General features: G+C 64.8%; 54 protein-coding genes, 1 tRNA gene and 1 pseudogene (1 of these 56 cut by a window edge). 37 read left to right on the top strand and 19 right to left on the bottom strand.

Going from position 1 to position 56200, the window contains the following annotated elements:
- From QX132_RS12955 to QX132_RS12930, 6 genes are all read left to right on the top strand, one after another.
- On the top strand, window positions 1–2553 hold the 3' portion of the coding sequence (locus QX132_RS12955; RefSeq protein WP_315778645.1) for an arylsulfatase. 6 nt of this gene lie to the left of the window's left edge; only the last 2553 of its 2559 coding nucleotides appear in the window; its start codon lies off the left edge, out of view; its stop codon occupies window positions 2551–2553.
- Between the two features lie 53 nt (window positions 2554–2606).
- The gene (locus QX132_RS12950) at window positions 2607–3395 is read left to right on the top strand and encodes a hypothetical protein (protein WP_315796388.1); all 789 of its coding nucleotides are present in this window, start codon (window positions 2607–2609) and stop codon (window positions 3393–3395) included.
- A gap of 101 nt (window positions 3396–3496) precedes the next feature.
- Window positions 3497–4525 carry a transporter gene (locus QX132_RS12945; protein WP_316161644.1) on the top strand — a complete coding sequence of 343 codons (1029 nt, stop codon included), beginning with the start codon at window positions 3497–3499 and terminating at the stop codon, window positions 4523–4525.
- 151 nt (window positions 4526–4676) lie between these two features.
- The gene (locus QX132_RS12940) at window positions 4677–5309 is read left to right on the top strand and encodes a CAP domain-containing protein (protein WP_316161399.1); all 633 of its coding nucleotides are present in this window, start codon (window positions 4677–4679) and stop codon (window positions 5307–5309) included.
- 18 nt (window positions 5310–5327) lie between these two features.
- The gene (locus tag QX132_RS12935) at window positions 5328–5492 is read left to right on the top strand and encodes a hypothetical protein (protein ID WP_315736932.1); all 165 of its coding nucleotides are present in this window, start codon (window positions 5328–5330) and stop codon (window positions 5490–5492) included.
- Window positions 5479–5832 carry a hypothetical protein gene (locus QX132_RS12930; protein WP_315736933.1) on the top strand — a complete coding sequence of 118 codons (354 nt, stop codon included), beginning with the start codon at window positions 5479–5481 and terminating at the stop codon, window positions 5830–5832. The genes QX132_RS12935 and QX132_RS12930 overlap by 14 nt, the downstream gene beginning before the upstream one ends.
- 64 nt (window positions 5833–5896) lie before the next feature.
- Here the strand turns inward: QX132_RS12930 and QX132_RS12925 are convergent, their stop codons facing one another.
- Complete coding sequence (locus tag QX132_RS12925; RefSeq protein ID WP_316161397.1) at window positions 5897–6622, bottom strand: Crp/Fnr family transcriptional regulator; 726 nt, start codon at window positions 6620–6622, stop codon at window positions 5897–5899.
- Between the two features lie 124 nt (window positions 6623–6746).
- Between QX132_RS12925 and QX132_RS12920 the strand changes: the two genes are divergently transcribed.
- Complete coding sequence (locus tag QX132_RS12920; RefSeq protein WP_315771650.1) at window positions 6747–6977, top strand: hypothetical protein; 231 nt, start codon at window positions 6747–6749, stop codon at window positions 6975–6977.
- On the opposite strand, the gene QX132_RS12915 is transcribed toward QX132_RS12920, so the two are convergent.
- Window positions 6978–7571 (bottom strand): TetR/AcrR family transcriptional regulator, encoded by a 594-nt coding sequence (locus QX132_RS12915; protein ID WP_316161396.1) that lies wholly within the window; start codon window positions 7569–7571, stop codon window positions 6978–6980. It lies immediately after the preceding gene.
- A gap of 199 nt (window positions 7572–7770) precedes the next feature.
- Here QX132_RS12915 and QX132_RS12910 point away from each other — a divergent pair, with 199 nt between their 5' ends.
- Window positions 7771–8061 (top strand): hypothetical protein, encoded by a 291-nt coding sequence (locus tag QX132_RS12910; protein ID WP_316161395.1) that lies wholly within the window; start codon window positions 7771–7773, stop codon window positions 8059–8061.
- 279 nt (window positions 8062–8340) lie between these two features.
- Here QX132_RS12910 and QX132_RS12905 read toward each other — a convergent pair whose 3' ends face one another.
- The 4 genes from QX132_RS12905 to QX132_RS12890 form a co-directional block, all read right to left on the bottom strand.
- Entirely contained in the window at window positions 8341–9516 is a 1176-nt protein-coding gene (locus QX132_RS12905) for a PepSY-associated TM helix domain-containing protein (RefSeq protein WP_316161394.1), read from the bottom strand.
- 15 nt (window positions 9517–9531) lie between these two features.
- A complete protein-coding gene (locus tag QX132_RS12900) occupies window positions 9532–11823 on the bottom strand; it encodes a TonB-dependent siderophore receptor (RefSeq protein ID WP_316161392.1) in 2292 nt (763 codons plus the stop codon).
- Between the two features lie 385 nt (window positions 11824–12208).
- Window positions 12209–13660: a HAMP domain-containing sensor histidine kinase gene (locus tag QX132_RS12895; protein WP_315736945.1), complete on the bottom strand. Its 1452-nt coding sequence runs from the start codon at window positions 13658–13660 to the stop codon at window positions 12209–12211.
- 249 nt (window positions 13661–13909) lie between these two features.
- Entirely contained in the window at window positions 13910–15469 is a 1560-nt protein-coding gene (locus QX132_RS12890; RefSeq protein ID WP_316161391.1) for a serine hydrolase, read from the bottom strand.
- Between the two features lie 140 nt (window positions 15470–15609).
- On the opposite strand from QX132_RS12890, the gene QX132_RS12885 reads away from it, so the two are divergent.
- On the top strand, window positions 15610–16104 hold the full coding sequence (locus QX132_RS12885; protein ID WP_316161642.1) for a hypothetical protein: 495 nt from the start codon (window positions 15610–15612) through the stop codon (window positions 16102–16104).
- Here QX132_RS12885 and QX132_RS12880 read toward each other — a convergent pair.
- The gene (locus QX132_RS12880; protein WP_316161389.1) at window positions 16087–16845 is read right to left on the bottom strand and encodes an alpha/beta hydrolase; all 759 of its coding nucleotides are present in this window, start codon (window positions 16843–16845) and stop codon (window positions 16087–16089) included. The two genes, QX132_RS12885 and QX132_RS12880, sit on opposite strands and share 18 nt — an antisense overlap.
- A gap of 442 nt (window positions 16846–17287) precedes the next feature.
- Between QX132_RS12880 and QX132_RS12875 the strand changes: the two genes are divergently transcribed.
- The 3 genes from QX132_RS12875 to QX132_RS12865 all read left to right on the top strand — a co-directional run bounded on the left by QX132_RS12875 (window position 17288) and on the right by QX132_RS12865 (window position 19534).
- Window positions 17288–17422, top strand: a complete 135-nt coding sequence (locus QX132_RS12875; protein ID WP_315736949.1) for a hypothetical protein — start codon at window positions 17288–17290, stop codon at window positions 17420–17422.
- A gap of 296 nt (window positions 17423–17718) precedes the next feature.
- On the top strand, window positions 17719–17844 hold the full coding sequence (locus tag QX132_RS12870) for a hypothetical protein (RefSeq protein ID WP_284423887.1): 126 nt from the start codon (window positions 17719–17721) through the stop codon (window positions 17842–17844).
- A 112-nt stretch (window positions 17845–17956) separates the two neighbouring features.
- Window positions 17957–19534, top strand: coding sequence for a 2-isopropylmalate synthase (locus tag QX132_RS12865; RefSeq protein WP_316161388.1), 1578 nt, complete (start codon window positions 17957–17959; stop codon window positions 19532–19534).
- A gap of 36 nt (window positions 19535–19570) precedes the next feature.
- On the opposite strand, the gene QX132_RS12860 is transcribed toward QX132_RS12865, so the two are convergent.
- Complete coding sequence (locus QX132_RS12860) at window positions 19571–19711, bottom strand: hypothetical protein (RefSeq protein WP_315736951.1); 141 nt, start codon at window positions 19709–19711, stop codon at window positions 19571–19573.
- A gap of 122 nt (window positions 19712–19833) precedes the next feature.
- Here QX132_RS12860 and QX132_RS12855 point away from each other — a divergent pair, with 122 nt between their 5' ends.
- The 5 genes from QX132_RS12855 (at window position 19834) to QX132_RS12835 (ending at window position 23857) form a co-directional block, all read left to right on the top strand.
- Window positions 19834–20850, top strand: coding sequence for a TRAP transporter substrate-binding protein (locus tag QX132_RS12855; RefSeq protein WP_315736952.1), 1017 nt, complete (start codon window positions 19834–19836; stop codon window positions 20848–20850).
- Between the two features lie 122 nt (window positions 20851–20972).
- Window positions 20973–21539: a TRAP transporter small permease gene (locus QX132_RS12850; RefSeq protein WP_315778627.1), complete on the top strand. Its 567-nt coding sequence runs from the start codon at window positions 20973–20975 to the stop codon at window positions 21537–21539.
- Entirely contained in the window at window positions 21536–22861 is a 1326-nt protein-coding gene (locus tag QX132_RS12845; protein ID WP_316161385.1) for a TRAP transporter large permease subunit, read from the top strand. Before QX132_RS12850 ends, QX132_RS12845 begins: the two co-directional genes overlap by 4 nt.
- Before the next feature lie 149 nt (window positions 22862–23010).
- The gene (locus tag QX132_RS12840) at window positions 23011–23616 is read left to right on the top strand and encodes a Spy/CpxP family protein refolding chaperone (protein WP_316161384.1); all 606 of its coding nucleotides are present in this window, start codon (window positions 23011–23013) and stop codon (window positions 23614–23616) included.
- Window positions 23617–23781: 165 nt separating this feature from the next.
- Window positions 23782–23857 (top strand) — tRNA-Lys (locus QX132_RS12835).
- Here the strand turns inward: QX132_RS12835 and QX132_RS12830 are convergent.
- The 3 genes and pseudogenes from QX132_RS12830 to QX132_RS12820 all read right to left on the bottom strand — a co-directional run.
- Window positions 23820–24179 (bottom strand): annotated as a pseudogene (locus tag QX132_RS12830) (transposase); the annotation flags it as partial. The gene QX132_RS12835 and the pseudogene QX132_RS12830 overlap by 38 nt on opposite strands.
- 374 nt (window positions 24180–24553) lie before the next feature.
- A complete protein-coding gene (locus QX132_RS12825) occupies window positions 24554–25954 on the bottom strand; it encodes an ATP-binding protein (RefSeq protein WP_316161383.1) in 1401 nt (466 codons plus the stop codon).
- A complete protein-coding gene (locus QX132_RS12820; protein WP_315736961.1) occupies window positions 25951–26613 on the bottom strand; it encodes a response regulator transcription factor in 663 nt (220 codons plus the stop codon). Before QX132_RS12820 ends, QX132_RS12825 begins: the two co-directional genes overlap by 4 nt.
- A gap of 159 nt (window positions 26614–26772) precedes the next feature.
- Between QX132_RS12820 and QX132_RS12815 the strand changes: the two genes are divergently transcribed.
- The 7 genes from QX132_RS12815 to QX132_RS12785 all read left to right on the top strand — a co-directional run bounded on the left by QX132_RS12815 (window position 26773) and on the right by QX132_RS12785 (window position 36208).
- Window positions 26773–27195, top strand: coding sequence for a PepSY domain-containing protein (locus QX132_RS12815; protein WP_315771633.1), 423 nt, complete (start codon window positions 26773–26775; stop codon window positions 27193–27195).
- A gap of 252 nt (window positions 27196–27447) precedes the next feature.
- Window positions 27448–27918, top strand: a complete 471-nt coding sequence (locus QX132_RS12810) for a DUF2271 domain-containing protein (RefSeq protein ID WP_315736963.1) — start codon at window positions 27448–27450, stop codon at window positions 27916–27918.
- 23 nt (window positions 27919–27941) lie between these two features.
- Window positions 27942–30146 (top strand): PepSY domain-containing protein, encoded by a 2205-nt coding sequence (locus tag QX132_RS12805; RefSeq protein WP_316161382.1) that lies wholly within the window; start codon window positions 27942–27944, stop codon window positions 30144–30146.
- Complete coding sequence (locus QX132_RS12800; protein ID WP_409999160.1) at window positions 30127–31131, top strand: FAD:protein FMN transferase; 1005 nt, start codon at window positions 30127–30129, stop codon at window positions 31129–31131. The genes QX132_RS12805 and QX132_RS12800 overlap by 20 nt, the downstream gene beginning before the upstream one ends.
- A 205-nt stretch (window positions 31132–31336) precedes the next feature.
- On the top strand, window positions 31337–32374 hold the full coding sequence (locus QX132_RS12795) for a zinc-dependent alcohol dehydrogenase family protein (protein ID WP_316161641.1): 1038 nt from the start codon (window positions 31337–31339) through the stop codon (window positions 32372–32374).
- A gap of 274 nt (window positions 32375–32648) precedes the next feature.
- The gene (locus tag QX132_RS12790) at window positions 32649–34574 is read left to right on the top strand and encodes a hypothetical protein (RefSeq protein ID WP_316161379.1); all 1926 of its coding nucleotides are present in this window, start codon (window positions 32649–32651) and stop codon (window positions 34572–34574) included.
- Between the two features lie 11 nt (window positions 34575–34585).
- Entirely contained in the window at window positions 34586–36208 is a 1623-nt protein-coding gene (locus QX132_RS12785) for a PEP/pyruvate-binding domain-containing protein (protein ID WP_316161378.1), read from the top strand.
- Between the two features lie 48 nt (window positions 36209–36256).
- Here QX132_RS12785 and QX132_RS12780 read toward each other — a convergent pair whose 3' ends face one another.
- Complete coding sequence (locus tag QX132_RS12780) at window positions 36257–37222, bottom strand: LysR substrate-binding domain-containing protein (protein ID WP_316161377.1); 966 nt, start codon at window positions 37220–37222, stop codon at window positions 36257–36259.
- 220 nt (window positions 37223–37442) lie between these two features.
- Between QX132_RS12780 and QX132_RS12775 the strand changes: the two genes are divergently transcribed.
- From QX132_RS12775 to QX132_RS12725, 11 genes are all read left to right on the top strand, one after another.
- Window positions 37443–38474, top strand: a complete 1032-nt coding sequence (locus tag QX132_RS12775) for an ABC transporter substrate-binding protein (RefSeq protein ID WP_315736972.1) — start codon at window positions 37443–37445, stop codon at window positions 38472–38474.
- A 192-nt stretch (window positions 38475–38666) separates the two neighbouring features.
- Complete coding sequence (locus tag QX132_RS12770; RefSeq protein WP_316161376.1) at window positions 38667–39710, top strand: ABC transporter ATP-binding protein; 1044 nt, start codon at window positions 38667–38669, stop codon at window positions 39708–39710.
- Window positions 39707–40588 (top strand): ABC transporter permease, encoded by an 882-nt coding sequence (locus QX132_RS12765; protein WP_315736974.1) that lies wholly within the window; start codon window positions 39707–39709, stop codon window positions 40586–40588. The genes QX132_RS12770 and QX132_RS12765 overlap by 4 nt, the downstream gene beginning before the upstream one ends.
- Entirely contained in the window at window positions 40585–41394 is an 810-nt protein-coding gene (locus tag QX132_RS12760) for an ABC transporter permease (RefSeq protein ID WP_315756286.1), read from the top strand. The genes QX132_RS12765 and QX132_RS12760 overlap by 4 nt, the downstream gene beginning before the upstream one ends.
- An 11-nt stretch (window positions 41395–41405) precedes the next feature.
- Entirely contained in the window at window positions 41406–42542 is a 1137-nt protein-coding gene (locus QX132_RS12755) for an FAD-dependent oxidoreductase (protein WP_316161374.1), read from the top strand.
- Window positions 42543–42576: 34 nt separating this feature from the next.
- Window positions 42577–42873: a (2Fe-2S)-binding protein gene (locus QX132_RS12750; protein WP_315796424.1), complete on the top strand. Its 297-nt coding sequence runs from the start codon at window positions 42577–42579 to the stop codon at window positions 42871–42873.
- Window positions 42870–44276, top strand: coding sequence for an NAD(P)/FAD-dependent oxidoreductase (locus tag QX132_RS12745; protein ID WP_316161373.1), 1407 nt, complete (start codon window positions 42870–42872; stop codon window positions 44274–44276). The genes QX132_RS12750 and QX132_RS12745 overlap by 4 nt, the downstream gene beginning before the upstream one ends.
- On the top strand, window positions 44273–45406 hold the full coding sequence (locus QX132_RS12740) for an FAD-dependent oxidoreductase (RefSeq protein ID WP_316161372.1): 1134 nt from the start codon (window positions 44273–44275) through the stop codon (window positions 45404–45406). The genes QX132_RS12745 and QX132_RS12740 overlap by 4 nt, the downstream gene beginning before the upstream one ends.
- A 7-nt stretch (window positions 45407–45413) precedes the next feature.
- The gene (locus QX132_RS12735) at window positions 45414–45761 is read left to right on the top strand and encodes a RidA family protein (protein WP_315737085.1); all 348 of its coding nucleotides are present in this window, start codon (window positions 45414–45416) and stop codon (window positions 45759–45761) included.
- A 130-nt stretch (window positions 45762–45891) separates the two neighbouring features.
- Window positions 45892–47283: a M20/M25/M40 family metallo-hydrolase gene (locus QX132_RS12730; protein ID WP_316161370.1), complete on the top strand. Its 1392-nt coding sequence runs from the start codon at window positions 45892–45894 to the stop codon at window positions 47281–47283.
- Window positions 47284–47630: 347 nt separating this feature from the next.
- Window positions 47631–47810 (top strand): hypothetical protein, encoded by a 180-nt coding sequence (locus QX132_RS12725; protein WP_315713247.1) that lies wholly within the window; start codon window positions 47631–47633, stop codon window positions 47808–47810.
- A gap of 496 nt (window positions 47811–48306) precedes the next feature.
- Here QX132_RS12725 and QX132_RS12720 read toward each other — a convergent pair whose 3' ends face one another.
- From QX132_RS12720 to QX132_RS12700, 5 genes are read right to left on the bottom strand one after another with little or no spacing between them, the layout of a single operon-like run.
- Window positions 48307–49074, bottom strand: a complete 768-nt coding sequence (locus QX132_RS12720) for an ABC transporter permease (protein WP_316161368.1) — start codon at window positions 49072–49074, stop codon at window positions 48307–48309.
- Complete coding sequence (locus QX132_RS12715; RefSeq protein WP_315778599.1) at window positions 49071–49838, bottom strand: ABC transporter permease; 768 nt, start codon at window positions 49836–49838, stop codon at window positions 49071–49073. The genes QX132_RS12720 and QX132_RS12715 overlap by 4 nt, the downstream gene beginning before the upstream one ends.
- On the bottom strand, window positions 49835–50638 hold the full coding sequence (locus QX132_RS12710; RefSeq protein ID WP_315778598.1) for an ABC transporter ATP-binding protein: 804 nt from the start codon (window positions 50636–50638) through the stop codon (window positions 49835–49837). The genes QX132_RS12715 and QX132_RS12710 overlap by 4 nt, the downstream gene beginning before the upstream one ends.
- Before the next feature lies 1 nt (window position 50639).
- Complete coding sequence (locus QX132_RS12705) at window positions 50640–51338, bottom strand: GntR family transcriptional regulator (RefSeq protein WP_315778596.1); 699 nt, start codon at window positions 51336–51338, stop codon at window positions 50640–50642.
- Window positions 51338–52273: an ABC transporter substrate-binding protein gene (locus QX132_RS12700; protein ID WP_315778594.1), complete on the bottom strand. Its 936-nt coding sequence runs from the start codon at window positions 52271–52273 to the stop codon at window positions 51338–51340. The genes QX132_RS12705 and QX132_RS12700 overlap by 1 nt, the downstream gene beginning before the upstream one ends.
- A 100-nt stretch (window positions 52274–52373) precedes the next feature.
- Between QX132_RS12700 and QX132_RS12695 the strand changes: the two genes are divergently transcribed.
- Window positions 52374–53363, top strand: coding sequence for a fumarylacetoacetate hydrolase family protein (locus tag QX132_RS12695; protein ID WP_315736995.1), 990 nt, complete (start codon window positions 52374–52376; stop codon window positions 53361–53363).
- Between the two features lie 50 nt (window positions 53364–53413).
- A complete protein-coding gene (locus QX132_RS12690; RefSeq protein WP_315778590.1) occupies window positions 53414–54190 on the top strand; it encodes a cyclase family protein in 777 nt (258 codons plus the stop codon).
- Window positions 54191–54460: 270 nt separating this feature from the next.
- Here the strand turns inward: QX132_RS12690 and QX132_RS12685 are convergent, their stop codons facing one another.
- Both QX132_RS12685 and QX132_RS12680 read right to left on the bottom strand, forming a co-directional pair.
- Window positions 54461–55075 carry a heme-binding protein gene (locus tag QX132_RS12685; RefSeq protein WP_316161366.1) on the bottom strand — a complete coding sequence of 205 codons (615 nt, stop codon included), beginning with the start codon at window positions 55073–55075 and terminating at the stop codon, window positions 54461–54463.
- Window positions 55076–55196: 121 nt separating this feature from the next.
- On the bottom strand, window positions 55197–55697 hold the full coding sequence (locus QX132_RS12680; protein WP_316161365.1) for an STM3941 family protein: 501 nt from the start codon (window positions 55695–55697) through the stop codon (window positions 55197–55199).
- Between the last annotated feature and the right edge of the window lie 503 nt (window positions 55698–56200).

Raw genomic sequence — 56200 nt, 5'->3', positions numbered from 1 at the left:
CGGTTGGGCTGGCCGAACGTCATTGCCCGCGCCGATGATCGCGATTTGCGGGCAGGAATTGTTCCGGCAGCGAGAAGCCGTGTCAAATTGTCTCATTTGAAGGCAGTGATCATGAAGCAAATAGTGAAGTTGGCTGTGTCGGCGCTGTCGTTGACGACGCTACTCGTGCTTCCAGCATTGGCCCAACAGTCGGCGCCGCCGAGTGCTGTGTTGCCGACCGAGCGATCGGTTCTGCCGATTCCTGAACCGCACCCTCCACACAGCACCGTATTCGATGCGCGCGATGCGACGCCGCCGCCGCGGTTTGAAGTCAAGGCGCCGGCCGGTGCACCCAATGTACTGATCGTGCTCATCGACGACATGGGCTTCGGCCAGTCGAGCGCGTTTGGCGGCCCAATCAGGATGCCGACGGTCGACCGCCTCGCCAACGAGGGTCTCCGCTACAACGAGTTTCACACCACGGCGCTTTGTTCGCCGACCCGCGCGGCGCTGCTCAGCGGCCGCAACCATCACATGAACAATTTCGGATCGATCGCGGAAACCGCGACGACCTTCCCGGGGCAGACCGGCCAGCGTCCCAACAATGTCGCGTCCGTCGCGGAGATGCTGCGGTTGAACGGCTACAGCACGGCGCATTTCGGCAAAAATCACGAGACCGCGGCATGGGAGGTCAGTCCCTCCGGCCCGACCGACCGCTGGCCGACGCGCCAGGGCTTCGACAAGTTCTATGGCTTCATGGGCGGCGAAACCAATCAATGGGCGCCGCTGATTTACGATGGCATGACCCAGGTGGAGCCGTCGAAGGACCCGAACTATCATTTCATGACCGACATGACCGACAAGGCGATCGACTGGATGCGGTCGGAGAAATCGCTGACGCCGGACAAGCCGTTCTTCATGTATTTTGCACCCGGCGCCACCCATGCCCCGCATCAGGTGCCCAAAGAATGGATCGCCAAGTACAAGGGCAAGTTCGATCAGGGCTGGGACAAGCTGCGCGAGGAGACGTTGGCGCGGCAGATCAAGCTCGGCGTGGTGCCACCCGATACCAAGCTCGCCCCGAAGCCGGACGCCATCCAGGACTGGGACAAGCTGAGCGCTGACGAGAAGAAGCTGTTCGTGCGCCAGATGGAAGTATTCGCTGGATTTGGCGAATACACCGACACAGAGATCGGCCGCCTGATCGACGCCATCAAGACAACGGGCCAACTCGACAATACGTTGATCTTCTACATCGTCGGCGACAACGGCGCGAGCGCCGAAGGCGGCGCGAATGGCCTGTACAACGAGATGACCTATTTCAATGGAGTGCAGGAAACCGTCCAGGACGTCTTGAAGCACTATGACGAACTCGGCGGTCCCAACACCTACGGCCATTACGCCGCCGGCTGGGCGGTCGCTGGCGACACTCCGTTTACCTGGACCAAGCAAGTGGCCTCGAGCTATGGCGGCACCCGCAACGGCATGGTCGTCCATTGGCCGAAGGGGATCGCGGCGAAAGGCGAGCTTCGCCCGCAGTGGCATCACGTCATCGACATCGTACCGACCATTCTCGAAGCAGCGAAACTGCCCGAGCCCAAGAGCGTAAATGGAACGGTCCAGACTCCCATCGAGGGCGTGAGCATGGCCTACAGCTTTGCCGACGCCAAGGCGCCGAGCAGGCATGCGACGCAGTATTTCGAAATCTTCGGCAACCGCGCGATCTACAGTGACGGCTGGCTGGCCGGCACGGTGCACCGGGCGGCCTGGGAAACCAAGCCGCGGCGGCCGCTCCAGCAGGATATCTGGGAGCTTTACGATGCGCGATCGGACTTCAGCCTGAGCAACGATCTGGCGGCCAAAAATCCGGACAAGCTGAAGGAGATGCAGGAGCTGTTCCTGAGGGAAGCCGTGAAATACAACGTGCTGCCGCTCGACGACCGCACCCTGGAGCGCGCCAACGCGGCGCTGGTCGGACGTCCCGACCTGATGGCCGGCCGCACCAGCCTGACGGTCTACGAAGGCATGATCGGGATGACGGAGAATGTCTTCATCAACCTGAAGAACCGATCGCACGCCATTACTGCCGATCTGGATATCCCGAAGGGCGGGGCCAATGGCGTCATCATCGCCCAGGCCGGACGGTTCGGTGGCTGGAGCTTCTACCTGAAGGACGGCAAGCCGACCTACACGTATAATTTTCTCGGTCTGCAGCGATACACCGTAACCGCCAAGCAGGCTCTTCCGGCAGGCAAGGCCGCATTGCGCTTTGAGTTCGCCTACGACGGTGGCGGCCTGGGCAAGGGTGGCGTGGGCACGATCCTCGTGAACGGAAAGACCGTCGCGACCGGCCGGATCGAACGAACCCAATGCTGCTTCTACTCCGCGGACGAAGGCGCTGACGTCGGCGCCGATGAAGGCACGCCTGTTACCGAGGCCTACAAAATGCCGTTCAAGTTCACAGGCAAGATCGGCAAGGTGACGATTGATCTAGTGGATATGAAGAAGGCCGACACTGAAGAAGCCGTCCAAGCCCGCAAGGCAGCGGCGTTGAAGAAGGGACTGTCCGATTGATGCGCTCTTCGCGCTCGCCAGGTCAGTGATCGGTCCCTTGAGAAGGAGCGGCAATGAAGACAGCCATTCTGGCGACGATCCTTCTGGCCTCGAGCCTAGGGGGAGCGGTCGCGCAAAATGCAGGCACCGCGGAGCCCGAGGTTCTCGCTGACGGCAACGGCGCTGTCAGCAGGCGCTTCGATAACACCAGCAAGGTTCGTTTCATCGAGATCTTTCTCGCAGGTCGCGATGCGAAGACGGGGAAGGTGGTTGCCGCCTGCCACAACAGCATATTCACCTCGAAGGGAATCCCCGCGTCGAGAGACACTGCCCCGCAAATGTTGGTCGAAGGCCTTGATTTCGAGGCCATGAAGAAGGACTTCGGCGTGCTCGGCGCATCGTTGAATGGTCCGAAAATCTGGCTGCCGGATTGGGTCGAGGTCACCGTCGGAAAGCAAAGAGAGTTCAACGGAATCGCCACCGCATGGGTCGCCCAGTTGAACCTTGGCAGCAACGTGAGCGTCTCGGAAACCACTCCGTACAAGCCGATCACCATCGCGCGGGAGAGCGGGCTCGGTTGGAAAAAGGGCGCCCTGGCGCTTCTTCTCGACGATGCCGAGGGCAATACCTGGATCATGAAGGGATTCCAGCTAGGCCTCAAGCCGCAGCATACCTTCGAACAATTCGTTGCCGCAGGAGCAAGCAACTTCAAGCAGCTCCCGCCCGGGTGGAAGTTCCGGATCAAGACGCTTGAGAAAGATCTGACCGAGGTACCCAAAAGTGGTATCGCTACGATCATGTCGGACGAGTTTTTCAATGTCTACGACAAGACCGGACCTGGGATGAGCGACTACAAGCCGTAGTCGTCGACGACAACTCAGGCATGCCGCCTGAAATGGGAGCGTGGGGGGTACGATTGCAGCGCGATAGATCGGGACGCAGGTCCGGCTTCCTGCGATTGTGGCTGAGCGGCGTTTTCGCGTCCGCCGCGTTCGCTTCGTTTTCGCCTCTGGTCGCCCATGCCGATGAGAGCGGCATTTCGTTCTGGCTGCCGGGATTGTACGGCAGCCTCGCCGCAACGCCTGCCACGCCGGGCTGGTCGGTGGCTGCCATCTACTACCATACGAGCGTGGGTGCCTCAGGCGCGGCCGCGGCGTCGCGCGAGTTCCAGGTCGGACGATTTTCTCCGACCGTCAACATCGATCTCAATCTGGCTTTGCGCGGCCAGGCCGATCTGATGTTCATCGCGCCGACCTACACGTTTGCGACGCCCGTACTCGGCGGCCAGTTGTCGGCGACGCTGGCCAGCGTCTACGGCAGAAATTCCGCGAGCATCGCCGGTACGTTGACGACGGTTGCCGGTCCGATCGTCAGCACGCGCACCGGATTCCTCGAAGACGCACTCGTCTCTTACGGAGATCTCTATCCGACCGTGAAGCTCAAGTGGAATAACGGCGTCCACAATACCATGGTATATGGCGCCGGCGATATTCCCGTCGGCGACTACAGTCGGAACCGGTTGGCCAACATCGGCATCGGTCACGGCGCCATCGACTTTGGCGGCGGCTACACTTATTTGAATCCGACGACCGGCACGGAATTCTCGGCCGTCGGCGGCTTGACCTACAATTTCAAGAATCCCGATACCCAATACCAGAGCGGCATCGATTTCCATCTGGACTGGGGCGTGTCGCAGTTCCTGTCGAAGCAGGTCTTCGTCGGTTTCGTCGGCTACGGCTATCAGCAGATTACCGACGACTTCGGTCAACCCGCCGTTCTCGGCGGCTTCCGCTCGCGCGTCCTCGGCGTTGGCCCGCAGATCGGATATATTTTCCAGATCGGCAGCAATCAGGCGTTCCTGGGGCTGAAGGGATATGGCGAGTTCGACGCCGCCAACCGGCCGTCGGGCTGGAACACGTGGCTGACGTTCTCGATCTCGGAGGCCGCGCCCGCCCGCACGGTGGCGCCGACTTGGCACAAAGTGTCGAAATAGAATAGAGAAGTATCGACCTCCCGCATTGGACTGAATTCCGGCATTGTCATATCGGGTGGTTCCGCGGCGGTACAGCACGTCCGTCGCTTCGGACCGAAACGGCGGTCGAGCTGCGCTTACCCACTCCGGATTGATGAGTACGTGTCCTAGCATGCGGGAGCTTCGTTTCACGTTGCGCGGCTTTGGCGCGGTTTTGGTTGCAGCGCTGCTGGCGCTGTCGGCCCATGCGGCATTTGCCGGCGACGCCGCACCGGCCGATCAGATCTCGGCGTTCCGGCTCGCGCATGGCGAAGGCCGCGTGACGCGCGACGCGACGCTCGACCGCATCGCGATGGAGCAGGCGCGCGCGATGGCCGACAAGGACGATCTCAGCCACGAGGTGCTCGGCCCGTTCACGCGCCGCGTCGCGCCGTCGAAGGCCGGCCGCGCGGCCGAGAACATCGCCTACGGCTATGACAATTTCGACAAGACGCTGGGACAGTGGATCAACTCGGCGGGTCATCGCAAGAATCTGCTGCTGCCCAAGGCGACCAAGGTCGGCATCGCCAGCGCAAAGAATGCCAGCGGCAAGCGCACCTATTGGGCGATGGTGATCGCGGGCGACTACGACGCCAACAAGCCGAAGGGCGCTCCGAAGAGCAAGGCCAAGGCCGTCGTCGCGCAGACCGCGACCCGATCCGAGAAAGGCAACGCCACGCCGGCGACGCGCTGGGGCGCCAAGCCGCCGACATCCTCCTCCAAGGACTGCCACCTCAGCATCAAGGTGATCGGTCTCTGCATCTGAGCGCAGTGACCTGCGGCCATGGCTGAACGCGACGCCCGCCGCGCGATCACGGCGTTGTGCGAACAGCGCACGTTGTCGGGGCGAGCTTTATCAGCTATGCAATTAATGGTTGTCTTTTGGGCAGCCACTATCGTGAAGATTTTTCATCTCATTTTGAACGGAGACCATCATGGCAGTCATTGAGCAGACCTCAACCACCAGCACCAACCCGCAGACCGCCTCGGCGTCCTTCCAATGGTCGCTCACGTCCTACGAGGAACAGGGCAATCTGTGGCTCAAGTGGAGCACGAACGCCCCGTTCCGCGCGCAGCAGGGGCAGATCTCCGTCTACAGCGGCAGCAGCTTCCCTTCCGATCCGAAGAAGGACCGCAAGGCCTGGTCGTGGGACAACGAGCATGGCGGCGGCTCGGGATGGGACACGGGCCTGCGCTACGGCTCCGACTGGTACTGCGCCTGGATCGCCGAGAAGAGCCCGAACGGGCCGTACGCCTACGCGGTCACGCTCGTCACCAAGCTCGCCTGAGCTGACGCGCCGTAAGAGGTGGGATCTACGATCCCACGCGATTGGCCGCGCTGAGACCTGTGCCTCAGCGCGGCTGCTTCTTCAGGTGCAGATAGCCGGGATCGAATTCGCCGATCGCGCATAGCCGCGTCCAATCGTGCACCGTCAGCATGCCGCTGCGGAAATCGACGGCGCGGCTGGCGCGCAGATCGACCAGCGTGCGGTTGACCGTCGCGATTGCCATGCCCAGCGCCTCGCCGAGCTGCACCAGGCTCACCGGCAACGGCAACTGATCGTCCCGGACGTGGCCGAGCGCCCTGGCGCGATAGAACAGCTCGCAGAACAGATGCGCCATGCGCGCCGGCTTGCTCCGCGCGCTGTTGTTGGTGACGGCCTCGCGGAAGATCGACGCATCGATCAGCGTCTCGCGCCAGATCGCAAAGCCGAGCGCCGGCCGCCGGCTGATCGCGCGGATCAGCTCCTTGTGCGCAATGCTCGCCACCACCGCCGGCCCAATCGCGCAGACCGCATGATCCATGCGGTCGAGGAACAGCGCCTGGGCGTCAGGCCAGTCGCCTGGCATGTGGAAGGAGAGATATTGCCGCGCGCCGCTCGGCAGCAGGTGATAGCGCGCCACCCATCCGGACAGCACGACGACGGAGCGGTCCGGCTCGTCGCCCTGGCGGATCAGGTCCTCATGATCGACCAGCTCGCGCGGGGCGAAGCTGAGCGTCTTGATCTCGGCGACGTCGTCGTTCGAGAGCTGCGAATGCTCCTTGAGCTTGGTGATGACGGTCCGGTTCGCTTCCATCGCAATCGTGCCCGTGTCGTCCTCTCGCATATCAAATGAGATGATGCCGCCGGCAGTTCCGAACTAAAGTTGAGCGCAGAAGATGCGGGTAAAAGTCACCGGGCGCCGCCTCGGGAGAACAGTCATGCCCCACATTGCGTTCCTCGACGTGGTCCGGCGCTTGTTCGGCGGTGCAGCTGCCGATGGCGAGAGCAGCACGGTGGGGAACGACGGCCGCTCCGATCCGTTGGTGCATCCGATGTCGGATCAGGAGCTCTCGCGCGCCATCCGCGATCTGCGCCGCCATCGGCCATCCGAGACCGCGCCGAACAGACCCGCACGGCGTTCGTCGGCTGCGCGGCGCGATCGCTCGTGACTAGACCGATCGCGCCGGCGCCGTGTCCTGCTCCATCAGAAACAGCATCAGCCGCACCAGCTCGTCCTCCAGCTCGTGTGTGCCGACGAGGCGATGCTCGCGCATGACGGCGGCCCGGATCGGTCCCAGCGCAGCGCGCACCAGGATGAAGCGGCGCGCGGCCGGCATCGTCTCGCTGCGCAATCCCGCCGTCTCGATCAGCCGCTCAGTCATGCGGTCCACCATCTCGTGCAGCGCCTTCTGCAGCTCCGCGTCATGGCCCAACAGGCCGAGCAGATAGCGCCGCACGCGGTGGCGGCCGGCGAACGGGGCAAAGCCCTGGCGCACCGCCGCGCGCACGATCGCCTCGCGGCCGAGCCCGCGATGCGTCTCCAGCGCCTCCGCGAACTGCGCCTCCTGGCGAGCGAACTCGCGCAGCACCAGCGCACGCAACAGCGAGGTCTTGTCCCTGAAGTAGCTGTAGAGCGTGCCGATCGAGAAGCCCGCGCGCTCGGCGATGGCGTTCGTGCTCAGGCCCTTGCCGCCGCCGCTCTGCAGAAGTTGAGTAGTCGCCTCGAAGATCACGTCGAGGGTCTGCCGCGTACGCTTCTGCACCGGGGTTTTTCGAAGCATTTCAGGAGCTTGCTGCACGGTCTGGACCTTGGCTGGCGGACGGGCGAAATCGAGTAGGCGTTGCCGCCGGCTCGGGTTAGATCAGAGCCCGCATGCGGGCGGCCGGACAATGAGTGGATGGGCTCCGGGCCGAGCCTGCTTGCACCGGGCTGAACCTCATTTGAACGAAGGACTGATTGCCATGCTGCGCGTCGCATTCCCGTTTGTCACAATCATCGCCATCTCCCAATGTCTTCTGTCGCAGGCCGCGCTGGCCGGCAACCGCGCCGCCGCCGACAGCTGCGCCGCCAAGCTGTCGCCGGTGGCGAAGCAGATCTACGACGTGACCGCGCCGGCCATCGGCCCGGACAGCGTCGTCAAGGACGCGATCGTCGAGCGTGTCAGGCCGCTGGTGATGGCCGGCAACTTCGATCGCGACACCGCCCGCGCCAACGCCACGCCGGCCGGCGAATGCCTGGTGCTGCTGAAGTAGGTCGCGCCGCGCCCCATAAGGTTTGGAGGCTGCGACGGGACATGAGGCCGCAGCCTCCCGGAGCAGGCGGCGTCGCTCCGGGACAAGCCGGCTTGGCAAGTCAGCCGGCTCGCACATCAATAGGTGATACTGGACCTTCTCACCCGTCACTGGGTTGCCGGTGCCGCGTTCATGGCCGCAGCGCTGCTGGCGGCCTGTCGCTGCTGCCGCACGTGATCATCGCCGCCAACGCCGTCCGGCGCGTGTCGCACGCCCGCGCGGTGGCCTGAGCGCGCGTCCTCATTCGCCCGGAGCGAGCTGGATCGTCCGTGCCGGCTCTGGCCGACGGCGCAGCCGTCTGCGCGAGACGTAGAGCAGCACGCCGGTGATCCCGAACAGCGGCATCAGCGCGGCGGCGAGCATGAAGACGAATTGGCCGGACCAGCCGAGAATGCTGCCGCGGTGGATATCCAGGATCCGCGCCAGGGCGCGCTCGCCCACGGTCTTGTCGGCGTAACGCTCGGCCGCGAGCAGCCGGCCGGTCGCGCCGTCGATGCGGAATTCGTCGCGCCTGCCGTCGTGCGCCTCGCTCGGCCAGGTGCGCACGCGCACCGCCGTGCCGACGCCCGTGGGCAAGGTGATCTGCATCACGGCAAAGCGATCCCCGATCTGTTCGCGCAACGTGGCCCACACCAGATCGAGCGCGACAGGCTTTGCGTCCGCAGACCCGGAGCGGCCCTCGCGCGGAGCTTTGCCGGGCATCGATGCTCCCGACGATGCCGGCGCGAGCAGCGCGGTCAGCCCGTCCTTGTACCAGGCGTAGGAATAGGACAGCCCGGTCAGCGCCATCACCAGGTAGACCGGCAGTACCCACGTGCCGATCACGCTGTGCAGCGAGCGATGCAGGCCGCGACCGTTCAGGCCGAGCTGCGGCTTGAGCCACAGCGTCGTGCTGCCGGCCCGTCGTGGCCAGCGCAGCACGAGGCCCGTGATCAGCAGCACGACGAGTCCGAGCACCGCGGCGCCGGTGATCTGGCGGCCGGCGCCGTTGCCGTCGCCGGGCAGCAGCAGCCAGCGATGCAGGTGGCGCACGGTCGTGAAGAACGCCTCGCCGCGGGGCTCACCGAGCACGCGGCCGAAATAGGGATCGACCAGCAGCGAGGAGGGCCGGCCGCCATCCTCATTGCGCGCGAAGCGGACGCGCACGGCCGCCAGGGGATCGCGCGACAGCGTGATCGCCGAGACCTTGCCGAGCGCCGGATCAGCCTGCAGCCGCGCCACCAGCTCGGCGGGCGAAAGCGGCGCTTCCGTACGCGGCGCGACGTGGGACAGTTTGGCGTTGAGACCGGCCTGGATCTCGTCCTCGAAACCCATGATCGCGCCGGTGATGCCCAAGAGGGAGAGGATCAGCGCGGCCGCAAGACCCAGGACAGAGTGGATCTGCAGCAGCGCCGGTTTGATGCGGAAGGACGTCACGCACGCTTCTCCTTCTCAGAACTTCACCGTGGCCGACAGCGACACCCGCCTGGCATCGCCGACCGCGACGTTCAGCGCGCTCACGGCCGAGGGGTAGTAGACGTTGTCGAACAGGTTCTTGACGTTGAGCTGGTAGATCACCGGCAGGTTCTGGTGCTTCGTCTCGTAGCTCGCGAAGATGTCGGCGACCACATAGGACGGCAGCACGAAGCTGTTGGCGGCATCGCCGGCGCGGTCGCCGACATAGCGCGCGCCGCCGCCGAGCCGCAGCTGGCCTGGCAGGGCGGTACCGAAGTCGTAGACGAGATAGAGCGAGGCGGTGTTGAGCGCGACGTTCTGCAGCCGCTTGCCGGCATAGACCGGATCCTCCGTGACCCTTGCGTCGGTGTAGCCGTAGCTGCCGATCATGCTCCAGTGGTCGGAGAGCTTGCCGGTGACGTCGAGCTCGGCGCCGCGCGAGCGCGCCTTGCCGGCGGTGGTGTATTCGACCACGTTGCTGGCATTGGTCTGCGACACCAGCACGTTGCGCTTGTCGATGTCGTAGACGGCGACGGTGCCGGAAAGTCGCTTGTCGAGGTCGAACTTGAAGCCGGCCTCCCAGGCCGTGCCTTCTTCCGGCGCGATGCTGGAGCCGAGCACGACACCGCCGCTGAGCGGGGCGATCGTCGAGTTCGGCTTCAGCGACTGCGTGTAGCTGGCATAGAGCGAGAGCTGGTCGCTGAGCTTGAGGATGGCGCCGCCGAGCGGCAGCACCTTGTCGGCGGCGACGTTGGTGTTCTCCTTGAACGGCCGGCCGCGGCCGGCGATCTGCTCGTAGTCCATGTAGCGCACGCCGCCGACCAGCGCGACCTTGTCGGTCAGATGCAGCGTGTCCTGCAGGAACAGCGAGTAGGTGCCGAGCTTGTCGGTCTGGTCGCTGTCGGTGGCCGAGATCGTCGTGCCCGGCTGGATCAGCCCATAGACCGGGTTGTAGATGTTGAACGTCGAGACCTTCTGCCGGATGAGGTCCTGGCGATAGATGGTGCGATACTGCGCGTCGCCGCCGACTAGCACCTCGTTGCGCATCCCGCCGATCCAGAAGCCGCCCTGCAGATAGGAGGTGCCGTAGCTGACCCTGCTGAGCGAGCCCCAGGTGCCGTCGTTGCTGCGCGTCTCCGCGCCGGTGGTCGCGTCGATGGAGGTGATGCGCAACTGGTTGGCGCTGTAGGTCTCGGTGTTGTAGCTGTAGGCCGCTGTCAGTTTCCAGTCCTCGTTGAGCCTCTGCTCGACCGAGGCCTGGACGAGGTCGGACTGGCCCCACATGTTGTTGTAGGGCTCGTCGAGCCGCCGCGTCGCGGGGATCGCGAGCGGCGCGCCGTTGACGAAGGCGGTGCCGCGATCGAACGGGCTGATGAACTCGCGGTGCTCGTAGGTGAGCTGGACGGTCGTCATGTCGCCGTACCAGGCGAGCGACGGAGCCACCAGCATCTCGCGGTGGCGGCCGAAATTGCGCCAATAGTCCTCGCCGACGCCGTAGCCGATGAAGCGATAGGCGAGCCCGCCATCGCCGATCGGGCCCGTCACGTCCACGGTGCCGTCCGCGCCGGTCTTGTCGTTGGCATAGGCCGAGCCGAGCAGCGTGACCGAGCCGTGCTGATACAGCTCCGGCCGCTTGCTGATGGTGTTGACGATGCCGCCGGGATCCATGATGCCGTAGAGCAGCGAGGCCGGCCCTTTCAGCACCTCGACGCTCTCGACCGCGGCGGTGAGGCTGCGCCCCTGTACCAGCGGCATGCCGTTGCGCATGATCGAGCCGTCGCGGTTGTCGCCGAAGCCGCGCCGCATCACGGCATCCTGGGTGCCGGCGAGCGTGTTGGTCTGGGTGACGCCAGAGATGTTGGCGAGCGCGTCGTCGAGATTGCGCGGCAACTGATCCTTGATCACCTGCGCTGGCACGACATTGACCGACTGCGCCGCATCGAGCGGCGAGGCGCCGCTGCGCAGGGTCGTCGCGCTCGGCATGGCCCTGTAGTTGAGCTTGGCGGCATCGAGCACCGCGGCCTCGGCTGCGGCGCGCTCGGCGCGCGTCGGCATCGGCGGTGGTTGCGCGGCGCGCCGTGCCGGCTGCGCCTGGGCGCGGCGCTGTGGCGCGCCAGAGGTGGCTTGAGGTTTACGCTTCGGTGTCGACGAGTCCACCGTCACCGGCGGCAGCTCGGATTGAGCATGCAGTGTGGAGGAGCAGAGCAGGTCGGCGGTCAGGGCACTCAGGATCGCAATCGTGTGACACGTGCCGGAGCGCGGATCGCGCCGGCCTTCCATCTTCGTCATCGTTTACTTTCACTTCCAACGTCGCGCCGTTCAAGCGAACGGTTTGCATGACGTGGTGTGTAGCAACGAGGTCGAGCGATGAACACGCCGCGTGTCGTTGAATTGCTCTAAGCAGCGCGGCGCCGAAATGTTCTGAATTGGTTCGGACATGCGCGCGCACGCGGCAGCTTTGCGGCCTCGCGCGCGAACTGATCATGGCGTGCGCAGACCGATGCACGAACGTGCAGACGTTGCGCATGCGCGGCGCTTCTTCACCCGCTTTGGCGAATGAAGCACCGTCGGTCTCATTTTTCGGGACTCGGCGCCGACCCTTGTCAGCGCATCGGCTACGTCGTGCCGGAATGCGCGCTCATCGTGCCCCATCGATGCGCGCGATCGGCAGGGACTATTGTGCCGCGGCGAGCTCCAGCTCCGCCGGCTTGCCGGGCCCGATCAGCGGAATGTCGAGCGTCACGCGCGTGCCCTGCTGCGGCTGGCTGTCGAGCTCGATGCGGCCCCCGAGCGTGGATGCGACGAGGTTGAAGGCGATGTGCAGGCCGAGGCCGGCATTGCCCTTCTCGCGGCGCGTGGTGAAGAACGGATCAAACACCCGGCCGCGCACGTGGTCGCGCATGCCGACGCCCTCGTCGGCACAAACGATGCGCACCGAGTCCTCGCTGGGTGGTGCGACCTCCACGGTGAAGACGCCGCTGATGTCGCCAGGATAGGCATGCGTCGCCGCATTGAAGGCGAGGATGCTGATGACCTGTCCGAGCGCGCCGGGATAGCTGGTGAGCACGATGCCCTCCGGGCAGGAGAGCACGACCGTCAGTCCCTGGCGCGCCAGCAGCGGGCGGAGCTTCGCGACGTGATCGCTCATCCAGCCCAGCAGTTCGAACGTCTGCAGCGTTTCGTTGGCCTGGTCGACGGCGACCTGCTTGAAGCTGTGCACCATCTCGGAGGCACGGTGCAGGCTCTGCGTCGTCAGGTGCAGACCCTGCTGCAGCCGCTCGACCCCCCGCGCCAGATCCGAGCGCCGCACCGGGCCGCCGCCGAGCATGCGGGCGATCGCCTCGACGTCGCCTTCCATCGCCGTCGACGTGGTCAGCGCGAGGCCCAGCGGTGTGCTGACCTCGTGGCCGACGCCGGCGACGAGCTGGCCGAGCGAGGCCAGCTTCTCGGCCTGCACCAGATGGGCCTGCGTGGCATGCAGATCGCGCAACGAGGCCTCGGAGCGTTCCTTCTCGCGCTGCAGCGCCTCGGCGGTGCGGAACTGCTTGCGTGCCTGGTACTCCCGCGCCCCGACGGCATAGAGCGAGAGCAGGCAGGCATTGCCGACCAGCGAATGATCGATGAAGCGCAGGCCGGGCGGCAGCGGCTCGGTCGCAAGACTCTCGGCCACCGCCAGCGCGCTCCAGCTCGTTGCACAGAAGATCGCGTAGGAGCCGGTGCGCAACGGCAGCATGGTGGATACGAACAGGATGACGATGATCATGCCGGCCGCGGAGTAGGTGAAGCCCGACGGCAGCACCCAGTAGATCGTCGGCAGCACGCAGCCGGGGATCACGCAATAGACCAGATGAATCGGCTCGGCCCATCGGCGCGCCGGCGTCGACAGCAAAGCCGTCAGCGGCAACAGCACTAGCGCGGCGGTCCCGCCGCGGATCGCGAACGTGGTCGGCACGATCTCGGGATAGAGCACCCAGTCCCACAGCGTGTAGCCGGCAAAGGTGAGGGCGCCGAGCAGCATCGCGATCTGCGTCCAGGCGGTGCTGCCGCGGACGTAATGGTCGACGAAACGCCGCTCCTCGACGGTATCCTCGAAACGGAGACCCAGACGCTCCAGCAATCTCAACATTATGCCACCGCAATCGAAAAACGATCCCCCGCCGCGGAGTGAGAGCCTCGGCGGGAGGGCAGACATACACGAGATGCGTTGGTTGAGAAAACGACGGGAGATCGCATCCGCCGCCCGCGGCACGCAGAGCGCTATGAGAACTGTTCCAATTCTCGCCGTGCGGCATGTCTCCGCCCAGCCGAACGGAGCCGATCAGTGCTGCAGCATTTGCGCTCGACTTTCGTCAGGCTGCGCAGAGCCGCCGAGGACTCATGGCGCCGCAAGACCCTCGACCACTACGTCCTTGCCGTAGCGGCCCTTCGTTCGGAACGTCACCTTGTCGCCGTCGAAGCTGAGCCGCCAATTGCGCTCCTCGCCCTGGCCAATGAACTGGGCGTCGATCACGAAGGTCGTGGCGTCGATCCAGCTGCCTTTCATGGCCCGGTAGGTGAAGGGCTGCCAGGGATGGGGCGGCGCGGTCTTGCGATAGAGGCCATCGAGGCCGATCGGGCTCTGCAGATGCACCGTGCCTCCGGCGCGGTCCCGCGAGGGGATGTCCCAGGTGACCTGCGGTTCCGGTCCCGTGAGGTCCAGCTTGATCGTGTTGATGCCGAGCGGGCCGGGCGGGAAGCTGTAGGTCTTGCCCGAGATGGAAGCCGCCATCTCCGGCACGGCTCCGACCGGGCCTCGCGTTTCCGTCGCGACCTCGCGGACATCAGCGGCGAGCGCGGCTGCCGCTTCCGGCGCCGCAGGCAGGGCGCTGTCAGATGTCACAGTGGCCGAAATGGTGTTGGCGAGCTTGCGGAATGGACAGAACTCGCGCGCGGTCATCACCGCCACGATGTCGCGGTCGGGCAGCACCATGATGACCTGGCAGTGGTAGCCGACCGCCATGAACACGTGTTTGTCCGGCAGGGCCCAGAACTGATCGGCGTAGGAGAGCCCCGGATCGAACTTCGCATTCATGCTGACGGTGGCGTGGTTGACGGCTTCGATCCAGTCCGGCGGCAGCAATTGCTGCTCGCCCCAGCGGCCGCGCCGCAGATAGAGGTAGCCGATCTTCGCCATGTCGCGCGGCTTCAGCGCCAGCCCGAAACCGCCGGCGGAAATTCCCTGGGCATCCTTGAACCAGGCGTGCTCGGTGATCCCGAGCGGCCCAAACAGCCTCTCCTTGGCGAAGTCCTCCGCGCTCTTGCCGGTGAGCTTCGTGACGATCGCGGAGAGCAGATGGGAGTTGCCGCTGTTGTAGTAGAACATCTCGCCGGGCGCTTGCGCCATCGGCCGGTCAAGGATGTACTGCACCCAATCCGGGCTCCGGCCCATCTCGTAGAGGGATGTCTCGGCGCCGCCGCTATAACCCTCGTCCCAGTCGAACCCGGAGGTCATGTTGAGCAGGTGCTGCACCGTGAGCGCCTGCTTGCGCGCGTCGACATTGTCGATCTTGCGATCCTTGAAGAAGTCGAGCACCGGATGATCGAGACTGTCGAGCACGCCGTCCTTGAGCAGCATCGCAATCAGCGTCGAGACCACGGCTTTGGTCGCGGAATTGATGATGTGCGGCTCGTCGGCCTTGTAGGGCGCGTAGCTGGCATCGAGCACGATGCGGCCATGGCGCGTGATCAGCAGGCTGTCGAACCTCATCGCCTTGCCGGAAGCGACGAGTTTTGCGAGGGCCGCCGAATCCATCCCTTCGTCCTCAGGCGTGGCGGTCGCCCAGTCGGATTGAGGAAAGCGGGCGAGGCTCAAGTCCTCGGCGAAGGCTGCGCTGGAGAACAGCCGGGCCACCAGCAGCGCCGAGAACAACCAAAGTCCGGTCTTGAGACGCGCCATGTCGAATGTCTCCGATGAGCGACTTTCAGGTTATGGTATCAGAGGACCGCAATCCATCAAAGATTGTGTGATAACCGGCGCGCACGTCGAAGAGCCGGCCCATTGCTCGGGCGTAGATTGAGATGAGGATTGAAGTGACCATGCAGGCCGGCATACTTCGACGTTTTCATGACGTTTTTCTTGGTGTTGCATTTGCCGTCGCGGCTCTGCTCACGGTCCTGGCGCGACCTGCTTGGGCCGAAGGCGAACGCGTGATCGCGGTGCCCGAGCTGCATGCGATGACGCCCGAGGCGGGAGATGATGCCGCCCTTCTGACGAGCGCGCTACGCGCGCGATTCCACGCAATGCCGTCGCTCCGGGTCGTCGAAGAGCCTGTCCCGATGGCAAGCCCAGGTCATCCGGATATTCTGCTGCCGCAATTCGAGAAATCGCGAGATCTGCATTTTGATCTCGTGCTGGTCGGCAACGCTGCCGTTCTCAGCGATGGCCGGCACAAAGTCACTCTGCGGATTTGGAACGTCGAGAAGCGAACGCAACTCCTCGGGCAACAATACGTGTTCAGCGCGCACCAGGGCCACGATCAGGAGATTGCCGATCTCGTTCGGGGCGCGCTGGTCTCAGCCCTCTCGCAATAGGACCGGGGGTCCCGCCCAATGCGTCCGCAGCGCAGCCGCGATGCTCTGCGGCCGCTCGACGATGCTCCAGTGGCCGGCGTCCGCCTCGACATGGAGCGGCGCTCCGTGCGCTTGCGCAAACCTGCTGAGCGTGTCGAGCGGCACGAAAGGGTCCTGCGTGCCTGATATCACCAGCCCGCGCCGCGGTAGTTTGTTGAGCCGCGCGATCCAGTCGCCCTTGAGGCGCAGCCCGTCGGCGGAGCGATACAGCGCGAGGATCGCCCGGCGCATCGGGGCCTGCCACGCGGCGGCTTCGCGCGCCGCCAATTCGGATGGCAATCCGTTCTGCCGGAACATCCGCGCCATCGCGCTCTGGGTCGACACCGCCATGAAGATCTCGCCGAGCACAGTCGTGTTCCAGATCCGTGCAATGCGATGTCCCCGATAGTCCGGATCGAGCGCACCGCCGGCCACCGCCCAGGACCGCACCAACTCCGGCCGCAGCGATGCGGCCCGCAGCACCAGCAGCGCGCCCCAATCATGCCCGACCAGGTCGAGCGGCCCGACCGCCGCATGCTGTGCTTCCATCAGCGCGACCAGCCAGTCGGCGTAGGCATCCTTGGTGCAGGCGAAGCCGGCAGGAGCCTCGTCACGGAAGCCGGGTAGGGAGGGGATGGCAACGGTCTCGCCGATGGCGGCGATCAGCGGGCCCCAGATTGCAGGCGTGTCCGGCACGCCGTGGACGAAGATGCGGTTTGTCATGAGGTCATGTTACCACACGCTCGGTCTTCGTATTCGACGAAATTCCCTCTTTCCTTTTTTCAGAAAACGTGCTTCTCTACGCCATCCCGCCTCGTCGAAGAGGGGCGTACGCGTCGTCACGATACGTGGAGTGCGGGGAGCGATGGCCGTGAGGCGCCGGTGGACGACCGGCGTTTTGCGGACGGCGAAGTCGTGTGGTCCTGGCCTCCCGATGCTGAGGTCAAGTTCGTGCCGTTGCGCGAAGCCGCGGCGCGGGCGATGGGGGCAAGAACGCCGATCCCCAGGGAGAGCGCGAAGTAAGCCGTAAAGCCGTTGCGCAGGGAAGGCCGGGTTGTCCTGGCCGATCCTGTGGTTCCTGCCCCGTGCATTTTCTATCGCACGGGGGCCGCGGGTGTCGGCAGACGCCCGGTCTTCCCTGCACCCTCTGATGGAAGAGGGTTCGATGCCGGTGAACAACTCGGGCACGGATGTGTCGCGGGAGCGTGAAATGCGTGCTGGTGCAGATGCCGACAACCACACCCTCACCGTCATCCCGGACAAGCGCGCGGTCACGCGTGCGCCGATCCGGGATCCATAACCCCAGGGAGATCTGCGAGGCACGATGGCCGCTCCAACTCGCCCAGCCAAATCCGCCGCGGCGTATGGATCCCGGGTCGGCGTCCACCAACGCTGGCGCGTTGGCGGCCTTGCCCGGGATGACACTATTTATAGGGATAGCGGCGCGTGCCCGCCCCAATACGTCACCCCTCCTGACCATTATTCGGCGTTGCGAGACCCTCCCATTCCCAGTAAAAGCGCTGTCGAGGGCACCTCGGCAACAAACCGTCAACGGTTTTGCCGCACAGTTTTCGTGTTCTTGCAAAGGGTTTGGCAATGCTGATTCGCAGCGCAGAGATCGAGGCCATCGCCGGGGCAGACGCCCGGACGATCGCGCTCGCCGCGCTGCAGCCCGCCGACCTGATCGGCGCGATCGAGCTTCTGCTTCTTAGCTGCCCCTGAGGGCCGGCTGGGCGGGATGCGCCTGGGCACTCAGGGGGCTGCTTCGACACCGAAACACCCTTCAGCGCCTCTGGAAGCCACGCGCACCACCCGAAAAGTTCGAGGAAAGCAGATGTCCAATCCCGTTCAGTCCGACAAGGACCGCGTCGTCATTTTCGACACCACCCTGCGCGACGGCGAGCAGTGCCCCGGCGCCACCATGACCTTCGAGGAGAAGCTCAACATCGCCGCCATGCTGGACGGCATGGGCGTCGACATCATCGAGGCCGGCTTCCCGATCGCGTCCGACGGTGACTTCGAGGCTGTCAACGAGATCGCCAAGCGGTCCCAGAACGCGGTGATCTGCGGCCTGTCGCGCGCCGGCGCCAAGGACATCGACCGCTGTGCGGAAGCCATCCGCCCGGCCAGGCGCGGCCGCATCCATACCTTCCTGTCCACCTCGCCGGTGCACATGAAGTACAAGCTGCAGATGGACCCGCAGCAGGTGTTCGAGCTGGTGATCTCCTCGGTGACGCGCGCGCGCAACCACACCGACGACGTCGAATGGTCGTCCGAGGACGGCACCCGCACCGAGTTCGACTTCCTGTGCCGCTGCGTCGAGGCTGCGATCAAGGCCGGCGCCACCACCATCAACATCCCAGACACCGTCGGCTATGCCGTGCCGGAGGAGTATTACGACCTGTTCAAGCGCGTGCGCGAGAGCGTGCCGAACTCCGACAAGGCGGTGTTCTCGGTCCACTGCCACAACGACCTGGGCATGGCGGTCGCCAACTCGATGGCCGGCGTGCGCGCCGGCGCCCGCCAGATCGAATGCACCATCAACGGCATCGGCGAGCGCGCGGGCAACGCGGCCCTGGAAGAGGTCGTGATGGCGATGCGCGTGCGCAACGACAAGCTGCCGTACTGGAACAAGATCGACACCACGCAGCTCACCCACGCCTCGAAGGTGGTCTCGGCCGCGACCTCGTTCCCGGTGCAGTACAACAAGGCCATCGTCGGCCGTAATGCGTTCGCGCATGAGAGCGGCATCCATCAGGACGGCATGCTGAAGAACGCGCAGACCTACGAGATCATGCTGCCGGAGACGGTCGGCGTGAAGCAGACCTCGCTGGTGATGGGCAAGCATTCCGGCCGTCACGCCTTCGTCCACAAGCTGGAGGAGATGGGCCACAAGCTGGCAGGCAACCAGGTCGAGGACGCCTTCGTCCGCTTCAAGGCGCTGGCCGATCGCAAGAAGCACATCTACGACGAGGACATCGAGGCCTTGATCGACGAGGGCATGGTCAGTGCCCATGACCGGATCAAGCTGCTGTCGCTGTCGGTGATTGCCGGCACCCGTGGTCCGCAGCGCGCCACCATGAAGCTCGACGTCGACGGCGTGGCGAAGATCGAGGAGAGCGAGGGCAACGGGCCGGTCGATGCCGTCTTCAACTGCATCAAGTCGCTGGTGCCGCACGAGGCCAAGCTGGAGCTGTACCAGGTCCACGCCGTCACCGAGGGCACCGACGCGCAGGCCGAGGTCTCGGTCCGGCTGTCGCAGGACGGCCGCTCGATGACCGCGCGCGCGGCGGATCCGGATACGCTGGTGGCCTCTGCGAAGGCCTATCTGGGTGCGCTCAACAAGCTGGTCATGAAGCGCCAGCGCGACGTGGCGCAGGGCGCGGGTACGGCGGCCGCAGCGGCGAGCTGAGCTCACGATCGTCGGTTGGGGCCGAACCTTGCTTCGTCATTCCGGGGCGACGCGCAGCGTCGAACCCGGAATCCCGAGCTTGGCTTGCGCCAGCGCCAATAACCTCCGGATTCCGGGCTCAGCCGCTTGCGCGGCTGCCCCGGAATGACAGTCATCACCATTTTTGCGCTGCAGCATGGGAATCCCCGCCTCTGCGGCTAACGGTCAATGGCATTCCGGCCGGTGACCCGCTAACAATGTCCTTGGCATACAAAGCGGGGGCGTCATTGCAATGTCCCCCGAAACGTCGGGAGGACACCTTGCACTTCAAGTTTCGCCATGTGATCGCCACCGCCGCCTCGCTCGCGGTGCTCGCTCTGGCCGGCCCGGCCCTCGCTGCCGACAATCCGATCGTGATCAAGTTCAGCCACGTGGTGGCCTCGAACACCCCGAAGGGCCTCGCCGCCGACAAGTTCAAGGAGCTGGCCGAGAAATACACCGACGGCAAGGTCAAGGTCGAAGTCTATCCGAACTCGCAGCTCTACAAGGACAAGGAAGAGCTCGAGGCGTTGCAGCTCGGCGCGGTCCAGATGCTGGCGCCGTCGAACTCGAAGTTCGGCCCGATCGGCATCAAGGAATTCGAGGTGTTCGATCTGCCCTACATCCTGCCCGACCTCGCCACCTTGCGGAAGGTGACCGACGGCCCGCTCGGCGCCAGGCTGCTGAAGCTGCTCGAGCCCAAGGGAATGATCGGGCTCGCCTACTGGGACAACGGCTTCAAGCAGATGAGCGCCAACAAGAAGCTCGTCGATCCCGCCGACTACAAGGGCCTGAAGTTCCGCATCCAGTCCTCGAAGGTGCTGGACGCGCAGTTCCGGACGCTCGGCGCGATTCCGCAGGTGATGGCGTTCTCGGAAGTCTACCAGGCGCTGCAGACCGGCGTCGTCGACGGCCAGGAGAACACGCCCTCGAACATCTATACCCAGAAGATGCACGAGGTGCAGAAGTACATCACGCTGACCAATCACGGCTACATCGGCTACGTCGTGGTCGTGAACAAGAAGTTCTGGGACGGCCTGCCGCCGGATATCCGCGCCGCCTGCGAGAAGGCGATGAAGGAAGCGACCGCCTACGGCAACAACCAGTCGGCGAAGGAGAACGACGACGCGCTCGAGGAGATCCGCAAGTCCGGCAAGACCGAGCTGGTCAAGCTGACGCCGGCCCAGGACGAGGCGATGCGCAAGGCGATGATGCCGGTGTACAAGGACGTCGCGGGGCGCGTCGGCCAGCCGCTGATCGACGAGTTCCTGAAGGAGACGCGCGGCACGACCAACTGATGGCGTGAGGCGAGCGGTGCGCGGGCCATGGTCCGCGCATCGAGGGGGTGAAGCACTCGGCGCGCAAGAAGGCAGACGGCGCAGCCAAGCGCCGCGGACGTTTGATTGTGGGGGTAGGGGACTTGGGCTTTCTGTTGCGCATCCTCGATCGGCTCGAGGAGATACTGATCGCATTCCTGATCGCGGCGGCGACCTCGATCATCTTCCTGGCGGTGCTGCATCGCTATCTGGTCGGCGTGCCGCTGTTCTATCCGCTGCTGTTCCCGATCGACATGTCCTGGGCGCAGGAGCTCTGCATCTACATGTTCGTGTGGATGGCGAAGTTCGGCGCCGCCTACGGCGTGCGCACCGGCATCCATGTCGGCGTCGACGTCGTCGTCAACATGATGCGGCCATCGCTGCGCAAGGTGACGGTGCTGTTCGGCCTGCTTTGCGGAGCGCTGTTCACCTCCATCATCGGCACGATGGGCGCCAAGTTCGTCTACGGCCTGTCGCAGACCGACCAGGTGACGCCCGACATGGAGCTGCCGAGCTGGCTCGTCTACCTCTGCATCCCGCTCGGCTCCTATCTGATGTGCTTCCGCTTCCTGCAGGTCGCCTGGCACTATCTGCGCCACGACGAGCTACCGCATCATGATCATGCGGCCGTCGAGGGCATCGAGACGACGGGCGTGGAGGCCGCGCGATGAGCAGCCTCCTCATCTTCAGCCTGCTCATCTTCCTGATGCTGACGGGCATGCCGATCTCGATCGCGCTCGGCTTGACCGTGCTGTCCTTCGTCTTCTTCATGACCAACGTGCCGACCGAGTCGGTCGCGCTGAAGCTGTTTACCGGCATCGATAATTTCGAGATCATGGCGATCCCGTTCTTCATCCTGGCCGGCAACTTCCTGACCCATGGCGGCGTCGCCCGGCGGATGATCAATTTCGCCACCTCGATGGTCGGGCACTGGTATGGCGGCCTCGGCCTTGCCGGCGTGATGGCCTGCGCGCTGTTCGCCGCCGTGTCCGGCTCGTCGCCGGCCACGGTGATCGCGATCGGCTCGATCATGCTGCCGGCGATGGTCCGCCAAGGCTTCCCGAAGCGCTTTGGCGCCGGTGTCATCACGACGTCAGGCGCGCTCGGAATCCTGATCCCGCCCTCGATCGTGATGGTGGTCTATGCGGTCGCGACCGGCGGCAGCATCGCGCTCGATCCGGCCGGCCACCGCGTGTCCTCGGCCTCGGTGGGGCAGCTGTTCATCGCCGGCGTCATTCCCGGCCTGATGCTGGCGAGCCTGCTCGGCTTCACCACCTTCTACCGCGCCTGGAAGAACGACTACCCGCGGATGCCGCGCGCGAGCTGGGCGGAACGCTTCGTCGCCTTCCGCAAGTGCATCTGGGGCCTGCTGCTGATCGTGATCGTGCTCGGCGGCATCTACACCGGCAAGTTCACGCCGACCGAGGCCGCGGCCGTCAGCGCCGTCTATGCCTTCGTCATCGCGGTGTTCGTCTATCGCGACATGTCGCTGAAGGACGTGCCGAAGGTGCTGCTCGGCTCGGCCAATATGAGCGCGATGATCCTCTACATCATCACCAATGCCGTGCTGTTCTCGTTCCTGATGGCCAATGAGAACATCCCGCAACAGATCGCCAACTGGATGGCGGCGGCCGGCGTCAACTGGATAGTGTTCCTGCTGGTCGTCAACATCCTCCTGCTGCTCGCCGGCAACGTGATGGAGGCGACCTCGATCGTCTTGATCATGGCGCCGATCCTGTTCCCGGTCGCGGTCAAGCTCGGCATCCATCCGGTGCATCTGGGTATCCTGATGGTGGTCAACATGGAGGTCGGCATGTGCCACCCGCCCGTCGGCCTCAACCTCTACGTCGCTTCGGGCATTGCCAAGATGGGCATCACCGAGCTGACCATCGCCGTCATGCCCTGGCTGCTGACGATGCTGGGCTTCCTCGCGCTCGTCACCTACGTGCCGGAAATCTCGCTGTGGTTGCCGCGCATGCTGGGGATGCTTTGAGGCGCGGCAACAAACTGAAACTGATTTGCAAAAACAGAAAGGTATTTGAAGCAATTACATCTTCGTAAGGTCGTACACTCTGTCCAAACTGTAAGTTGAAGGCGCGGAACGGCAGGCTCATGCTGATCCGAGTTTCCAAGGAGGTTGGCATGAGAAGGTTCACTATCGCCGCAGTCGCCGTGCTCGCCATCGCCGGCTCGACCGCGGTCTACGCCCAGCGCGGCTGGTTTCATGATCACATGCACCATGCGCGCATGAATCCGGAAGATCGCGCCGCCATGCTCGATGCGCGCATCGCTTCCGTCCATGCCGGACTGAAGCTGACGGCGGACCAGGAGAAATTGTGGCCGCCGGTCGAGAGCGCAGTGCGCGATCTCGTCAAGCTGCGGTTCGATCGTGCCAACGCGCGGATGAAGGCCGCCGACGAGGCGCAGGACAAGGATGTCGATCCGGTGGCGCGGCTGCGCGAGCGTGCCGACACCATGGCGGTCACGGCGGATGCGATGAAGAAGGTCGCCGACGCCGCCGACCCGCTCTACAAGACGCTCGACGACGGCCAGAAGCGCCGGCTGTCGATGCTGACCCGGCCGATGGGGCGCATGATGGGACCGGACGGTCCGCGCCATCACCGCTGGATGGAGCGCGGCGAGGGCGGCATGGAGGATGGTTCGGGCTTCGGCGAGCATCGCTTCGGCCCGGGACCGATGGGCCGCATGGGCTGGTCCGAGGAGGAACGCGAGTCCGGGCGGCTCTGACAGCCGTTTAACGATCCGTCTGATTTCATTTGGGGAAAACCGCCGCCCGCCGGCGGTTTTTCTGCATCGAAAGTGCCGAAAAATCCTCAGGGATCGCTGGACATCTCGGAATCGCTTTGCTAAACGACCGGCTCTCGCGGAAGGCTTTCTCCGGATGCAAGATCCGGGCGCATAGCTCAGTTGGTAGAGCAGCTGACTCTTAATCAGCGGGTCCTAGGTTCGAGCCCTAGTGCGCCCACCAAGCCTTTCAAGGACTCTTGGCTGATCCCGAATTGGCTGATCCCGTGAAGCCATTCCGACAAGCGGTCATTTCGGAAGATGCCGACCACCGCGGTGCGGCGCTTGATCTCGCCATTGAGCCGCTCGATCGGATCGGTCGAATGCAGCTTGGCGCGATGCGGACAGGACTTTGCTGACTGAAGCCTTGATGCCTTCATCCGCGTCGGAGATCACAAGTTTGACGCCGCACAGCCCACGGCGGGCGAGCACGTGCAGGAACGCCGTCCAGAATGTCTCGGAGGGACGATGTCCATGCCGAGAACCTCGCGGCGGCCGTCGCTGTTCGACATGGCTGGCCGTGAGAATCACGTATCCTTCGCCGTTGTGTTCGATGTAGTTCGCGCCGCGGCTGGCGCTGTTGGCCTCGATCGCGTCGATCACCTGCCTCAAGGACAACCCGTAACCAACGAGCTTCGCCGGATCCGGCTGCACCTGGTACTGCTTGACGAAGCCGCCGATAGCGTCCGGCGCCGGCAACGCCGGGCGCGGTTCTCATCTGCGCCCGGACGATCCAGTCCTGCACGATCCGGAGTCAGACGGAGCGCCGGAAGTCGTCCGTCAGCCGCTCGCCTTCCGGAGTGACCTAGCGGCCGTCGGTCTGCCGGCCTGGCCTCCCGTCGTGGACAGGTGAGGACGCGCCCGGTTTTTCGTATTCTCATCACATGCAATGCGTCGAGCCTACCGCGCCGGGGTTTTTTCCCTTTTTACTCGCACTTTCTTCAACTGGGCCCAAGGCTTGGAGGGAAAAGCGGGCCTGGAAACCACTCTGCGCTCCAGGCAACGGAGATGTTAGAATAAGCTCGCCGCCAACGCCGGAGGCGATGGCTCCTGCAATGGCCAGGCCCAGGCCGGACCCTTCTGCATCAGTACGACCGCGCTCGAAGGGGCGGGACAGGCGCGTCAGCAACTCTGGCGGAACCGGCGGTCCTTCGTTGGTCACCGTGAGCACGCCAATGTTTGAAAGTGTCACTGTGACCGGAGCGTCCGACGCTCCGTGCTTGAGGCCATTCTCGATCAGGTTGCGCGCCAGAATGGCAAAAGCATCGGTATCAATATCCAACAGAACCGGCGTGGCAGGAATATTGAGAACAAGCCGGCCGGCCGTGGCTGGATCGCGCATTATCTCGTCTGAGACTAATTTCAGCGCGGAGGCGATGTCGATCGTCTCCTTGGCTTGAAGGCGCCCGCCCTCGGCCTTTGCCAGTTGCATCAACTTTTCAGACAGTCGCCAAAGCCGCCGCAGCGCCGTCTCGATCTGCTGTGCCCGACTTTGCGCCGCAGCGTCCTGCGTCTCCGCGATCAGCCGCTGTGTCTGCGCCAACGCGGCGGCGATCGGTGTACGCAATTCGTGCGCAGAGTTGGCAGTAAAGCTTCGCTCGGCTTCCAGTGCACGCCGAAGCCCTTCCAAGAGGTGGTTCACAGCGTCGGCAATCGGTGCGATCTCGGAGGGCAGGTCTGCGACCGGAATCGGAGACAGGTCGCCGCTGCCACGCGCCTCTATACCCCTCCCCAGGCGCCTGACCGGCGCCATCGAGACGCGCACGACGCCCCAAACCGCCACAAGACCGAGAGGCACCAAGAGGCCGAGCGGCAGAGCCAGGCCGAGGAGAGCCTTGTTTGCGACCTCGCGACGGTGGGCAAGCGGTTCTGCCACGGCGATCGTCACCGTGTTTCGCAGCGCAGCGTCGAAGTAGAGTCGGTGGGTCGCTGTGTCGACGAACCCCGTCTTGGCGAAAGGCGGAAATATCGCGTCGTCAGCGCGGTGCGAGCGCAGCAGCACGGACCCGCGCGCGTCGCGCACGATATAAGTGAAGTACTCGTCATGCTCCCTCAGGGTCGCAATACGCTGCGAGGTGTCGCCGTCCTCGCGGTCCAGGATGTCGAGCACTGCGAGTGGCAGGATGCGCTGGGCTGTTTCCTCGAGCGCACTATCGAAAACCCTGTTCATTTCGTGGCGCAGCCTTTGAGCTGTCGCGACGGCTGCGACGATCCAGAGAAGTGCGATGCCGAGTCCTAGCCATAGCGAGATGCGCCACTGCAAGCTGCGCGGCGGCATCATGCGCTGTGTCCCAGTCGGTAACCGAGACCACGCACCGTCTCGATGACGTCGTGTCCGAGCTTCTTGCGAAGCCGACTGACGTGCACCTCGATGGTGTTGCTCTCGATCTCTTCTCCAAATGAATAGAGCCGTTCCTCAAGAATGGTCTTTGACAGGACCCGACGCGGTCGCTGCACGAAGGTCTCGAACAGCACCCATTCCCGCGCTGTCAAGTTGATGTTCTTTCCTGCACGGGTGATTGAGCGGGCGGCCAGATCGATCTGGAGATCGCCGATCCCGACAAGGGGATTCGGATTACCGGAATAACGACGCGCGACGGCGTTCAACCGCGCCGAAAGCTCCGAAAGATCGAAGGGCTTGATCATATAATCGTCCGCGCCGGCGTTGAGGCCTTCAATGCGATCGGAGAGTTGATCGAGTGCCGTCAGGATGATGACCGGCGTCACCGTGCCCTCGGTGCGGAGATCGCGCAGGAGCTTGATACCGCGACCGTCGGGCAGCATCAGATCCAGCAGAAGCAGGTCATAGGCCGTGCTGCGCAGATGGTCCTGCGCGGCATCAAGGCGGGTAACCCAGTCAACTGAGTGTCCATCGGAGACGATCTGGTCGCGCACCGCAGCGCCCAGAATCGTGTCGTCCTCAATCAGCAATATCCGCATCGCCTCATTCCGCCCACCCCCCATCCATCTCGGATCATAGATAGTCATAGAGGGGAATCTGACGTTGACCTGACGCAAAAGCCACAGCGTCTTCAGGTCGCCGTCAGGAAACCGGCTCACAAGGACGACAGGTTGAGGCTTCGAACGGGAGCAGGAAACGTGAAAGCGATAGCAGTGATCGTCGCCATTCTGATGGGCACTCTGGCGCCGGGTCTGGCGGTGGCTGATAGTGACGACTGCAAGGTTCCCATGGCCCAATGGCAGCCGCGCGAAGCAGTCGAGCAAATGGCAAAGGCGCGCGGCTGGACCGTGCGAAGGATCAAGATCGACGACGGATGCTTCGAGATTAGAGGGCAGGACGAGAACGGTCGTGACATCGAGGCAAAGGTGGATCCCGCATCGCTCGCCGTGATCCGCGTGAAACAGAAGCGTGGAGAGCACGGCAGGAACCGCGATGATGAGGAAGACGGTGCCCGGCGTGGTGGACGCTCCGGGCCGGGGGGAGCCCCTGAGCCAGCGGGAGTACCGCCTTCCAACGGGCTTTTTCAGGGCGGTGCCGCCCCCAAGGCCGAAGTCAAGTGATGCCGTGGTACGGAGTCCATCTCGTTGGAGCCGTGATCAGAGAAGGTGAGAGTCGGCGCAATTGACTTCCATTGCCTGAGGCGAACGAACACATCGCGTTCAAGGACGCCCCGCCTGCTGCGGGGCGTTTGCCGTTTTTGAAAAGGTCCAACCTGACGGCTGCCTGAAGCAGATTCCGATCGACCTTCAGGAGCACGTCATCTGCGGTCTTCAGTCTTGGTGCGATCAATACGCCACTGCTGGAGACCAACAATGAAATCGCTGCTCGCCGTCCTTGCCGTCACCACCGCGCTGACCGCTCCCGGGCTCGCCATGGCGCGTCCTGTCACGTTGACCACCACGCTCAGCAATTATGGCGGGAACGGAGCCTATCTCGCGCTTTACGTGACCGATTCCACGGGCGCCTATAAAGGCACGCTGTGGGTGGCGGGCTCAAAGTCCAAATATTACAGCCATCTCAGCGGTTGGAACCGAGGATCCCGCGGAAACCCCGCCGAAATCAACGGCATTACGGGGGCCAGCGTCGGTGCCGGCCGGACGCTGAAAGTCACGCTGGACCTCGCGGATGCGCTCTTTGATGCAGGCTACAAGCTCCACATCGATGCCGCCGCCGAGGACATGCGGGACAGCCCGTCCGAGGTGGTCGTTCCGCTGACATCCGCGGGAGCAAGTCGGCCCGCGGCGGGCCGAAGCTACGTCCGCTCCTTCACCTACGCCATGTAGGCCTATGGACAGGGATGGATGTCATGCTGCGCTGGATTCATCGGATTCTAGGCCTTTTCGTCATCATTCCGCTGATGGCACTCGCGATCAGCGGTTCGGTGCTGTCGGCGATTCCGGCCTGGGATCGGGCTGAAGCAATTTCGCCAAGCAGTGTCACCGTCGCCGCTTTGGCTGGTCGAGTCGTCGGCACCTATCCTGGTGTGGAGGAGCTCAAACGCCTGCCCTCCGGTAAGATCATCGCCTTCTATTCCGGGAACGATGGCCCGGCCGCGAGCGTGGTGAACCCTGTGAGCGGTGAATTTGTTTCGGACTACACGCGCTCGGCATTCGAACGCTGGATGACCAACCTGCATCGCTCGTTCTTTCTCGGCGATAGCGGGCGCATGGCCGCGGGCGCCGGCGCGCTGGCGATGCTGGTCCTGCTGCTGTCTGGCCTGCAGATGACCGCCCGACGCATGGGAGGATGGGGACAGATTCTCAGCCGGGCGCGCGGCAATGGCATTCAGCGACTACATACCGACCTCGGCCGGCTGGCGGCTGGTGGGCTTCTGCTGTCAACTCTGACGGCGCTCTATCTGTCGCTCACCACGTTCGGACTGATTTCGGACGGCATGTCGCAGGCGCCCGCTTTCCCGACGGCGACAACCCGCGGCCCGGCTCTTCCCGTCGAGCAAATCGCTGCCTTGCGCGGGATCGATCTTTCCCAGCTCCGAGTGCTGACTTTTCCCAACCCGGCGAACCCGGACGATCTCTTTCACCTGACCACCGCGACCGGCGAAGGATATGTCGATCCCGCGGGCGGAGGCCTGCTGGCCTGGAACGCCCATTCGCTCGCCCGGCAGATCTACGAATTCATCTACATGCTGCACACCGGCCAAGGGCTGTGGTGGCTCGGCTTGTTGCTGGGCGTCAGCGCCCTCAACGTTCCGGTACTTGGCTTGAGCGGAGCTGTGATGTGGTGGAGCCGGCGCCGTGCATATGCTCCAATTGCTGACAACGTTGTCGCCAAGAACGCCGACACCGTGATCCTGGTGGGGAGCGAGGGTGGCAGCACATGGGGTTTTGCCCGCACGCTGCACGCCGCCCTGACGGCTAACGGACACGGGGTTCATACGGCCTCGATGGATAGCTTGTTGCGATCCTATCCATCGGCGCGGCGCATGTTCCTGCTGGCCGCGACCTATGGCGACGGCGCGGCTCCCGCGACGGCCAGCGTGTTCCTCAAACGCCTCGACGGGATCACAGAGCCGCCGCCTTTCCCAATCGCGGTCCTCGGCTTCGGTGACCGGCAATTTCCGCAATTCTGCCGTTTCGCTCGCGGCGTCGAAGCGACGTTGGCGCGGAAGGGCTGGGCGTCGCTGATGCCGCTGGAGACGATTGACCGTCAATCCGCGCAGGAATTCGCGCGGTGGGGCGAGGCGCTGTCGCAGGTCATGGGCGAAGAGCTGGCGCTGCTGCACGTGCCTGAGCGGCCGCGCACGCATACCCTGACGCTTGTCGACCGCGTCGACTACGGCGCGGAGGTGCAGGCGCCAACCTGCGTGCTGCGCTTCGCGCTGCCGATGAGCCGAATGTTCGCGCGCGTCGCAGGGGGCGGCTGGCCGCGCTTCACGGCAGGCGACCTCATAGGCATCGTGCCGCCGGGCTGCACCTCACCGCGCTATTATTCGTTGGCCAGTTCGACCAGCGATGGATTTGTCGAGATCTGCGTGCGCAAACATCCCGGCGGGCTTTGCTCGGGCCTGCTTCACGGGCTTGAGCCGGGCGACAGCGTCGAGGCCTTCGTGAAGGCCAATCCAGCCTTCCGTCCGGCGCGCGGACGAAAGCCGGTCATCCTGATCGGCGCCGGCACCGGCATTGGTCCCCTGGCGGGATTGGTCCGCGCCAATTTCTCGCGCAGGCCCATGCATCTCTATTTCGGCGGTCGCGATCCAGCCTCGGACTTCCTCTATGAGCGCGAGATCGCCGGCTGGCTGAATGACAGACGGCTGACGAGCCTCGCCACCGCCTTCTCGCGCGTGAAAGGCGGCGGCTATGTGCAGGATCGGCTGCGCAAGGACGCCGATCGATTTCGTGCCCTGATCGCCGGTGGTGCGCAGGTCATGGTGTGTGGTGGGCGCGACATGGCGGCGGGCGTGACGGAGGCGATAGCTGATGTGCTCGCGCCGACCGGCCTGACGCCCATGGTGCTCAAGGCCCAGGGGAGGCTTGCTGAAGATGTCTACTGATCTTGTTCGCCACGCATTGAGCGGCGCCACGATGGGAACGCGCTGGTCGGCGCTGGTCTATGCTTTTCCTGACACCGACATTGCCGCACTGGAGGCCGCCCTGGCTCGTGCCGTCGATCGCGTCGACCGCCAGATGTCCACATGGAAGCCGGACAGCGATCTGATGCGATTGAACTCGGCCGCGCAAGGCGTCTGGGTATCCCTACCTGCCGAGATCATGCAAGTTCTGCAACGGGGCGTGACGATCGGACATGCATCGGGCGGAGCCTTTGACATCGGCCTGGGGCACCTGGTCAATGCCTGGGGCTTCGGACCTGCTGCCTCTGCTCCCGACAAGGACGCGATCCAGATGGCGCTTCGTGAGCGACTGCCGCCAACCCATACGGTTCTAGAGCTGGATGTGCCGGGAAGCAGGGTGCGCAAACACGCGCAGTCTACGTTGGACCTTTCAGGAATCGCCAAGGGTTTCGCCGTGGACGAGATGATGCGAACGGTCGAGGCCCTCGGTATTTCCAATGCGCTGGTCAGTCTGGATGGAGAGCTGAAAGCACGAGGCGCCAAGGCGGACGGAACACCTTGGCGCGTGGCGGTGGAAAAGCCTGACTACGAACAGCGCGGTCCGCTTGGCGTCATTGAATTATGGGACGCGGCGGTCGCTACTTCAGGCGATTACCGGCATTGGATCGATCTCGGGCGAAAACGTCTGTCTCACACCATGGACCGGTCACGCGGCGGTCCCATCGACAACGCAATCGCCTCAGTCTCCGTCGTCGCGGCAAGCTGCATGGATGCTGACGCATGGGCGACGGCATTCATGGTCCTCGGTCCGGTGCAGAGCAAGGCGCTGGCGCAGGAGCAGGGCCTCAGTGCCCTGCTTATCCAGCGAGGGAACGAGAGGTTGGTCGAGATTCCGGTCGGTCCGGCGTTCGAGGTGCCTTGGGCAGCGTCGGCGGAGATGAGGCGGCAAGATCTATCACATGGGTGAGGTCGATGTGCACGCGCTCCGCCTAGCTGCCTAGGTACGGCGGCAAACGGCCATGCGGTGGATTGGCTCTCGATGCTGGATCTTGGTTCCGACAAATCATCGTGATGCAGCCGGATGGAGAGGTTTGACCAACATCAAGCTCGCGCATCGTCGCCCATTTAGCTTCCTCTGCGAATTTTTCGTCCGCGACGCAGAGGAGATGGTCATGAAGGCGCTCGTCTATAACGGTCCGGGAAAGAAGGCCGTTGAGGAAAGGCCGAAACCCGAGATTTCGGCTCCGACCGACGCCATCGTCAAGCTTGTGAAGACGACAATCTGCGGGACTGACCTCCACATATTGAAAGGCGACGTTCCGACCTGTGTACCCGGCCGAATTCTTGGCCATGAGGGCGTCGGCATCGTCGACAAGATCGGCGGCGCCGTTACCGCCGTCAGGCCGGGCGATCACGTCATCATCTCCTGCATTTCCTCCTGCGGGACCTGCGACTATTGCCGGCGCGGAATGTATTCCCATTGTGTGAACGGCGGCTGGATCCTTGGCAACCGAATCGACGGAACGCAGGCGGAATACGTGCGTACTCCGTTTGCTGACACCAGCCTTTATCATGTGCCGGCCGGAACCGAAGAAGACGCGTTGGTGATGCTGAGCGACATTCTTCCGACCGGCTTCGAGTGCGGCGTGCTCAACGGTAAGGTCCAGCCCGGCTCGACGGTGGCGATCGTCGGCGCCGGCCCGATCGGCTTGGCAGCCCTGCTGACGGCCCAATTCTACTCGCCGGCCGAAATCATCATGATCGACCTCGACGACAATCGCCTGGAGATGTCGTCCCGCTTCGGCGCCACAACTGTCATCAACAACAAGGATGGCAAGGCTGTTGAAAAGATCATGGAGATGACGGGCGGTCGCGGCGTCGACACCGCCATGGAAGCGGTCGGTGTGCCGGCGAGCTTCATCGTCTGCGAGGATATCGTTGCGCCCGGCGGCGTCATTGCCAATATCGGTGTTCACGGCGTCAAGGTCGATTTGCACCTGGAGCGGCTGTGGGACCGCAATATTGCGATCACGACAAGGCTCGTCGACACTGTCACCACGCAGATGCTGCTTAAAACGGTACAATCTCGCAGGATCGACGCGAAGAAGCTCATCACCCATCGGTTCAAGTTCGAAAAGATCCTGGACGCCTATGAGACCTTCAGAGCAGCTGCCAGTACGCACGCCCTGAAGGTACTGATCGAGTTCTAGTACCCGGACTCATAGCCGGGGGATACGTCGGCCTTTGAAGGTGCGCTGGCTAACCTTTTTCTCGATCCAGACGAAGGGTTCAGTTCTGTCGTCGCAGGCTTGGACGAAGGCATCGATCGCACGACTGCGACATTTTGGGAAAGACGCACGTAACCTACGGACTGCCGAGCTTCAGCGCTGATCGCCGCATGTGACATTTCGATGAATGATCCAGCGCAACACCGCACCGTTCGCCGGCTGCTACGAGGCCGTTATCAAACAGCGACGTGCGCCGATGAAAACTGAAATTGTCAGAGAGCTCGGACAACCCGACATCCTGCTGCCGCAGCTCGTGGCAGAGGGACTGGCCGCCAACGATCGCATCAAGCTCCGCCTCAGCGCGCTGCAGGCCGCGGTCCAACATGCAAGACAGCCGCGCGCGAACGTGCCTGATCTCGCGATGGAGAGCCGCGCTGCCGGGCTTGCGCCCGCGGCGCTCGTCACACTGATCGGCGGAGCACATCTGGCTGGCGACGACAAGGTGGTCGCACCAGGACTCGCTCCTCTGCTGAAGGGCATCGAGGGCGACATTCTCGCGATGATCAGTGCCGCCGCCGCAGGCAATCCGTCGGAAGGCCAGCAGTTCGAAAGACGCCTGGCCTCGATCCGCAGCGCGGGTCACCTCGAAGCGACGCCGGAGATCGAAATCGCCCGCGTCGGTCGGCTGACCGGGGTCGAGCATGACGGACCGGACAGCCTGCATCGGCTGGTGATGGACCTGCACAAGGCATTGAACCGTCTGGCCGCGACCCACTCGGAGGAGATCATCGCCGGCGCGCATGTCTTCGGCGTGCAGGACGCCGATCGCGCACCGATCGCGAGCTTCATGCGCGGGCTCAACGAGACGAGACTGCTCAAGTTCAATCATCCCGGGCTCGATACGACCGCAATCCGGGTGGGCGACCGGCTGGTCATCCAGAACGACATCGGCACCACCGATGCGCATGTGATCGTCATCGTGGTCACGGCGAGAGCCGCGACCATCACCTATACCGACGTTCATCTGGCGCGCGCGAAGTTCTTCGTATCGCTGTTCGACGAGTGTTCGCTGAAATGGAGCGGCCTGGACAAGCATGCCGCCGCGGGGCTCGAGGACGACGGGACGTTCTATCTCGTCACCGGATCTCATGAGTATGGAGCGCCCGACGATCGCGACGAATTGCTCGCCGCCATCGGATCTTCGCTGGTGTTCCTGATCGACTGGAACAAGGCGCGCAAACTGCTGCGCAGCTGGGTCGCCAAGACCGATGCGGTTCGTATCCTGGAATGGGCGGCGCGGCAGCGTGTCGGTCACCGCGGCTTTCTGGAGCTTGGCGGCAGCGAGCTGCTCGGCGCAGCCGTGCGCAGCGCGGCACCGACGCGCATCGGCTTCGGCGAGCGGCTCGACCAGGTGCTGGGGCGCGAGGCCGCGATCGGTTTCCTCAAGACGTGCCTGCAGGTCTCGACCGAGGCTTTGCGCGAGGGGCAGTCGTCACGGCTGGCGCGGGACCGGATCGGCGCCGAGTTGGTCAGGCATCTCGATCGCGTCGATAGCGGATTGCTCGCGATGGTGCTCCGACAGATCGGCCTGGCGCGCGATGTGGCGGCGCTGGTCCAACAGGCCGTGTCGATGATCGAGCCGGAGCCGATGTTGGTCAGGCAGCTCGCGGAGCGGGCGGGCCGGATCGAGCGGAAGGCCGACAGGATCGCCATCGAGGCGCGTGCGGAAATCGCGCGGCTCGCTGCGCGGCCGGTGATCGGCGACCTGGTCGACCGGATCGAGCAGGCGATCGATGAGTTGGAGCAGGCTGCGTTCATTGCGTCGCTGGCGCCGGGCGCGCTGAAGCCCGAGATCAGATCCGCACTGGGGGCGCTCGCGTTGGTGGCGGTGTCGGCAACCGAGCACGCCGCGTCGGGTCTCGCCGCCGCTGCCGAGGTCCAGGAAGGCCGCCGAGCAGATTCGGAAGATGCGTTGGCGGCGGTTGCCCGGCTGATGGATGCCGAGCACCAGGCGGATGCCAAGGAACGCGAAATCACTGCGAACGTGTTCTCCGGCGGGCTCGATCTGGCAGCCTCTCTTGGCGCTCTGGAGCTCGCGCGGGCGATCGAGCGCGCGACCGACTGCCTGGCGAGCTTCGGCCATTTGCTGCGGCGCTACACGATGAGTGACCTCTCGGCCTAGGGAACGAAGTGATGATGATGGTGCGGATCGGGGATGGCCGGCGCGAGCTGCCTGGCGCCGAAGAGGTCGGGGCGAAGGCGGCAAATCTCGCACGGATGGCGGCGCTGGGTCTGCCGGTGCCGCCTGCATTCGTGCTGCCGGTGCAGCTCTGCGCCGACGTGGTGGCCGGCAAGGGGCAGGCAACGCGCCAGCTCGTTGACGGACTGAAAGGAGGGATCGCCTTTCTCGAGCAGGCGACCGGAAAGTCGTTCGGCTGCTCGCGCAATCCGCTGCTCGTGTCCGTCAGGTCCGGTGCGGCGCGGTCGATGCCGGGCATGCTGGATACCGTTCTCAATGTCGGCTGCACGTCGCGCGCCGTGCGCGGTCTGGTGCGTGCAACGGGGCGGCCGCGGCTGGCCTGGGACTGCCGGCGGCGCCTGCTCGAGAGCTACGCCGAAACGGTCATCGGGATCGATCCCGCCCCGCTCGCCGAGCGATTGAGCCAGATGATTGCCGCTGAAGGCGTCAGCAGCGAGCGTGAGCTGGACAGCGAGGCGCTCGAGCGGCTGGTTTGCGACCAACACAAGCTCCTGGAAGAGGCCGATGATGACGGATGGCTCGAAGATGCCGCGGTGCAGCTGGAACGCTCGGCGCGGGCCGTCTATCGATCCTGGACCAGTGAACGGGCGCGGACCTATCGCCGGCTCGAGGGCCTCGAGCAGCTCAAGGGCACGGCGGTCACGGTGCAGGCCATGGTGTTTGGCAATGGCGGCATGTCGTCCGGTGCGGGCGTCGCATTCTCGCGCGATCCCTCGACGGGAGCGGACGAGCCGGTCATCGACGTCATGTTCGATTCGCAGGGCGAGGACGTCGTCTCCGGCCGAAGGACGCCGGAAACCGAGAGGGCCCTGTCACGGGCGCTGCCGGATGTGGCGCTAGGGCTGCGTGCAACTCTGAAGCGGCTGGAAAGTGAATTTCGCGATGTGCAGGACATCGAATTCACCATCGAGGAAGGCCGATTGTGGATCCTGCAGACACGAGCCGCCAAGCGCACCCCGCGCGCCGCGCTCCGCATCGCGGTCGACCTCGTGCACGAGGGATCGATCACGCGGGAAGAGGCCCTGGGAAGACTTGAAGGCATCGATGTCGAGGCACTCACGGAGACCTCGCTCGTTTCGGCCGGCCAGCCCGCAGCCGTCGGAGTTGCGGCTTCCGGCGGTGTCGCAACGGGTCGGGCTGCCTTCGACAGCGCGTCCGCGGAACGCCTCGCGGCGGCAGGTGATCCGGTCATTCTGATCCGTCACGACACCAGCACCGCGGACATCGCCGGCTTCGCCGCGGCCTCCGGGATCGTCACGGCCGTTGGCGCCCGCACCGCGCATGCCTCGCTTGTCGCCCGTCAGATGGGCAAGCCCTGCGTGGTCGGTTGCGCCGCGATCCGGGTCGATGGTGAAGCGCAGCAGGCACGTATCGGCGCAGCGGTCGTGTCCCCCGGCGACTGGATCACCGTCGACGGCAATACGGGTCGTCTCTACCTGGGACGCGGCGAAATCGTCGCGCAACGGCCCGAAGCTGAGCTTGCGGAGCTGTCGGCATGGCGGTTTCCGCGCGATCCGGCGCCTGGAGGCGCAATCGCTGAAGCGCCCGCGGCCTGACCAGTTGAACCCTGGTCTAGGCGAAGGACCGGATCATACGCCGCTCAATCAGCGGGTCGTAGGTGCGCCCACCAGGCCCCCGACCAAGCCTTCCCCGGTTTCTCCAGCGCTTGATGCCCGGCTGAGCTCTTCCAGGGCCTGTCGCACCGACTCGACGAGGTCCAGCGCCACCGGCGAGGGGCTGCGCTGCGGCGGAAACACCGCGGCGAATTCGAAATCGATGCGCGGCGTGAATGGCCGCATCACCACGCCGCGGCCGTCGAATTCGCGCGCGGTGAACGGATCACAAATCGAGACGCCCAGTCCCGACGACACCATCCCGCACATGATTTCCGACAGCGTCGTCTCGACCCGCAGCACGCGCCTGACATCCTCGCGATGGAAGATCTGATCGATCAGATGCCGGCTGGTGGAGCCTGACGAGAGCGAGATGAAGGTCTCCCCCTCGAAGTCGCGCGGCACCAAGATTGTCTTCGCACAAAGCCGATGGCCTGCCGGGAGGACGGCGACGCGCGCCAGCGCCGGCAGCTTGATGCTCGGCAGGCCGGCATGGGCGATCGGCACCTCGGCAAATCCGACGTCGCATTGCGCGTTCAGCACCCAGTCGATCACGATCGGCGAGATCACGCCGAAAAATGCGAGATTGAGATTGGGCCGCTCCTGCAGGAAGCGGCCCGCCAGCCGCGGCAGATAGCCATTGGCAAGAGCGGGCAGGGCGGCGATGCGCAACGTGCCGGTGCGCCGGCCGCGAATTTCCTCGGCTGCTGCAGTGATGCGATCGAGCCCGACGAAGGAGCGTTCCACCTCCATGTAGAGCGCCGTTGCTGCGGCGGTCGGCACCAGCCCGGTGCCGCGCCGCTCGAACAGCTCCATCTTGAGCAGCGCCTGAAGGTCGCGCAGCAACCGGCTGACCGCCGGCTGCGTCACCGCCATCAGCTTGGCGGCTTCGGTCACACTGCCGCTCAGCATCATCGCCCGGAAGGCTTCGACCTGCCGCGAGTTGATCCGCGCCATCAGTCCTCCAGTCCATAACATTTGCGTATGAATATGGTGCCATTATTCATTGGACGATCAAAGCCTCTGCTGCGATCTTTTTTGGCAGGGTGAGGGGTGGCTCGTTTTTTAGGCTCGTCAGCTCCGGGTTTTCTGGACTGCGGATGCATCGGCCAAGCCCGATCTCCCTGGGACGGTTATTTAATACCGTCTCATATCCAAGATGATGGAGATCGGTCCGATGAAGCACCCTAAACTCCTGATGGCGGTCAGCGTCGCCGTCCTGGCTTCAGCCTCCCAGGTCTGGGCTCAGCAGAAGACGCTCTATGTCGCCGGCTATGGCGGCTCGTTCGAGAAGACCATCCGCGAGGAAGTGATCCCGCCGTTCGAGCAGGCCAACGGCGTCAAGGTCGAATACGTCGCCGGCAACTCCACCGACACACTCGCCAAGCTGCAGGCGCAGAAGGGCAATCAGCAGATCGACGTCGCCATCGTCGATGACGGTCCGATGTACCAGGCGATCCAGCTCGGCTTCTGCGACAAGGTCACCGGGTTGCCTGGCGATCTCCTCGATGTCGCGCGCTTCAAGGACGACAAGGCGGTCGCGATCGGTCTCGTCGCTACCGGCCTGATGTACAACAAAAAGGTGTTCGCCGAGAAAGGCTGGGCCGCGCCGACGTCGTGGAATGATCTCAAGGATCCGAAATACAAGCAGCTGCTCGTCATCCCGCCGATCAACAACACCTACGGCCTCAACGTCCTGCTGATGCTGGCCAAGATGAACGGCGGCAGCGAAGCGAACGTCGATGCCGGCTTCAAGATCTTCAAGACCGACATCAATCCGAACGTGCTGGCCTACGAGCCGTCGCCGGGCAAGATGACCGAGCTCTTCCAATCGGGCCAGGCCGTCATCGCCGTGTGGGGCAGCGGCCGTGTGCAGAGCTTTGCCAACACCGGCTTCCCGGTCGATTTCGTCTATCCGAAGGAAGGTGCCGTCAGCCTGCTGACGACGGCGTGTCCGATCGCCAAGACCTCGGTCTCGCCGCTGGCGTCGAGCTTCATCAAGCTGCTGCTCGATCCGAAGATCCAGCTCACCATGTTGAAGGAATATGGCTACGGCCCGGTGGTGAAGTCCGTGGTCGTGCCCGAGGGCGTCGGCGCGATGGCGCCGATCGGCGAGCGTGCCGCCAAGGTCTATGCGCCCGATTGGAGCGTGGTCAACGAGAAGCGCGAGGAATGGACCAAGCGCTGGAATCGCGAAGTCGAGCGCTAATCAGTCGTTTGTTGCGAACCTCTCTCGTCGACGGCGGTCTTCTCCCTCCCCCCTTGTGGGGGAGGGTCGGGGAGGGAGGGACCACACCAATGGTCTTCGGGCCGCCCCCCACCCCCGGCCCCTCCCCGCAAGGGGGAGGGGAGTGCACCGTGCGCGCGGCGCCAGCATTCCTCGCCCATCTGGATCCAAAGCATGTCCTTCCTCGAGCTTGATCGCGTCGGCAAGTCCTTCGGCCCCAACACGGCGGTCGAGGAGTTCAGCCTCGGCGTCGCCAAGGGCGAGTTCATCTCGTTCCTGGGGCCGTCCGGCTGCGGCAAGACGACAACCTTGCAGATGATCGCGGGCTTCCTCGACCCGTCGCACGGCGCGATCCGGCTCGAGGGCAGGGATCTGGTCGCGATGCCGCCGGCGAAGCGCGGGCTCGGCATCGTGTTCCAGAGCTACGCTCTGTTTCCGCACATGACGGCGGCCGAGAACGTCGCCTTCGGCCTGGAGATGCGCAAGGTCGCGCGCAAGGATCGTGAGGAGCGCGTGCGCGCGGCGCTCGCGCTGGTCGGCCTCGCCGGCTATGAGGACCGTCATCCGCGCCGCATGTCCGGCGGCCAGCAGCAGCGCGTCGCGCTGGCGCGCGCGCTGGTGATCCAGCCGAGCCTGCTGCTGCTCGATGAGCCCCTGTCCAATCTCGATGCGCGCCTGCGCGAGGACATGCAGATCGAGCTACGCCAGATCCAGCGCAATCTCGGCACCACGACCATCCTCGTCACCCATGATCAGATCGAGGCGATGTCGCTATCCGACCGCATCGTCGTGATGAGCAAGGGGAGGATCGAGCAGATCGGCACGCCGCAGCAGGTGTACGAGCAGCCGGCCTCCGCCTTCGTCGCGCAATTTCTCGGCAAGACCAACGAGTTTGCTGCGACCGTGGACCGCACCGGGGGGCAGGCCAGACTGGTGGCGGGATCTTGGAGCGCGCCGGCGCCGGCCGGCGTGGCCGGCTCCGTCGCCGTCAGCGTCCGGCCCGAGCGCATCAACTTCGGTGACGCCGGTCTTGCAGGGCGCATCACGAGCCGCATCTTCCAGGGCAATCACTGGCTGTTCCAATGCGACACCGAATGCGGGCCCGCCATCGTGATCCGGCAGAATGACGGCCAGCCGCAGCCTGAGCAGGGCGCAGCGGTGCATCTCGTCTGGCAGGTCTCGGACATGAGCCTGCGCGCCGCGAAGGCTGCAGCATGAGCGCGACCATCGCGTCCAACTCGTCCGAGACGCGCGCCGGCCTTTCGCTGGCGCTGCCGGCCTTGATGCTGTTCCTGGGAGTCGTCGTGATCCCGTTGGCGATGACGGTGATGCTGTCGTTCCATGATTGGGGCCAGTACAAGGGCATCGAGCCGGTCTTCATCCTGAAGAACTGGATCGAGATCTTCGACGACCCCTACTACGCCGAGATGTTCTGGCGCACCTTCCGCGTCGCGGTGCTGGCGACCTTGATAACGGCGGTGTTCGGCGTGCCCGAGGCCTACATCCTCAACCGCATGCAGGGGCCGTGGAAGGGCCTCTTCCTGCTGGTGATCATCGGCCCGCTGCTGATCTCGGTGGTTGCGCGCACGCTCGGCTGGGCGCTGCTGTTCGGCGGCAACAACGGGCTCGCCAACAAGCTCCTGATGACATCAGGCCTGATCGATTCACCGGTCCGGTTCATGTTCACCGAAACCGGCATGGTGATCGCGCTGGCGCACGCGATGATGCCGTTCATGGTGCTCGCGGTATGGACCGCACTGCAGCGGCTCGATCCGCAGGTCGAGAATGCGGCGTTGTCGCTGGGTGCAAGCTCGCTGACGGTGGTCCGCCGCATCGTGCTGCCGCAGATCATGCCGGGCGTGCTGTCGGGCGCCATCATCGTATTCTCGCTGTCCGCCAGCGCCTTTGCGACGCCGGCGATCATCGGCGGCCGCAGGCTCAAGGTCGCCGCGACGCTCGCCTATGACGAATTCCTCAATACGTTGAACTGGCCGCTCGGCGCCGCGGTTGCCGTGCTGCTGCTGATCGCGCTCGTCCTGATCGTGGTCGGCTCCAATGCGCTGATCGAGCGCCGCTACCAGGAGATGTTCCGATGAGCAGGAACGGTCCTCTGGCGCTGATCTTCCATGCCGTCTTCGTCGTCTTCATGGTGGCGCCGATCGTCGTCGTGTGCTGGGTCGCGTTCACCCCGGAAGGCTTTCTGTCGATTCCGATCACGAGCTTCTCGCTGCGCTGGTTCAGGGCGCTCGCCGACTATCCGGAATTCGTCCACGCCTTCGGCGTAAGCCTGTGGCTCGGCGCGCTGTCGTCGTGCGTGGCGCTATTGTTCGCGGTGCCGGCGGCGCTCGCGATCAGCCGCTATCGCTTCCGCGGCCGTGACGCGCTGTCGGCGCTGTTCCTGTCGCCCTTGATGATCCCGCATGTGGTGCTCGGCATCGCCTTCCTGCGCTTCTTCACGTCGGTCGGCATCGGCGGCACGTTCGTGGCGCTGGTGATCGCCCATGTCGTCGTGGTGTTTCCGTTCGCGCTGCGGCTGACGCTTGCGGCCGCGACCGGCATGGACCGCTCGATCGAGATGGCCGCGATCTCGCTCGGCGCCGACGGCTGGACGATGTTTCGCCGCGTCACCTTGCCCGCGATCCTGCCCGGCATCGTCAGCGGTTGGATGCTCGCCTTCATCCAGTCGTTCGACGATCTGACCATGACCGTGTTCCTGGCGACGCCCGGCACCGAGACCCTGCCGGTGCGCATGTTCCTCTACATCCAGGACAATATCGATCCGCTGGTGACATCGGTATCGGCCAGCGTCATCGCCATCACCATGACCGTCCTGATCCTGCTCGACCGCTTCTACGGGCTCGACCGCGTGCTCACCGCCAAAGGCGGCGACGCAGGACGATAGGAGACACTACGATGAGAGACTATGACGTCGCCGTCGTCGGCGGCGGCCTGCTCGGCTCTGCGATTGCCTGGGGGCTCGGCCGGCTCGGCCAGCGCGTCGCCGTGCTCGACGAGGGCGATATCGCCAAACGCGCCTCGCGCGCCAACTTCGCGCTGGTGTGGGTGCAGAGCAAGGGCCTGGGCATGCCGGCCTATACCGGCTGGACGGTGCGCGGCTCCAAGGCGTGGCCGAAGCTCGCCGAGGAGCTGAAGGCTCAGACCGGGCTCGACGTCGTGCTGCAGCAGAACGGCGGCTTTCACCTTACCCTCGGCGAGGCCGAGTACGAGCAGCGCACGCAGCTCGTGGCGCGCATGCACAATCAGGTCGGCGCCGCCGACTACCAGATGGAGATGCTGCCGGCGGCAGAGGTGAAGAAGATGCTGCCGCTGATCGGCCCGGAGGTCTCCGGCGGCAGCTTCTGTCCCTATGATGGCCACGTGAATTCGCTGCGCACCTTCCGCGCCCTGCATGCCGGCATGAAGCAGTTCGGCGTCGACTATCTGCCAGAACGCGCGGTCGGCGCGATTGCCCGTGAGGGCGATGAGTTCAGGCTGACGACGGCGCAGGGCGAGGTACGCGCAGCGAAGGTGGTGCTCGCGGCAGGGAATGCCAACCAGACGCTGGCCCCCATGGTTGGACTGTCGGCGCCGATGGGCCCGACGCGCGGCCAGATCGTCGTGACCGAGCGCACGATGCCGTTCCTGCCGCATCCGCTGACCACGATCCGCCAGACCGACGAAGGCACGGTGATGATCGGCGACAGCAAGGAGGACGAGCTCGACGATCGCGTGCAGAACCATCCGATCAACGCTGTCATGGCCGATCGCGCCCAGCGCACCTTCCCGCATCTGGCGCGACTCAACGTCGTCAGGAGCTGGACCGGCATCCGCGTGATGCCGAAGGACGGCTTCCCGATCTACGAGCAGTCGGAGAGCCACCCAGGCGCCTTCGTCGCCTGCTGCCATTCCGGCGTGACGCTCGCGGCGAACCACGCGTTCGACATCGCGCGCATGGTCAAGGACGGCGCGCTGGAGCCGGAGCTGGTCGGCGCATTCACGGCCAAGCGCTTCGCGGCCGATGCTGGAGCAGGTGGCAGTGGCTACTACTGAGATTGATCGGCCCGAGACGGCCACGGAGACGACGATGTTCAAACGAGCTGACGGTGATGCGAGGCGATCGGTGACGATCCATGTCGAGGGGCAGGCGGTCACCGCGCGCGAAGGCGACACGGTCTCGGCGGCGCTGCTTGCGTCGGGTCTCGACGTCAGGCGCTCGACCGCGGTCAGCGGCGCCAAGCGGCTGCCTTACTGCATGATGGGCGTGTGCTTCGATTGCCTGGTCACCATCGATGGCGTCGGCAATCGGCAGGGCTGCCTGGTCCCGGTCGCCGAGGGCATGCAAATCGAAATCCAGAAGGGCAAGCGGGAGATCGGCAAATGAGCGCGGCGCCGAAGCATGATCAATACGACGTCGTGGTGATCGGCGCTGGCCCGGCCGGGCTGGCCGCAGCGACCGCGACGGCCGGCGCCGGCCTGTCGACTTTGCTGCTGGACGAGAATGCTGGTCCCGGCGGGCAGGTCTGGCGCGCGATCAATTCGACGCCGGTGAAGAGTGAAGCGCTGCTCGGCACCGACTATTGGTCCGGGGCCGAGATCGCAAAGTCTGCCGAGACCAGCGGGGCCGAGATCATCCATCGCGCCACGGTGTGGAGCCTCGATCGCAAGCTCGAGCTCGGCGTCTCCGTCGGCGGCGGTTCGGCCTTCATCAAGGCCGGGCGGGTCATCATCGCGACCGGGGCGCAGGAGCGCCCGTTCCCGATTCCCGGCTGGACCCTGCCCGGCGTGATGACGGCGGGCGCGGCGCAGACGATGCTGAAATCGTCGGGGCTGGTGCCGGATTGTCCGACGGTGATCGCAGGGCAGGGACCGCTGCTTTGGCTGCTCGCCGCGCAGATCCTGCGGCTTGGCGGTCGCATCGACCGCGTGCTCGACACCACGCCGCGCGCGAACTACATCACAGCACTGCCGCACGCCTTCGCCTTCGTGACCTCGTCCTATTTTCTCAAGGGTCTGGCGATGATGCGCGAGGTGCGCGCGAAGGTGCCGGTCACCACGGGCGTGACGGAGCTCGCTGCCACCGGCAACGGCAAGCTCGACGCCGTCAGCTATGTCGCCGCGGGCGGCAAGCGCGAGACGCTGCCGGCCGAGCTGTTGTTCTTGCATCAGGGCGTGGTGCCGAACGTCAATCTGGCGATGGCCGCCGGCGTCGAGCATCGCTGGAATGAGCTGCAGCTGTGCTGGACGCCCGTGCTGGACGCCGGCGGCAACAGCTCGATTCCGGGCATCGCGATTGCCGGCGACGGTGCCGGCATCGGCGGTGCGCAGGCCGCGCTGTGGCGCGGACGCATCGCGGCAGCCAGCGCCATCAAGGCCCTTCGGCCCCAGGCAAAGGTTTTGGACTATTCAGCGCAGTTGAAACGCGCCGAGCGTGGCCGTGTCTTCCTCGACGTTCTATTCCAGCCGGCAGAACAGTTCCGTATCCCGCAAGGCGACACCATCGTGTGCCGCTGTGAGGAGATCACCGCCAAGGACGTGCTCGACGCCGTCGCGATCGGGGCCACCGGACCGAACCAGCTCAAGGCCTATCGCCGCACCGGCATGGGGCCGTGCCAGGGCAGGCTGTGTGGCCTCACCGTCACCGAGCTGATGGCGCAGGCGCGCGGCAAGAGCCCGCAGGAGATCGGCTACTACCGGCTGCGCGCGCCGGTGAAGCCGATCATGCTGTCCGAGCTCGCAGGCCTGCCGAAGACCGAAGAGGCCACCAAGGCCGTGGTGCGCGGATGACGGTGAAGAAGGATGCCATCATCGTGGGTGGCGGCATCCACGGCTGCTCGACCGCGCTGCATCTATGCCTGGCCGGGTTGAAGCCGGTGCTGATCGAGAAGGACTATGCCGGCCGCCACGCCTCCGGTGTCAACGCCGGCGGCGTGCGCCAGCTCGCGCGCGACGTCGCGGAGATTCCGCTGTCGATCCGCTCGATGGGCATCTGGGAGAACATCAGCGACCTGGTCGACGATGATTGCGGCTTCGAAAGCTTCGGCCAGGTGCTGGTCGCCGAGAACGACGCTGAGCTCGACGCCTGCCGTGCCCGCGTCGCCGATCTCAATGCGCGCGGCTTCACCCATGAGGAGCTGATCGACGGCACGGAATTGCGCCGCCTCGTGCCGGCGGTGGCGGAGAGCTGTCCGGGCGGTGTGGTGTCGCGGCGCGACGGCGCCGCGCAGCCCGCGCGAACCACCACCGCGTTCCGCCGCAAGGCTGAGCAGCTCGGTGCCCTCATTCGCGAGGGCGTGCCCGCGACCAACATCCGCAAGGACGGCAAGCTCTGGCATGTCGACGTCGGCTCTGAGAGCTTTGCCGCGCCTGTGCTGGTCAATGCCGCCGGCGCCTGGGCGGGACGGATCGCCGCACAGTTCGGCGAGCCGGTCCCGGTCGAGACCATCGCGCCGATGCTGATGATCACGTCTCCCGTCGCGCACTTCATCGATCCCGTCGTCATCCTGCGCGGCCGCAAACTGTCATTCAAGCAGTTCCCCAACGGCACGGTGCTGATCGGCGGCGGGCACCTCGCCATCCCCTATCAGGATCGCAACGAGACCGTGCTCGACTGGCGCAAGCTATCGGAGAGCGCGCGCACCGTCGCGGAGCTGTTCGAGGTGATGCGCAGCGCGACCATCGTGCGTGCCTGGGCCGGCATCGAGGCGCGCATGCGCGACGACATTCCGGTGTTTGGACCGAGTGCGCGGCACGAGGGGCTGTATCACCAGTTCGGCTTCTCCGCGCACGGCTTCCAGCTCGGCCCCGGCGCCGGCGCGGTGATGGCCGAGCTCATCGTGCACGGCGGCACCCAGACGCGCATCGGCGATCTCAGCATTGCGCGCTTTCAGACTTCCACCCCTTCGTCAACGACATGAGGACATGATGACGATCACCCGCAAGATCCGCTCCGCCATTCATCACCGCATCGTCGAGGCCAACGGCTTCGTCTTCATCGGCGGCACCATCGCCGACGACACCTCGGTGTCGATGGGCGAGCAGACCCGTAATATTCTCGGCAAGATCGACGGCTTCCTGAAAGAGGCCGGCACCGACAAGTCGCGCGTCGTCTCCGGCCAGATCTTCGTCACCGACCTGTCGAAGAAGAAGGAGATGGATGCGGCCTGGACCGAGTTTTTCGGCGACGATCTGCCGGTTCGCGCCACGGTCGGCGTCTCCGATCTCGGCGGCGGCGCGCTGATCGAGATCGTCATCACCGCCTTGAAGGGCTGAGCACAGCGCCTCGGCTCGGACATATGTGATCGAGGGTGACGCGCGGACTCGCTCCGCGCGTCATTTGCTTTTAAGGGGATTTCGATCGAACATGGTATGACTGCAACGTCACGCGACGAAAGACGACCTCATGAGCGATGCCCGCACCGTTCCATCTCCTTCCGCCGGTCTCGCTGCCGTGTTCCGGCACATCGACGCCGAGAGGGAGCATTTTCTCACCCGCGTGATGGACTATGTGCGCCATCCCTCGATCAGCGCGCACAATGTCGGCATTGCCGAGGTGGCTGCGCTGCTGGTGAGGATGCTGCGGGAGATCGGCCTCGAGGCCGAGGCGGTGCCGACCGCGGGTCATCCGATGGTGCTGGGACGCTGGCACAACAAGCCGGGCGCGCCGACCGTGCTCCTCTACGGGCACTACGACGTGCAGCCGCCAGATCCGCTGGAGCTGTGGCTGAGTCCGCCGTTCGAGCCGACCATCCGCGACGGCCGCATCTATGCCCGCGGCATCGGCGACAACAAAGGGCAGCATTTCGCGCAGCTCATGGCGATCGAATCGCATCTCAAGGTTCACGGCGAGCTGCCGTGCAACGTCGTCTTCCTGCTCGAAGGCGAGGAGGAAATCGGCAGCCCACGCATTGCCGAGTTTGTCGCCACGCATCGCGAGAAGTTGAAGGCCGATTTCGTGGTCACCGCCGACGGCCCGATGCATGCGTCGGGACGGCCGACCATGACCTATGGCGTCCGTGGCATGTGCTCGTTCGAGCTGCGCGCCAAGCACGCCATCCGCGACGTTCATTCCGGCAATCTCGGCGGCATCGTGCCGAATCCGATCTGGACCCTGGTGCATCTGCTTGCGACGATGAAGAATGCCGCCGGCGAGATCACCATCGACGGTCTCCACGACGCGATCGTGCCGCCAAGTGCGCTTGACGTCGCTGCGGTGAAGCGTTTGCCGCTCGATCTCGATGCCGCCAAGGCAAGCCTCGGTCTCAGCCGCCTCGATGCGCCGGCAGAACGCGGCTACTACGAGCGGCTGATGTTCCACCCGACGCTCACCATCAATGGCTTTCACGGCGGCTATGGCGGCCCCGGCAGCAAGACCGTCCTGCCGTGCGAGGCGGTCGTGAAATGCGACATCCGCCTGGTCGAAGCGATGACGCCGGGCGACGTGCTGGCCAAGGTCGAGGCCCATGTCAGGAAGCACGCGCCCGAGGTCGAGTTCATCCCCCGCGGCGGCATGCTGCCCTCGCGCGTGCCGCTCGATTCGCCCTATGGCGCAATCATCCGCGACGCGATTCGATTGGCGCAGGGCGTCACGCCCCTCGAATTTCCGTGCACTGGCGGCAGTCTGCCGGACTACGTCTTCACCAAGATCCTCGGCGTCCCGGCCTTCGTCGTTCCCTATGCGAATGCCGACGAGGCCAATCACGCGCCGAACGAGAACATGACGATCGACTGCTTCTACAATGGCATTCGCACCGGTGCGGCACTGCTCGACCGCGTCGGCGCGCGCGAGCGCTGATGCCGGCGGAACGGCCATCACGATTCCGCGTGCAGTGCGGGAGACGTCATCGAGCAGCCACGAACGGATGGCAAGCACACGGTCGTCCGCCGCCTTGCGGGTGAATCGGCCGCACGCGGCGAGATCGCGCATGGATTAACGCAGTTGATATCGCCTAGTCTCGGAAGGGATTAGTAATCGCCGCTTCAGGGCTCGGAGCTGCCACATGCACGACCCCGTTGACCAGCCGAGTGATTCGGCAAGTTCCGCTTTCCCTTGCGCGCGCGATCAGCGCAGCGCTCCGGAACACCCCGCCGCGGTTCCTGTGATCCAGCTCGACCACGCGCCAGCAATCGAGCCTGCGCCCAATGTCGATGAGGCTGCACAAAGCCCTGGCGCTCTCGGTCGGAAACGGTCCGATGGCGCGCATCTTGTCATACCGACCATGTGGCGCTGAGAAGGTCCCGCTCTTGGCGGCGATCGAACATGCGATGTTCGGCGACGAGTTCCTGAAGAACACCTTCGCCAACAACATTCGAGACTTTTGAGATCGCCACCTACAAGCCGCGGCTCGCATTGTGCCGTGCCGCCGGTGTCGAGGAGGGTCCGCGCGCCGCTCGATCAGTCGTTGCAGGAGGAGGACCGATGGCAGGGTGGGTCGACTCCAATGCCGAGAAGGTCACGGAATTTGTTGGGTATGAGGAGCGTCAGGCGGCGTAACCTAGCGGTATCTCGGTCGGGATATGGAACCCGTGAGCGCGATGACAACCTCCGGTATCATCCGGATACCCACGACTCTCCTGATCTAGTAAGTAAAAACTAGCCCTTCTTGGGGCGTTTCCTCCCTGGACTTGGGCCGCCTGCACTTCGTGTGTCGGCGGCCTCTTTCTTTCAGGGGAAGGGTCGGGTGCTCTGGCCCCGCAATCGGCCCCATGGGCGTTCGGTCCAGTCGCGCTCCTCCAAGCCGGTGATATCCCCGCGACAGTGTGAGATCGAGATCGCCCCACGCCGCGTCGCCGACCGGGCGCGCGTGCGACCGGAGCCTCAGCGCCGCGCGTGCTGCCAGCGCAGCAGCCGGCTCTCGGCCGCGCCCATCGCGAGCGCGGTCGTGTAGCCGATGATTCCGAGCAGCATCACGCCGGCAAACAGATCCGCCGAGCGGAACGAGCGCGCCGACAGCAGCACCCATTGGCCGAGGCCGTCGAGGCCGGCGAGCATCTCGCAGACGACGGCGAGGATCAGCGCGACCGTGAGGCTCAGCCGCATGCCGGCGAGGATGTCGGGTGCCGCCGATGGCAGCGCGATCTTGAAGATCACGGCGAGCCGCGACATGTGCAGCACCCGCGCGACTTCGTAGAGTCGTGGTTCGACCGCGGCGAAGCCGTGGATCGTCCCGAGCAGCAGCGGCCACAGCGAGCCGAACGCGATCACGAACAGCGCCATGCCCTGGCTCAGTCCAAGAACGGCGATGGCGACAGGAATGATCGCTGAGACCGGCAGCGGCCGCAGCAGCTCCAGGGTCGGCGCGACGTAGATGCGCATCGCCTTCGAGGAGCCGATCATGGCGCCGAGCGCGATGCCGGCGGCGGAGGCGAGCAGCCAGCCATAGGCCATATGCGTGAGGGTGCCCGTGAGCTTGGTCAGGAGATCGCCGCTCGTGAAGCCGCGCAGCAGCGCCGCCCAGGCGCGGTCGGGGCTGGGAAGAAACACCGGTGATATCAGCCGCTGATCGGCGGCGAACTGCCACAGCACGATGATGCCGGCGGCGACGGCGAAGCTGGCAAGGCGCCAGGCGATGGCAGACCATCTCATGCCTGCTCTCCCATGACAGCCGCGCGCCCGAACAAGCTCCGTTGCGCAGCCATCAGCAAAGTGTTGAGGGCGAAACCGGTGACGCCGATCCAGACGAGATAAGCGAGCATCAGGTCCGGCCGCAGCGCCTGCTGCGCGATCATGATGCCGGCGCCGAGGCCGAGCGGATTGATCGCGATCTCGACTGTGACGGCGACGATCAGCGCGATGCCGGCGGCGAGGCGAAACCCAATGATGATGCGGGGCAGGGCGGCGGGGATGACGATCTTCGTGACACGGTCGAGCTGCGTCAGCCGCAACGCGCGCGCCACCTCGAGCAGGCGCGGCTCGATGCCGCCCACCGCGGCACGCGTCACGATCAGCACCGGCCAGACGCAGGCAAAGGCGACGATCGCGATCTCCATGCGATAGCCAAAGCCGAGCGCGATCAGCGCGATCGGCAGCAGCGCCACTGAAGGAATGGGCCTGATCGCCTCGATCGTGACCTCCATCAACCGGTTGAAGATAGGCGACAGGCCGAGCGCGATGCCCAGCACGAGGCCGATGGTGCCGCCGAGCGCGAGGCCGGCGAACACCGAGGCGAGCGTGTCGCGCGTCGCCGCCAGCAGCGAGCCGTCGGTCAGCGCGCCCAGCAAGGCGAGCGCGATCGCGCTCGGCGGCGCCAGCGAGTCGCTCTGCACGCCGGCGAGCCGCATCCAGGCCTCGAACACGAGCAGCGCCGCGAACGGCAGCAGGGCGGGCTTGATGCGATCCGGCATCGTCATTCGCTCGCCTTGATGAAGTCGAACAGCTCGCGCCGCAGCCGCAGGAACTCCGGATGCTCGCGCGTCGCCAACTGGTCGCGCGGCCGCGGCAGGTCGATCTGCATCGTGAGGCCGACGCGGCCGGGATGCGGCAGCAGGCCGACCACGCGATCGCCGAGATAGATCGCTTCCTCCAGATCATGCGTGACGAACACGACGGTGGCGCCGGTCGCCGCCACCAGCGCCAGCATCTCGTCCTGCAGCCCCTGTCGCGTCATCGCGTCCAGCGCGCCGAACGGCTCATCCATCAGCAGCACCTTCGGATCCTGCGCGAGACAGCGCGCGATCTGCAGCCGCTGCTGCATGCCGCCGGACATCTCCGTCGGATATTTGGCCGCATGGCCGGCGAGCCCGACCTTGGCCAGCAGTTCGGCGATGCGCGTCTCGCGCTTGATGGCGGGCATGCCGATCGTCTCCAGCGCCAGCGAGATGTTCCCGGCGGCGGTGCGCCACGGCAGCAGCGCCTTGCCATAATCCTGGAACACGACCGCGATCTCGCGCCGCGGCGCGCGCATCGCCTCGCCCTCGAAACGCACCGTGCCGCCGCTCGGCTGATAGAGGCCGGCGGCGAGCCGCAGCGCCGTGGTCTTGCCGCAGCCGGAGGCGCCGACCACGCACAGGATCTCGCCAGTCGCGACCTCCAGGCTGATCGTGTCGATGATCGTCTTGCCGCCGAGCACCAGCGCGACATTGTCGAAGGCGATCTGCGCACGCGCAGGCGAGGGAGATGATTGCACCAATGCGAGGGCAGGCTCTGCCATCTCAGGCTCCCTTCGGATGCGGATAGACGATATCGACGGTCGAGCGCAGATGTGCCTCGAGCCGCGCTTGGGCCGCGGCGGCATTGCGCGCGAGCACGAGGTCGGCGAGCGTCTCGTGCTCCCTGATGAAGCCGCTGCCATCCTCGAAGCTGCGCATCATCACGCGGCGGTAGCGATAGGCCTGGTCGTAGAGATCCGAATGAGCGGCGAGCAGGCGCCGTGATCCGCAGGCCCCCAGCAGCGCAGTGTGAAACGCCTTGTGCAAGCGATCGAACTCCGGCGCGCCTTCGCGGAACTCGCTCTGCATGCGCTGGATGTAGCGGCGCATCTGATGCAGCGCGGCGATGATGCCGGCCTCCCATTGGTCGTCGCCGCTCTGCATCGCCAGCCGCAGGGCCTCTTTTTCCACGACAGTGCGCATGCGCGTGATGTCAACGAGATCGTCGCGGCTGACCTCGGCCACGCGAAAGCCGCGCTGGCCGATGCCGACGATCAGGCCGCGCGACACCAGCCGGGACAGCCCTTCCCGGACCGGCGTCGGCCCGATCTCGTAGCGCTTGGCAAGCTCGACGATCCCAAGCCGCGAGCCGGGGGCGAGGACGCCGGCGACGATGTCGCGCTCGATCAGCGCGGCGGCGCGCTCGCTGAGCGTGTCGCTGCTCGGCGGCTCGGTCTGCGGGATCGGGTGTGGTGCCGTCATCAGTCGAGGATCAGCTTCTTGAGATCGAGCTTGCTCTGCAGCATCTTCTGCGCGGACATCACGTCGATCCACCAACCAAGCTGCTCGGGTTTCAGGACCGGCTCGGCGTAGTTGGGCGTCGTCAGCTTGACCAGCTCTAGCGGCTGCTTGGTGAACTTGGCGATCGCGGCCGAGGCCTTCTCCCGGTCGCTGTTGACGACCGGCGCCGCCTCGGCGATGGCCGCGCGGAATTTCCTGACGGTCTCCGGGTTCTTCTCCGCCCATTCGCGCGAGGCCGCATAGAAGATGATCGGCTCGGTGCGGGCGAGCTCGGCCGCGTAGTGCGCGCCCACCGTGCCGAGATTGGCATTGGTCATGCGCATCACGAAAGGCTCCGCCGTCAGCACCGCATCGACGCCTCCCGACTTGATGGTGTCGGCCATGGTCGGGAACGTCACTTCGACGAAGTTGACGCTCTTCGGATCGACGCCCTTCTCGACCAGCCATTTCACGAACAGCACCTGAAGGAACGCGCCGATGCCGGGTGCGCCGACCTTCTTGCCCTTGAAGTCCTGCGGGCCGTTGATGGTGACGCCGTTGCGCACGAAGGCGGCGACCGCATCGTTCGAGGTCTTGGTCATGATCGAGGCGCCGGAGATCGCGACGAGGTCGAGCCCACCGTCAGCGGCCTGGAGGAACACGGTCGAGGTCGGCCCGCCGATCTGGATCGAATTGGAGAGGATGGCCGCGGGGATGTTCGAGTTGATCCCGATCAGCACCATCTCCACGTCGAGCCCGTGCTTCTTGAAGAGACCCTCATCGACCGCGACCATCGCCGAGGCGCAGTCCGAGGTGGCGGTGCAGCCGATCTGGATCTTCTCGGCGCGTGTCGCAGATGTGAGCACAAGCGTGGCCAGCACCGATCCGAGCGCAGCACTGATGATCCGATGACGCATCCTTGACTCCTCCCGCGGGCGTCCCTCTCTCGGACGCCTCTTGTTTATCGATATTTTCTATGTTTGTATATTTTCAGATAGAACACAAGGGGAGGCCAGCGTGAAACTTGCGACATTCCGAGCGGAAGGCGGGGAGCGCATCGGCGTCGTCCATGGCGGCGATTCCAAGCTTTTCGATCTCACCGCGGCCGCCGATCGCGCTGGCAAGAGCAATCCGGCGTTCGGCTCGATGCTGTCGTTGATCGATGCCGGCGAAGCTGCGCTCGACGCAGCACGCGCGCTGGTCGAGCGCTATGGCAGCGACGAAAGCCTCTCGCGCGACGTCGGCGGCACCGAGCTGCTGGCCCCGGTGCCGGAGCCGCGGCAGATGCGCGACGGCATGTCGTTTCCGCTGCACATCCTGCAGGCGCCGCGCGGCCAGCGAAAGCTCGCGGCGCGGCAGCGCGGCGACGCGGAGGAGCTCGCGCGCATCGATGCCGAGCCGCTCGGCGAATTGCCCGAGGTCTATCGCAAGGTCCCGATCTTCTACATCACCAACCGCTTCAGCGTGCGTGGCCCCAACACGACGGTGAAATGGCCGCGCTACAGCAAGGTGATGGACTATGAGCTGGAGTTCGGCATCATCACCAGGGGCAAGGGTAAGGATATTCCGGCGGCGAAGGCGCGCGACCACATTTTCGGCTTCACGATCTTCAACGACTTCTCCGCGCGCGACACGCAGCGCATCGAGATGGACGGCCGGCTCGGCCCCTCCAAAGGCAAGAGCTTTGACGGCGGCAACGTGATGGGGCCGTGGATCGTGACCCCGGACGAGATCGGCGATCCCTATCGCCTGAAGATGGAGGCGCGGGTCAACGGCGAGGTGCGCTCGCGCGGCGTCAGCGAGGGCATGCTGTTTTCGTTCGAGGAGCTGATCGCCTATATCAGCAAGGACGAGACTCTGATGCCGGGCGAGTTCATCGGCTCGGGCACCGTCGGCAATGGCTGTGGCCTGGAGCTCGGCTGGTATCTCGAACATGGCGACGTGATCGAGCTCGAGGTCGAGAAGATCGGCATCCTGAAGAACAAGGTCGAGCGGCAGGACGTCTGATCCTGCTGCCGACGACAACAACCAAGAACGATGACAAGAGAGGACCGCCCATGGCCCGCAGACTGATCGACATCTCCGTGCCCTTGCAGAACGACGTGCCGGCCGATCCGCCGGGAGCGCACCCGACCATCCAATACATTGATCACCAGCAAGGCCTGCCGCGGATGCTGCAGTTTTTCGACGGGCTGAAGGCCGAGGATCTGCCGGACGGGCAGGGCTGGGCGGTCGAGCAGGTCAATCTGTCGACCCACAACGGCACGCATCTCGATGCGCCCTGGCACTTTCATCCGACGATGAACCGCGGCGAGCGCGCCTGGACCATCGACGAGGTGCCGCTGGAGTGGTGTCTGCAGCCGGGCGTGAAGCTCGACTTCCGTCGTTTCCCGGACGGCTATGTGGTGACCGCGAGGGATGTCGAGGATGAGCTCAAGCGCATCGGCCACACGCTGTCGCCGCTCGAGATCGTCGTCGTCAATACCTCGGCCGGCGCGCGCTTCGGCCAGGCCAACTACGTCAACTCCGGCTGCGGCATGGGCTATGAGGCGACGATGTATCTGCTTGAGCGCGGCGTGCGCCTGACCGGTACCGACGGCTGGAGCTGGGACGCGCCGTTCGTGTTCACCGCGCAGAAATACGCCGAGACCCACGATGCCGCGCTGATCTGGGAAGGCCACAAGGCCGGCCGCCACATCGGCTATTGCCATCTGGAGAAGCTGCACAATCTGGAGCAACTGCCGTCGACGGGGTTCATGGTGTCGTGTTTCCCGGTCAAGATCGAGCGCGCCTCGGCCGGATGGACGCGGGCGGTGGCGATCATCGAGGGGTAGGGCGCCTAATCTCCGATTGAAGTCACGACATGGGTTCTGGCGCGTTTGATCTTCGCGTCATTCCGGGGCGGCGCGCGCCAGCGCGACGAGCCCGGAATCCATCGAGCCGCGCGACGTGCTGAAGGATGGATTCCGGGTTCGCGCTGCGCGCGCCCCGGAATGACCGAGGAGAGGACTCGGCAAAGCCAAAGAGGGAGCTCGTCGCGCGTCGTGGTGACAGTTGCGAGCCGACCTTGACTGCAAAATCAGGCCGCTCTCTCTCATCTCGCTTTAGCAACTACACGCCAGCATGACCTCGTTCCGCCGCAGCATCGGCAGGGTCCAGGGCGGATTGTAGAACGCGAGCAGCGGCGATCCGGTGACGGTCAGCCCCTTGTGCTGCGCGTAGTCACGCAGTTGGCGAGTTTTGTCAGCGATGATGCCGTCGGAGGTGGAGCCCGAAAAGGTGATCGCGACCATGCGCTGCGCAGACTGGACCGTCAGCTTGATCCGGGCATCGGCCGGCGGCGGCAGAGTGTCGAGCGACCAGTTCGAGGGCATCACGAAGCTGATGCTCCAGCGATCGCTTGCGACGCCATCGTCGGGCGCGGTGGCGGCACTGGCCTGCTGCTGCACCGGCGCGGTCATGGCGATCTTCGCCTTCGCCTGGTTAGCGCCGAAAATGTAGCCGGCGATGATGCGAAAGCCTTCCTCGATCGCCGGCTTGCGCGCGCCCTGCACCTCGGCCTGCGCGATGATCATCGGCGCATAGGCGCGGATTTCGAAGTCGCCATCGCGTGAAACGACGTCGTATCTGGGATGTTCGACCCGGCTCATGATCGGCCCCGCGGCGATGGCGGCGCCGGCCAGCGCGAGCACGACGATGCCGGTGAGCCAGAGCAGCATGCGGCGTCTCCCGGGTGGTGTCGGCTCGGTCATGGCGGTTGCCGTTTGGGTGGTGGAAACACAGAAACGAAGCGCACGCGCCCCCGGATCAGCAGACCGGCCTCTACGATGCTAACAGGTCTTAATCGCCCTGCTGCAACCAATGCGCGCGGGCTCTATTGAGCAGATCCGCGAGAGCTGCAGGTTGCATCTCCCATCCGCCGCCAAGCGTGCCGTCGGCGCCCGCAAGCGATCGGGCGACTTTAACGAACCGCCCTTCCTTGTTGGAATTGCCCACAACGTCGTAGCCGATGAGCTGTTCTCTCGATCCCGGCGTGGGGGAGTACGGACGAAAGGCGTGCACGTCCTTCCATTTCAAGAGGCCGCTTCGGAACAGCGCATGCTGGGTGACGCCATCGGGAGTGAGGACCAAGCTGTCCGGACGAAAGATGCTCCACCCGACGAAGGGGATGCCGAGGCTGAAGAAGCCGATTCCGGCGTATCCGATGAGGTGATTGGCCTCAGGATCTTGGACCATGAAGAGGGCCGCCGCGAGCAGGGCGATACAGGCAAGTAACCCGAGCAGGGATTTCGACCGTGATGAATGGATCACGACCGGTGGCCGGTCAAGGCTCCCTTGCATTGTGAATCCCTCCGCATCCGGTGGGCTGCACCGTGCTTAGATGTCGTATGCCTGGCGCATGTTGAAAAAATCTTAAGTAGGACCGGAACTTTCGGTGGACGGTCCTTGGCAGCCTAAGCCGAAATTTCTCTTTCGTTTTATCGGAAAATGTGCTTATATCGCTTATCCCGCCTCATGCAGAGGGGCGTACGCGTCGTCACGATACGTAGAGGCGGGGAGCGGTGGCCGCGGGCCTGTCAGGTGCTGATGCGCTGGACGATTGGCAAGCCTGCGGACGTTCAAGCCGTGTGGTCCTGGCGCTCCGAAGCTGGCGCCAAGCCCGCTGCGTCATGACGTGACGCGCGGGTGACGGGGGCAAACAAGCCGGTCCCCGGGGAGAGCTCGGAGCAGACGTTCACCCATCGCGCAGGGAAGGCCGGGTCTGTCCGGCTGAACCTTGTATGGGGAGTAAGTTGTCAAGAGGGGCGTCGTTTGTTGGGGGCGGTCTTTGGCGCCAAGGAGAG

The organism is Bradyrhizobium sp. SZCCHNRI20481 (assembly GCF_032485055.1).
In the GTDB taxonomy this organism is placed as follows: domain Bacteria; phylum Pseudomonadota; class Alphaproteobacteria; order Rhizobiales; family Xanthobacteraceae; genus Bradyrhizobium.
Note: the sequence above shows the minus strand (reverse complement) of the source record. Positions and strands in the feature narration are given on the sequence as shown.

What these genes read in the sequence shown, in the direction of transcription:
- QX132_RS12950 (WP_315796388.1), top strand. Translation starts at nt 2,607, where the DNA reads ATGAAGACAGCCATTCTGGCGACGATCCTTCTGGCCTCGAGCCTAGGG.
- QX132_RS12940 (WP_316161399.1), top strand. Translation starts at nt 4,677, where the DNA reads ATGCGGGAGCTTCGTTTCACGTTGCGCGGCTTTGGCGCGGTTTTGGTT.
- QX132_RS12935 (WP_315736932.1), top strand. Translation starts at nt 5,328, where the DNA reads ATGGCTGAACGCGACGCCCGCCGCGCGATCACGGCGTTGTGCGAACAG.
- QX132_RS12930 (WP_315736933.1), top strand. Translation starts at nt 5,479, where the DNA reads ATGGCAGTCATTGAGCAGACCTCAACCACCAGCACCAACCCGCAGACC.
- QX132_RS12925 (WP_316161397.1), bottom strand. Translation starts at nt 6,622, where the DNA reads ATGGAAGCGAACCGGACCGTCATCACCAAGCTCAAGGAGCATTCGCAG.
- QX132_RS12920 (WP_315771650.1), top strand. Translation starts at nt 6,747, where the DNA reads ATGCCCCACATTGCGTTCCTCGACGTGGTCCGGCGCTTGTTCGGCGGT.
- QX132_RS12910 (WP_316161395.1), top strand. Translation starts at nt 7,771, where the DNA reads ATGCTGCGCGTCGCATTCCCGTTTGTCACAATCATCGCCATCTCCCAA.
- QX132_RS12900 (WP_316161392.1), bottom strand. Translation starts at nt 11,823, where the DNA reads ATGACGAAGATGGAAGGCCGGCGCGATCCGCGCTCCGGCACGTGTCAC.
- QX132_RS12895 (WP_315736945.1), bottom strand. Translation starts at nt 13,660, where the DNA reads ATGTTGAGATTGCTGGAGCGTCTGGGTCTCCGTTTCGAGGATACCGTC.
- QX132_RS12890 (WP_316161391.1), bottom strand. Translation starts at nt 15,469, where the DNA reads ATGGCGCGTCTCAAGACCGGACTTTGGTTGTTCTCGGCGCTGCTGGTG.
- QX132_RS12885 (WP_316161642.1), top strand. Translation starts at nt 15,610, where the DNA reads ATGCAGGCCGGCATACTTCGACGTTTTCATGACGTTTTTCTTGGTGTT.
- QX132_RS12880 (WP_316161389.1), bottom strand. Translation starts at nt 16,845, where the DNA reads ATGACAAACCGCATCTTCGTCCACGGCGTGCCGGACACGCCTGCAATC.
- QX132_RS12875 (WP_315736949.1), top strand. Translation starts at nt 17,288, where the DNA reads ATGCCGGTGAACAACTCGGGCACGGATGTGTCGCGGGAGCGTGAAATG.
- QX132_RS12870 (WP_284423887.1), top strand. Translation starts at nt 17,719, where the DNA reads ATGCTGATTCGCAGCGCAGAGATCGAGGCCATCGCCGGGGCAGACGCC.
- QX132_RS12865 (WP_316161388.1), top strand. Translation starts at nt 17,957, where the DNA reads ATGTCCAATCCCGTTCAGTCCGACAAGGACCGCGTCGTCATTTTCGAC.
- QX132_RS12860 (WP_315736951.1), bottom strand. Translation starts at nt 19,711, where the DNA reads ATGCTGCAGCGCAAAAATGGTGATGACTGTCATTCCGGGGCAGCCGCG.
- QX132_RS12845 (WP_316161385.1), top strand. Translation starts at nt 21,536, where the DNA reads ATGAGCAGCCTCCTCATCTTCAGCCTGCTCATCTTCCTGATGCTGACG.
- QX132_RS12840 (WP_316161384.1), top strand. Translation starts at nt 23,011, where the DNA reads ATGAGAAGGTTCACTATCGCCGCAGTCGCCGTGCTCGCCATCGCCGGC.
- QX132_RS12825 (WP_316161383.1), bottom strand. Translation starts at nt 25,954, where the DNA reads ATGATGCCGCCGCGCAGCTTGCAGTGGCGCATCTCGCTATGGCTAGGA.
- QX132_RS12820 (WP_315736961.1), bottom strand. Translation starts at nt 26,613, where the DNA reads ATGCGGATATTGCTGATTGAGGACGACACGATTCTGGGCGCTGCGGTG.
- QX132_RS12810 (WP_315736963.1), top strand. Translation starts at nt 27,448, where the DNA reads ATGAAATCGCTGCTCGCCGTCCTTGCCGTCACCACCGCGCTGACCGCT.
- QX132_RS12805 (WP_316161382.1), top strand. Translation starts at nt 27,942, where the DNA reads ATGCTGCGCTGGATTCATCGGATTCTAGGCCTTTTCGTCATCATTCCG.
- QX132_RS12795 (WP_316161641.1), top strand. Translation starts at nt 31,337, where the DNA reads ATGAAGGCGCTCGTCTATAACGGTCCGGGAAAGAAGGCCGTTGAGGAA.
- QX132_RS12790 (WP_316161379.1), top strand. Translation starts at nt 32,649, where the DNA reads ATGAAAACTGAAATTGTCAGAGAGCTCGGACAACCCGACATCCTGCTG.
- QX132_RS12785 (WP_316161378.1), top strand. Translation starts at nt 34,586, where the DNA reads ATGATGATGGTGCGGATCGGGGATGGCCGGCGCGAGCTGCCTGGCGCC.
- QX132_RS12780 (WP_316161377.1), bottom strand. Translation starts at nt 37,222, where the DNA reads ATGGCGCGGATCAACTCGCGGCAGGTCGAAGCCTTCCGGGCGATGATG.
- QX132_RS12775 (WP_315736972.1), top strand. Translation starts at nt 37,443, where the DNA reads ATGAAGCACCCTAAACTCCTGATGGCGGTCAGCGTCGCCGTCCTGGCT.
- QX132_RS12770 (WP_316161376.1), top strand. Translation starts at nt 38,667, where the DNA reads ATGTCCTTCCTCGAGCTTGATCGCGTCGGCAAGTCCTTCGGCCCCAAC.
- QX132_RS12765 (WP_315736974.1), top strand. Translation starts at nt 39,707, where the DNA reads ATGAGCGCGACCATCGCGTCCAACTCGTCCGAGACGCGCGCCGGCCTT.
- QX132_RS12760 (WP_315756286.1), top strand. Translation starts at nt 40,585, where the DNA reads ATGAGCAGGAACGGTCCTCTGGCGCTGATCTTCCATGCCGTCTTCGTC.
- QX132_RS12755 (WP_316161374.1), top strand. Translation starts at nt 41,406, where the DNA reads ATGAGAGACTATGACGTCGCCGTCGTCGGCGGCGGCCTGCTCGGCTCT.
- QX132_RS12750 (WP_315796424.1), top strand. Translation starts at nt 42,577, where the DNA reads ATGTTCAAACGAGCTGACGGTGATGCGAGGCGATCGGTGACGATCCAT.
- QX132_RS12745 (WP_316161373.1), top strand. Translation starts at nt 42,870, where the DNA reads ATGAGCGCGGCGCCGAAGCATGATCAATACGACGTCGTGGTGATCGGC.
- QX132_RS12740 (WP_316161372.1), top strand. Translation starts at nt 44,273, where the DNA reads ATGACGGTGAAGAAGGATGCCATCATCGTGGGTGGCGGCATCCACGGC.
- QX132_RS12735 (WP_315737085.1), top strand. Translation starts at nt 45,414, where the DNA reads ATGACGATCACCCGCAAGATCCGCTCCGCCATTCATCACCGCATCGTC.
- QX132_RS12730 (WP_316161370.1), top strand. Translation starts at nt 45,892, where the DNA reads ATGAGCGATGCCCGCACCGTTCCATCTCCTTCCGCCGGTCTCGCTGCC.
- QX132_RS12725 (WP_315713247.1), top strand. Translation starts at nt 47,631, where the DNA reads ATGTCGATGAGGCTGCACAAAGCCCTGGCGCTCTCGGTCGGAAACGGT.
- QX132_RS12720 (WP_316161368.1), bottom strand. Translation starts at nt 49,074, where the DNA reads ATGAGATGGTCTGCCATCGCCTGGCGCCTTGCCAGCTTCGCCGTCGCC.
- QX132_RS12715 (WP_315778599.1), bottom strand. Translation starts at nt 49,838, where the DNA reads ATGACGATGCCGGATCGCATCAAGCCCGCCCTGCTGCCGTTCGCGGCG.
- QX132_RS12710 (WP_315778598.1), bottom strand. Translation starts at nt 50,638, where the DNA reads ATGGCAGAGCCTGCCCTCGCATTGGTGCAATCATCTCCCTCGCCTGCG.
- QX132_RS12705 (WP_315778596.1), bottom strand. Translation starts at nt 51,338, where the DNA reads ATGACGGCACCACACCCGATCCCGCAGACCGAGCCGCCGAGCAGCGAC.
- QX132_RS12700 (WP_315778594.1), bottom strand. Translation starts at nt 52,273, where the DNA reads ATGCGTCATCGGATCATCAGTGCTGCGCTCGGATCGGTGCTGGCCACG.
- QX132_RS12690 (WP_315778590.1), top strand. Translation starts at nt 53,414, where the DNA reads ATGGCCCGCAGACTGATCGACATCTCCGTGCCCTTGCAGAACGACGTG.
- QX132_RS12685 (WP_316161366.1), bottom strand. Translation starts at nt 55,075, where the DNA reads ATGCTGCTCTGGCTCACCGGCATCGTCGTGCTCGCGCTGGCCGGCGCC.
- QX132_RS12680 (WP_316161365.1), bottom strand. Translation starts at nt 55,697, where the DNA reads ATGCAAGGGAGCCTTGACCGGCCACCGGTCGTGATCCATTCATCACGG.